Here is a 57,097-nt window from a genome sequence, read left to right as displayed (position 1 = left end):
ACCGGCTCGGTGACCATCACCCTGCCGCCGCTGCGGGACACCGGCATCGCCTCGCTGTACGCCCACATGTTCGGCCAGGCGGCGTTCTCCGCCGACATGCTGACGCCGCTGGTCGAGGTGGCCGGCGGCAACCCGCTCTACGCCCACGAGTACGTGCGGATGCTCATCGAGCAGGGCGCGCTGCGCCAGTCCGGGCGGAGCTGGTCGCTGGAGAAGCACCTCGACCTGCCCATGCCGGAGAGCGTGCACGCCGTCATCGCCAACCGGATCGACCTGCTCGACGCCAACGAACGCACGGTGCTGCTGGCCGCCGCCGTGGTGGGCGTGCAGTTCTGGCCGGGCGCGGTGGCCGCCGCCCTGGGGCAGCCCGTCGAGTCGGTGGAGCGCGCGCTGCGCCGGCTGGAGCAGCGCGACTTCGTGCACGAGCAGGCCGCCTCGACCATGGCGGGGCAGCCGGAGTACCGGTTCCGGCACGTGCTGGTGCGCGACGTGTGCTACCAGCGGCTGCCCCGCACCGAGCGGGTGGCGCGGCACGAGCGCACGGCGGAGTGGCTGGACACGCTGTCGCAGAGCCGGGACACCGACCTGGCGGAGGTGCTCGCCCACCACCGCTGGGCGGCGCACGAGATCGCCCGGACGCTGGGCATGGACACCGCCCGGTACGCCGGCACCGCCCGCGCGGCGCTGCACCGGGCGGCCCGGCGGGCGTACGCGCTGCACAGCCTCGACGTGGCGGCGAGCCACGCGGGCCGGGCGCTCGGCCTGGCCGACGAGTCCGATCCGGTCGGCCGCCTCCAGCTGGAGTTGCTCAGCACGGAGATCTCCTTCTACCGGGACGGCAACGCCTTCCTCTCCGGTGGTGGCCCCGAGCAGGTGCAGGCGCTCGCCGACCGGCTGCTGTCGCACGGCGACGAGGCCTGCGCGGCGCGCGCCTGGACGCTGCTCGGCCAGGCCGCGTGGCTACGCGCCGACCGGCCCGCCGCGCTGGCCTGCCTGGACCGGGCCGTCCAGCTCTTCGCCCCGCTGCCCGACAGCCCGCAGAAGGCGGACGCCTACGCCGAGCTGGGCCGGCTGCACATGCTCAACTACGAGCGGGACCCGGCGGTGGCCGCGGCCGACCGGGCGGCGGAGATCGGCGAGCGGCTGGGGCTGACCGAGACCCGCACCAACGCCCGGATCACCTCCGCCACCGCCCGCTACCAGGCGGGCGACCGGTCGGGCCTGGACGAGCTGCACTCCATCGTCGAGGTCAGCCGCGCCAGCCAGCTGATCGCCCTGCCCCGCGCCATCCAGAACCTGGCGTACGCCGTCCGGGAGGAGGGCGACTGGCTGCGGTCGGACGCCCTGCTCTCGTCGTCGCCGACGCGCAAGGCCAGCGGGCAGACGCTGACCACGATTTCCTCCGCGGAGGCCATGCAGGCCTGGTTCGAGGGCGACTTCAGCCGGCTGCTCACCGCGGCCGAGGCGTTCGTGGACACCCCCACGGGAAGCTGGGACATGCAGGTCCGGGGCCTGCGCTCCTGCCTGCTGGTCCTGCGGGGCGAGCCGGTGCCGCCGGCCCGGTCCCAGGCCGCCGCCGACGACGTCGCTGCCGCGCTCGACGCCGCCCGGCGCAGCGGCTTCCACCGGCTGCACTGGACCATGCTGGCGATGGGCGCGCTCTGCCGGGCGTTGCAGGGGCGCCGGGACGAGGCGGCGGCGCTGATCGACGAGCTGGCCACCTCCTGGTCGGCGGTGCCCGCCCTGGCCAGCGGCGAGTGGATCGCGGCGGCCGCCTACGCGGCCAGCCTCGCCGGGCGGGACGCCGCGGCCCGGGTGCGCGCGATGCTGGACCGGGTGGGCCACCGTACGCCCTGGTCGGAGGCGGCGCTGCGGACCGTGACCGGGGCGCTGGCCGCCGCGGACGGCGACCACGGGAGAGCCGCCGAGCTGCACCTGGCGGGCGCCGGGATCTACGCCGGCATCCCGGACGTGACCGACCGGATGCTGGCGCTCACCTTCGCGGCCGCGGAGCTGGAGCGGGCCGGCGAGCCGACGGCCGGGCGCCCGGAGCTGGCCGAGCTGCGCGCGTTCGCGCTGCGCAACGGCGCGCCGGGGCTGCTGGACCTGACCCGCCCGCCGGCGGCCCCCGCCAACCCCGCCCTGGCCTGCTGACCCGCCGCCGCGCGGCGCGTGCGCGTCAGGCGGCGACCGGTTCGCGGGGGGTGGGGTCGGCCGGCTGGGTCTTCAGCTTCTGGGCGTACGTGTCGACGTACTCGCGGCCGGAGAGCTCCATCAACTCGTACATGATCTCGTCGGTGACCGCGCGCTCGACGAACCGGTCGCCGGTCATGCCGGCGTAGCGCGAGAAGTCCAGCGGCGCGCCGAACCGGATCCGCACCCGGGCGATCTTGGGGATCAGCTTGCCGGGCGGCTGGATCTCGTCGGCGTTGAGCATCGCCATCGGGATGACCGGGGCGCCGCTCTCCAGGGCCAGCCGGGCCACCCCGGTCTTGCCGCGGTAGAGCCGCCCGTCCGGCGAGCGGGTGCCCTCGGGGTAGATGCCCGCGATGCCGCCGGCGCGGAGCACCTGCAACTGGGTGTCCAGCGCCGCCCTGGCCGCCTGGCCGCCTGAGCGGTCGACGGGGATGGTGCCGGAGCCGACGAAGAACATCTTCGTCAGCCAGCCCTTGATGCCCTTGCCGGTGAAGTATTCGGCTTTGGCGATGAATGTCACTTTTCGCTTGACGATCAACGGCGTGAAGATCGAGTCGGAGAACGACAGGTGGTTGCTGGCGAGGATCACCGGACCCGTGTCGGGCACGTGGTGCAGCCCCTCGACCTGTGGGCGGAAGATCAGCCTCAGCCACGGGCCGAGGATGACGTACTTCATCAGCCAGTACAGCACCGGTGTCCTTCTTCTGGAGGGGTCGCGACACCCGCGCCGCCGGGGCGGACCGGGTCGCCGGGCGGGCCCGACGACCCACGCGGGCGCTCCCGGCGGGCAGGCGACGTCAGGGATGAGCCTACGAACCGGGGGAGCGGCGCGCCACAACGCACTCCCGGAACCGGGTCCCGACGTGTCACGATTCAAGGCACGGTGCCCGAGGCGGTGCCGCGGGGGCTCAGGCGACCGCGCCGCGGGCGCGTGATGAGGAGGATGTCCGGTGTCAGCGGGTGGGGCCCGCCGGGGACGGCGGGACAACGGGCTCGACGCGAGCGAGTACGCCGTCGCCGGCGACGTGGATCCGCGCGTCGGCGAGCACCTGCTCGACGTCCTCGCCGCCGGCGGGATCGCGGCCTACCTGCAGCCCTCGGCCGACCTGAACCCGGTCACCCGCACCACCACCGTCCCCGCCCGCCCCGTCGACCGGCTCTACGTCGACCGGTCGCACCTGACCACCGCGCGGGACTACCTGACCCAGCTCGCCGACGAGACGGCCACCGACCGGTCCCGCGACGCGGAGCCGGACATCGACGCCGAGTGGGCCCGGATCGTCGCCGGCTTCCACACCACCCCCGCGCCGGGCGACAACCCGTGGCCCGCCGCCGAGGACGTGGACGACCCGCCGGGGCCCGCCACGGGCCCGGTGACCCTCGCCGCGCCGGACGAGCCCGCGGGGCCGACCGCCACCGACGTGCGCCGGCTGCCGTACGCCGCGGACGTCTCGGGGATCTCCGTCGGCCCGGGCCGCCAGGACGAGCCCTCGCTGCTGGACGGGCTGGACACCTTCGGCGCGGACCTGCCCGACGGCGACGCGGACGACGAGCGCTACACCCCGCCGCCGCCCCCGCCCCTGCCGCGCTTCTCCAAGTACACGGTGGTCGGCGTCCTGGCGATCGTGGTCGGCTTCGTGCTGTTCCTGTTCCCGTCGATCTTCCCGGTGGCCGACCCCTCGGTCGTCAACCTGTTCGGCTTCACCGGCATCCTCGCCGGCTTCGTCGCGTTGATCTGGCGGCTGCGCCCCGGCGGCGACGAGGACCACGACCCGGACGACGGCGCCGTCGTCTGACCGCCCCGGCCGGGCGGGAACCGCGCCCGCATCCCGGGACGACCGCCGCCCCACGCCGCGGTCGTGACAGTGGTGTAACTTACTGTCAGTAGGAATACCGCTGTCCGTCACTTCCCTCGCTGACTGCCCGGTTGTTCCTCCCTTGCGGCGGTCACTCCTCTGCGGATCGGAATGCCCGATATGCGACAGAGTTCCCTCGTGGTGGTCGCCAACCGCCTGCCCATCGACGACGGCGCGGCCCCGGACGGCGCGTGTGAGTGGCGCCGCAGCCCCGGCGGCCTGGTCAGCGCCCTGCACCCCCTGCTGCGGCACACCCCGGCGACCTGGGTGGGCTGGGCCGGCGGCACGGGGCCGGCACCCGCCGTGCCCGACGTGGACGGCGTGCGGATGCACACCGTGCCGCTCAGCGGCGACGAGCTGCGCGACCACTACGAGGGCTTCGCCAACGCCACCCTGTGGCCGCTCTACCACGACTCCGTGGAGCAACCGGAGCACCACCGGCGCTGGTGGGAGGCGTACCAGCGGGTCAACCAGCGGTTCGCCGAGTCGACCGCCCAGGTGGCCGAGCCCGGCGCGATGGTCTGGGTGCAGGACTACCACCTCCAACTGGTGCCCGGCCTGCTCCGGGCGCTCCGGCCGGACCTGCGGATCGGCTTCTTCCTGCACGTGCCGTTCCCGCCGCCCGAGCTGTTCATGCAGCTCCCCCGCCGCGCCGAGCTGCTGCGCGGCATGCTCGGCGCCGACCTGGTCGGCTTCCAGCGGGCCCAGGCCGCGCACAACTTCGCCCAACTGGTGGCCAAGGTGCTCCAGTTCCCCGCCACCGACCGGCGGATCGCCGTCGACGACCGGGTGGTCCGGATCGGCGCGTTCCCCGTCTCCATCGACACGGTCGAGATGGCCGCGCTCGCCGCCCGGCCCGACGTGGCCGACCGGGCCCGCCGGCTGCGCCACGATCTCGGCAGCCCCGAGCAGGTGATCCTCAGCGTCGACCGGATGGACTACACCAAGGGCATCGAGCAGCGGCTCAAGGCGTACAGCGAACTGCTCGCCGCCGGGCACGTCAAGGTGCGCGACACCGTGCTGGTGCAGGTGGCGGTGCCGAGCCGGGAACGGGTCGGGCAGTACCAGATCCTCCGCGAGCGGGTGGAGCGCGAGGTCGGGCGGATCAACGGCGAGTTCGGCCGGGTCGGCGAGCCGGCGATCCACTACCTGACCCAGCCGTTCGACCGGGCCGAGCTGGCCGCCCTCTACCGGGTCGCCGACGTGATGGCGGTGACCCCGCTGCGGGACGGGATGAACCTCGTCGCCAAGGAGTACGTGGCCGCCCGGGTCGACGACGCGGGCGCCCTGCTGCTCAGCGAGTTCGCCGGCGCCGCCGCCGAGCTGCCGCAGGCGTACCTGGTCAACCCGCACGACCTGGAGGGGCTCAAGCAGGGGCTGCTCTCGGCGCTGCGGGCGAGCCCCGACGACGTCGGCGCGCGGATGCGGGCCATGCGGGCGCACCTGCACCGGCACGACATCCGGGCCTGGGCCCGCTCCTACCTCTCGGCGCTGGACGAGAGCGGCTCGCTGCTCACCCGGCTGGGCGCCACCGACTGACGCCGGAAGACGGGGCCCGGGGTCAGGGCCGGCTGTCGGGGGCCGGGTCCTTCGCCAGCCAGTCCAGGATCGCGTCGACCGGCTCCCGCCACCGGGCGTCGAGCATCATGTCGTGCCCCATGCCGGGGAAGAGCAGCGGCGCCGAGCCGTACCGCCGGGCCGCCCGGGTCAGCGCCGCCGCCGGGACCACCCGGTCGTCCGGGCTGCCGAGCACCAGCACCGGCGGGTCGCCCACCGCGGGCTCCGCGGCCCGCCCGGTCAGCAGCTGCCACTGGGCCCGTCGGCTCGCCCGCCCCAGCCGGGCCGCGTACCGCCGGGCCTCGGCCTCGGGCAGCTCCCGGCTGAACAGCTGGCGGCGGTGCAGGCGCAGCGGCCCGCCGAACACCGCCGGCAGCGTGCCGAGCGGATTGCGGCGCAGCGCCGCGCCGAACGTCGCCCAGCCGCCGAGCACCGGCGCGACCAGCACGCCGGCCCGGGCCGGGTAGCGGGCCAGCGCGTGCGCGACCACCAGGGCCCCGGCGCCGTGCCCCACCAGCACCGCCTGGCGCGGCAGGCCCGCCGCAGCCTGCGCCACGTCGTGGGCGTACGCCCGCAGCGTCGCCTCCGGCGCCGGGCCGCTGCCGCCGTGCCCACGCAGGCTCAGCGCGTACGCCGGGAAACCCCGGGACGCGGCGTGGCCCAGCCAGTGCTCGGCGAACGCCCACGCGCCGTGCCCGAAGCCCGGCACGAACAGCAGCGGCGGTCGCCCCTCCTCCAACTCGGGGGCCACGCCGAGCACCTCACGCCGGACCGGGCGGACCGGGCGCGCCCACTCCCGCCCCCGCATGATCCGCACCTGCTGACTCACTGCTCCGGCCTTTCGTTCGCGACTGCGGGGCTCCGCTGCGCTGCACTCATCGGGCACCCTCCAGGTCGCGCAGGGCGCGCTGGACGGCGCGCAGGTAGTCGGCGTGGCCGACCTCGAACCAGTGCCGGCTGCTGTCCTTGACGGGCCCCGCGTAGCGCTCCCCCGCCTTCGCCGTCACCCGGGCGGCGAAGGCCGCCGCCCGGTCGGGACGGGTCAGGCGCAGCCGCAGCAGCCGGGCGAAGAGCACCGTCTGCCAGTGCGACAGCGGGAAGACACCCGAGTCCGGCTGCACCAGCCCGGCGACGGCGAGCGTGGGATGGCCGGGGGCGAAGGCGTTGAGCCAGAGCGTGGGCCGGCCCGTCCCCGCGTCGTCGCCGAGCACCTTGGGGTCGAGGAACTCGAAGCGCGGCAGGTAGCCGGTGGCGAAGACGACCAGCTCCGGGTCGATCTCCCGGCCGTCGGACAGCTCCACGGCGTACGGGTGGAAGCGGGCGACGTCCGGCACCGGGGAGATCCCGCCGTGGCCCACGTAGTAGACGAGCTGGCTGTTGGCGATCGGGTGCGTCTCGTACACCCGGTGGTCGGGCTTCGGCAGGCCGAACCGGGTCAGGTCGCCCACGGTCAGCCGCAGCGTCCAGTGGTAGAGCCACTGCCGCACCCGCAGCGGCACCCGCAGCGCCAGCAGCGCGTCGTTGACCTGGTCCGTCGGGCGGCCGAGGACGTACTTCGGGGCGTACCAGTAGCCTCGGCGGGTGGAGTGCCAGCAGTGCGACGCCTGCTGGGCGGCCTCGACGGCGATGTCGCAGCCGGTGTTGCCGGCGCCGACCACGAGCACCCGCTTGCCGCGCAGCTGCGCCGGGTCCTTGTAGGACGAGGCGTGCACGACCTCGCCCCGGAACTCCTCCAACCCCTCGTAGCGGGGCAGCTTCGGCGACCAGTTGTGCCCGTTGGCGACCACCACCGCCGCGTAGCGGGAGGTGCGCTCCGGGCCGTAGCCGCCCGTGCTGCGGGTGGTCACGTCCCAACGGTCCCCCTCGGCCGGCTCCACCCGGACGACCTCGGTGCCAAACCAGACGTGCGCCCGCAGGTCGAAGTGGTCGGCGTACCGCTCCAGATACGACAGGAGCTGGCTGTGGTGCGGGTAGTCGGGCCAGTCGTCGGGCATCGGGAAGTCGGGGAACTGGGTGAACGGCCGGGACGAGATCAGGTGCGTGCTCGCGTACACCGGGCTGCGGTCGTGCCGCCAGTTCCAGGCCCCGCCGACGCCGGTCTCCCGCTCGTAGCAGTCGACGCCGAACCCGTGTTCCTTCAGGTTCTTGACGGCGACGAGCCCGCTGGCCCCCGCGCCGATGACGCAGACGGTGTCGCCCCGGTCGGAGACCGGCCGACCGTCGCGGGTCAGGGCGAGCGTGCTCGCCTCCGGGTCGGGCCGGCCGTGATCGGTGGAGGTGGACACCGGGATCTCCTTTTGTGCGGCACGAGGGCCGGGTCGCGCAGCATCCTCTCCACTACGGAGCGGGATGTCCAGCCCCGGGGCGCGGACGACGGTCAGCCGGCCCCGGGCAGCAGCAGGTCGACGAGGACCGGGAAGTGGTCGCTGGCCCGGCGGGTCTGCGGGGTGTCGACCACGTCGTAGTCGACCACCGTGACGCGCGGGTCGACGAAGAGGGCGTCGATCCGCCGCCGGGGGCTCGCGCACGAGTAGGTGAGCCGGTCGGCCCGGTCCATCGCCACGGCGGCGTCGGTCAGCCCGCCCGCCACGGTGGCCCACGCCGGCCCGTCCGGCCCCTCGTTCAGGTCGGCCGCGGCGATCACCGGCGTGGTGGCGGCGTCGAGGTCGCGTTTGAACAGCGCGGCCTGCCCGGGCCGCTCGGCCGGGTCGGTGGACAGGTGCGAGCCGGCCACGGTGAACCGGGCGCCACCGGCGACCACGCACTCGGCGTACGCGGCGCCGCGCAGGTGCCGGCCCGGGGTGAGCGGGAAGCGTCGGCACCGGGTGTCCAGCACCCGCACCCGCAGGCTGGTCAGCAGCAGGTTGCCCAGCGCGGGCAGCCCGCCGGCGGCCACCACCAGGCCGAACGACTCGGCCAGCGCGGCCGACTTCTGCCGCCACCGGAACCGGCGCGGCCCCTCCTGCACGACCACCACGTCCGGCCGGGCGGCGCGGACCACCGCCGCCAACGCGGCCGTGTCGTCCCGTTGACCGTGGATGTTGTACGACACGACGCGCAGCGACACACCCGGGCTCTGCGTCACGGCCCGCCTCAGATCCGGCGGGCCAGGTCGGCGGCGCCGATGACGCCGGCGGTGTTGCCCAGCTCGGCCGGGCGGATCTCGGCCACCGGAAGCCGGCTGCGCTGGGCGAGCGCCTCGGTGAACGACCGGCGGGTCGGGCCGAGCAGCAGGTCACCGGCGTCGATCACGCCGCCGCCGACGACGAGGACCTGCGGGTCGAGGATCTGCGCCATGTCGGCGAGGCTGGTGCCGAGCCAGCGCCCGACCTGCGCGAACGCCTCGGTGGCGACCGGGTCGCCGCCCTGCGCCGCGGCGGTCACCATGCGCCCGGTGATCGCCTCGGCGTCGCCGCCGGACAGCTCCAGCAGGGCCACGGCGCGGTGCGGCTCCTGCCGGGCGGCCGCGCGGGCGAACCGCACCAGGGCGCTGCCGCTCGCGTACTGCTCGATGCAGCCGAGCCGGCCGCAGCCGCACTGGTGGCCGTCCGGCACGGTGAGCATGTGGCCGAGCTCGGCGGCGATGCCGTTGGCGCCGCGCAGCAGTTCGCCGCCGAGCACGATGCCGCCGCCGACGCCGGTGCCGATGGTGAACATGACCATCGAGTCGTCGGCGTCCCGGGCCGCGCCGTGGCGGAACTCCGCCCAGGCCGCGACGTTGGCGTCGTTCTCCACGATCACCGGCAGGCCGGTCGCGGCACTGACGTAGTCCCGCAGCGGCTCGTCGCGCCAGGCGAGGTTCGGCGCGAACAGCACGGTGGAACGGCCGGCGTCGATCCAGCCTGCCGCGCCGATGCCGACCGCCTCGATCGACCGCCCGACGGACAACTCGGTGACCAGTTCGATGATGACGTCCCGGGTCTTGGCGACGTCGTCGGCGGGGGTGTCCCGTCGGGCCTGCACGAGGACCGTGCCGGCGGCGTCCACGACACCACCGGCCACCTTCGTGCCACCGACGTCGACTCCGATGGTCAGCGTCACCGCTGCCACTCCCCTCTGCTGTGCTGCCCGCGCCCGCGCCGCCGGACGACCGGCGCGTGGTCGGGATGTGCGATGGTCAGGCCGCGTCGCCTGGTGGGTGCTCGCCTGCGTCGCCGGGCGCCCGCGCCGCGGGCACCACGGGACGGTCGGCGGACGTCCGCACGGTCGCCGCGACGGCCGGCCCGGCGGCGTCGACGGGCGGTGCGGCGGCCGGGACGGCCACGTCCTCCGCCCGGGTGGCGGCGGACCAGACGTCCCGCTCCGCTGCCGGCTGAGAATCATGCCCGCTACGGGTGGCCTCGCGCCAGACGTGGTCGTCCGCGCCATCCGGTTCGGCGGTCGACGCCGCTGCGGCGGCCGGCTCGGCGGGGGGCTCCGGCGGGGCGAACGCGCGCAGCAGGCTGGCCACGCCGGCGGCCAGGTCGCCGGCGCCGGTGGCGAGGCGCTCGGCGAATTCCGGACTCGGATCGCGCAACGCGGCGATGCCCCGACAGACCGGGCAGACGCAGCATTCCGGCCCGCCGGTGGCGAAGCCGCCCCCGGATCCCCCGGTCGGCTCGCCCGGGGCGGCGCTGTGACCGAGGACACCCGACACGATCCCACCGAGCGGACCCCACGGGCCCGTCCCGGAGCCGGACGTCGCGAGGCGCGCGCCGGCCAGCAGCGTGGCGACCAGTCGTTCCGCCTCTTCCCGGGCCGAACCCGGATCCGTTGCACCCATGGTCGGCTCCTCTACCCTGCCGCCGGACGCGTCACTGCGCCGCACCGGGTGCTTCTACCCGGCGCTTGAGCTGCTTCAACGCGGTATCCATGATCATTTTCTCGGCCTTGCGGCGGAACATCCCGAGCATTCCGACCGAGAGCTCGACCTCAAGGGTGTAGGTCACGGTCGTCGTGCCGTCCGGGTTGCCCACCAGGTCGTACGAGCCGCGCTGGGACTTCTGCATCTTCGAGGGCGCCACCAGGTGCCACTCGATCCGGGAGAGGTCCTCGGCGTACTCGTAGGCCAGCACGTACTCGTCGGCCATCACCCCGGCGTCGATGACGAACCGGACCTGGCTGGCGTAGCCGTCCTCGTACTCCTCGATCACCTCCGCCCGCCGCACCGCTTCGGTCCACTCGGGGTAGCTCGGGAAGTCGCAGACGACCGCCGCCACCCGTTCCGGTGGCGCGCCGACGACGATCGACTGGGTGGAGGAGTCCGCCATGGGGGGAGGCTACCCGGCGCCGGCCGCGCGTACGCCGCGCCGCCCCCGCACGCACCGGGGGCGTGTCCCCCGCCGGCACGGCGAGCACCGGGCTACCTGCCTATTCGCCCCGGCCGCCGAGACGGGTAGGTTTCGACAGAGCCGACCCGTGGTGGCGGCCGGCACGGCCAGTGAGCACGAGGGAGTGCAGGTGCGCGAGTTCTCCGTCCCGCCGATCGTCACCGTCGGCGACGCGGCCAACCTCACCGATCCGGTCTGGGAAAACGCCGAGGTCGCCCCGGACGCGGTCCAGTTCGTCCGCCCGAGCGGGGCGGCCGACGGCGGGACGACCTGGGCCGACGTCACCTGCCGACAGTTCCGCGACGAGGTCGTCGCGGCGGCCCGGGGCCTGGTCGCCGCCGGCGTCCAGCCGGGCGACCGGGTCGGCCTGATGAGCCGCACCCGCTACGAGTGGACCCTGCTGGACTACGCGATCTGGGCGGCCGGCGCGGTCACCGTGCCGATCTACGAGAGCTCCAGCGCCGAGCAGGCCGCGTGGATCCTCGCCGACTCCGGTGCGGTGGCCTGCGTGGTGGAGAGCAACGCCCACGCCACCCTGGTCGCGGGCCTGCGGGACCGGCTGCCCGAGCTCCGGCACCTCTGGCAGATCGACCTGGGCGCGGTGGACGACCTGGTCCGCTCCGGCGCGTCGGTCGACCCGACCGAGATCGACCGGCGGCGCGCCGCCGTACGCGCCGACGACCTCGCCACCGTCATCTACACCAGCGGCACCACCGGCCGCCCCAAGGGCTGCGTCCTCACCCACCGGAACATGTACGCCGACATCGCCAACGCCGTGCCGGTGCTGCCGAACCTCTTCCGGTCCGACGCGTCGACCCTGCTCTTCCTCCCGCTGGCGCACGCCTTCGCCCGGCTGATCCAGATCGGCGTGGTCCAGGCGCGGGCCACCATGCGGCACTGCGCGGACACCAGGAACCTGGTCGCCGAGCTGCAGGACTTCCGTCCCACCTTCGTGCTCTCGGTGCCCCGGGTGTTCGAGAAGGTCTACAACGGGGCCAAGCAGAAGGCCGAGGCGGACGGCAAAGGCAGGATCTTCGCCCGCGCCGAACAGGTCGCCATCTCGTACAGCGAGGCCCTGGAGACCGCCGGCGGCCCCGGCCTGGCGCTACGCGTGCAGCACGCGCTCTTCGACAGGCTGGTCTACCGCAAGCTGCGGGCGGCGCTCGGCGGCCGGTGCCGCGACGCGATCTCCGGCGGCGCCCCGCTCGGCGCCCGGCTGGGCCACTTCTTCCGCGGCATCGGCGTCAGCGTCTGCGAGGGGTACGGCCTGACCGAGACCTCCCCCGCCGCCGCCGCGAACCTGCCCGACGCCACCCGGATCGGCACGGTCGGCCGGCCGCTGCCGGGCGTGACGATCCGGATCGACGACGACGGGGAGATCCTGATCTCCGGCGACCTGGTCTTCCGCGGCTACTGGGGCAACGAGGAGGCGACCGCCGAGGTGCTCAGCCCGGACGGCTGGTTCCGCACCGGCGACCTGGGCCACCTCGACGCCGACGGCTTCCTGAGCATCACCGGCCGGAAGAAGGAGATCATCGTGACGGCCGGCGGCAAGAACGTCGCCCCGGCCGTGCTGGAGGACCAGGTGCGGGCGCACCCGCTGGTCAGCCAGTGCCTGGTCGTCGGCGACCGGCAGCCGTTCATCGCCGCGCTGGTCACCCTCGACGAGGAGGCGCTGCCCCGGTGGCTGTCCTCCGCGGGGCTGCCGGCGGACACCCCGGTCGAGAAGCTGCGCGAGCACGAGGGGCTGCGGGCGGAGATCCAGGGCGCGATCGACACCGCCAACCAGGCGGTCTCCAAGGCCGAGGCGATCAAGGTGTTCCGGATCCTGCCCCGCGACTTCACCGAGGCGACCGGCGAGCTGACGCCGTCGCTGAAGGTCAAGCGCCAGGTCGTGCACAAGTCGTACGCGGCGGAGATCGCCGACATCTACCGGCGCTGACTACCATCCGTCACGTGCCCGCCTCGACGCCCACCCGGCCCCAGCCGCATCCCCTCGCCGCCGCGGCGCGCGTGGTCATGCTGGCGCTCGTCGCCGTCCTGACCCTGTTCGCCACGCGCGACGTCACCCAGCTCTGGTGGGTGGCGCTGCTCGCCGCCGCCGGGCTGCCCGCGCTGCTGGCGCCCGCGCACCGGCTGGTCGGCCCGCTCAGCCGGGTGGCCGAGGTGGTGGTGCTGGGGCTGGCCGCGAGCCAGGTCGCCGCCGTCGCGACCATCGGCGGGGACGTCGGCGGGCTGGGCGCCTCCGCGGTGCTGCCCTACCTGGCGGTCCCGGTGGCCGTCACCGCGCTGCGCCGCCGGTTCGCCGAGGGCGCCGCCCTGCTGGCGGTCACCGCGGCCACCCTGCTGGTGGCCGGCGCGCTCACCGGGGTCGACGGCGGCCGGCAGATCGGCCAGCTCGGCTACCTCGCGGTCTGCGCCCAATGGCTGATCCTGGCCGGGCTCGGCCTCTACGCGGCCGGCACCCTGCACCGGCTGATGCAGGTCCGCAACGACGGCAAACCCCAGCCGTACGCCGAGGCGACCCGGCTGCTCACCCAGCTGCGCACGGTGGCGCGGCAGCTGCCCGGGGCCACCCTCGACCCGGGCGGCATCTCCGAGCACCTGCTCGAGGAGCTGCGCGCGGTGGCGCGGGCGGACCGGGCGGCGGTGCTGTCGGCCAGCGGCGGCGGCCGGCTCGTGGTGCTCGCCCAGGTGGGCGTGGACCGGGTGGACTGGGAGACGACGCTGGACGCGGATTCGGCGATCGCCGACGCGTGGGCCAGCCAGCAGCCGCACACCGCCGCCCGCTCGCAGGCCCGGTCGCACCGGGGCGGCGACGTCTCCGCGCTGATCGTGCCGCTGGTGGCCGGGGTGCGCACGGTCGGCCTGGTGGTGCTGGAGGCGGACGCGGCGCAGGCGTACCCGGCCGGGGTGGTGTCCCGGGTGACCGGGCTGACCCGCCCGGCCGCGCTCCGGCTGGAGGCGGCGCTGCTCTTCGACGAGGTCCGCTCGCTGGCCACCAACGAGGAGCGGCAGCGGCTGGCCCGGGAGATCCACGACGGGGTGGCACAGGAGCTGGTGATGGTCGGCTACGGCATCGACAACGCCCTGGCCACCGTGCACGACGACGCCGAGGAGACCGCCGAGAGCCTGCGCGCGCTGCGCCACGAGGTGACCCGGGTGATCACCGAGCTGCGGCTGAGCCTGTTCGAGCTGCGCAGCGAGGTCGACCGGCACGGCGGGCTGGCCGCCGCGATCGCCGAGTACGCCCGCACGGTCGGCGCCTCCGGCGGACTGCGGGTCCACCTCTCCCTGGACGAGTCCACCGCCCGGCTGCCGGCCGCCACCGAGGCCGAACTGCTGCGCATCGCCCAGGAGGCGGTCACCAACGCGCGCAAGCACGCCGGAGCCGCGAATCTGTGGGTCACCTGCGAGGTCGACCCCCCGTACGCCCAGATCGAAGTGTCGGATGACGGTCAGGGGATTGCTGACCAGCGCTCGGACGGGCACTACGGTCTTGCGATCATGGCCGAGAGGGCGGAACGTATCCGGGGCCGGTTGGAGATCAGGCCGCGGCAACCGAGCGGCACGACCGTCGCGGTGGTGCTCGGCTCGTCGCCCCGGCGCGATAACGTGCGCGGTAGCGTAGCGGCACCAGAAGGGGAGTAACCCGAGGATGACCACAAGTCCGACACCGGCGACCCGTACCAAGGTCCTCCTTGTCGACGATCACGACCTGATCCGCAAGGGCCTGCGGCACGCGTTCGAGCGTGACCGGCAGTTCGAGGTCGTCGGCGAGGCCGCCACGGCGGCGGAGGGCGTACGCCAGGCCGGTGCGCTGCAGCCGGATGTGGTGATCATGGACCTGCGGCTGCCCGACGGCAGCGGTCTGGAGGCCACCCGGGCGCTTCGCAAGTCGAGCGCCTCGATGGGCATCGTCGTGCTCACCATGTACGCCGGCGACGACCAGCTCTTCGGCGCCCTGGAGGCCGGGGCGAGCGCGTTCGTGCCCAAGACGGCGCCGGCCGACGAGGTCGTCGCCGCCGCCCGGCACGCCGCCTCCTCCCCCAGCGCCTTCACCGCCGCCGACCTGGCCGAGGCGATGAAGCGCCGGCTGGCCCCGTCCGGGCCGCAGCTGTCCCCCCGCGAGGGCCAGGTGCTGCGGCTGCTCGCCGACGGGATGAGCGTGGCGGGCATCGCCAAGCAGCTCTTCGTCAGCGAGTCCACCGCCAAGACCCACATCTCGAAGCTCTACGAGAAGCTGGGTGCGGCCAACCGGGCGCAGGCGCTGATGACCGCGCTGCGGCTGGGCCTGCTCGAGGCTCCGGACGCCCCGAAGTTCTGAACGGTTCCCTCCGGGAGCCCAGCGACGCACCACCGACAGGCCCGCGCCCGCCGACGCCGGCGCGGGCCTGTCGGCGCATCGACCGACGTCGTCACCTTGCGGGGCGGCGCGCTATGGTCTCCCCGCCGGGCAACCGGCAGAATACCGGCGCGGGCAACGGCGTCCGCACCGCCGACACGAGGGGTGAGCGCATGCAGCGGCCGGACTGGGCACCCGACGAGATCGACATCGAGCGCCCCAGCGTGGCCCGCATGTACGACTACTACCTCGGCGGCTCGCACAACTTCGCGGTGGACCGGGCGGCGGCCCAGGCGATGGTGGCCGCCGTGCCGGAGGCGCCGCTGATGGCGCAGGCCAACCGGGCCTTTCTGCGCCGGGCGGTGCAGTTCCTCCTCGACGCCGGCGTCCGGCAGTTCCTGGACATCGGCTCGGGCATCCCCACCGTCGGCAACGTGCACGAGATCGCCCAGCGCGAGGCCCCCGACGCCCGGGTCGTCTACGTCGACGTGGACCCGGTGGCGGTGGCGCACAGCCGGGAGATCCTCGACGGCAATGACCGCGCCGCGGTGGTGCAGGAGGACCTGCGTCATGCCGAGCGCATCGTCGCCCACCCCGAGGTCCGCCGGCTGCTCGACTTCGACCGGCCGATCGCCGTGATGATCGTGGCGGTGCTGCACTTCGTCTCCGACGACGACCGGCCGGCCGAGCTGCTGCGGACGCTGCGCCAGGCGCTGGCGCCGGGCAGCTACCTGGTGCTCTCGCAGGCCAGCGCCGACGGCCGCGGCGACGAGGAGCGGGCCGACGCCGAGCGCGTCTACCGGCGCACCGACAATCCCCTGTGGATCCGCAGCCGGGGCGAGCTGACCGCGTTGTTCGACGGCTTCGAGCTGGTCGAGCCCGGCGTGGTCTGGGTGCCGCAGTGGCGCCCGGAGTCCGCCGACAGCGCCGAGTACGCCGAACGGGCGGCCTTCATCGGCGGCGTCGGGCGGCTCGATGGGTGAGTTGCCGGGGGCCGCGGCCCTCGCCGTGCCGCCCGGGACGACCGTGCGGCGTCCGTCGCGCCCGGGAGCGTTCGCCCGGGCGTGGGCCAAGGCCGTCTCCGGCACCAGTTACCTGCCGATGACCCAGGCACAGCTGGAGGCGCTGCTGCAACGCCTCACCGACCAGCTCGCGGGGGCGCTGCTGTCCGACCCGTTCGACCTGCGGGTCGGGCACCGCGTCGGCACGGAACTGGTGGCCGCGCACATCGCGTCGCCCGAGGCGCTGGGGCGTACGGTCGAGGTCGTCCAGCTCCGGCTGGCCCGCGACCTCGGGCTGGTCGGCGAGGAGGTCGGGGACCGGCTGGCCCGGCTGCTGGCCGCGGTGTCCATCGGGTACTCCCGTGCGCTGCGGGACCGGACGCTGGACGAGCAGGAGTCGATCCGGCGGGCCGCGATGACCGCCCGGGCGCAGGCGGAGCGGGCGCTGCGCGCCAGCGAGGCCCGCTTCCGCCACCAGGCGACCCACGATCCGCTGACCGACCTGCCCAACCGCGCGCTGTTCACGGAGCGCCTGAGCGCCGCGATCGACTCCCCCGGCCCGGGCGGGGAGCGCGTCGGGGTCTGCTTCCTGGACCTGGACCGGTTCAAGGTGGTCAACGACTCGCACGGGCACCAGGTCGGCGACGGGCTGCTGGCCACCGTTGCCGACCGGCTCCGCCGGGCCATCGACGGGCATCTGGTGGCCCGGCTCGGCGGCGACGAGTTCGTCGTCCTGGTCGAGCGCACCACCGGCACCGACGACGTCGTCGCCGTGGCGGAGGCGGCGCTGGCCGCGGTGCGCGCGCCGGTGCTGGTGGACGGGCACGAGCTGTGCGTGTCGGCGAGCATCGGCATCGTGGAGCGGCAGGTCGCCGGCACCTCCCCCGGTGACCTCATGCGGGCGGCCGACAGCACCCTGCACTGGGCGAAGGCCGCCGGCGGCGCCCGCTGGGCGCTCTACGACGCCGACCGCGACCGTCGGGAGCTGGCCCGGTACGCGCTCTCCGCGGCCATCCCGGCCGCCCTGGAGCGGGGCGAGTTCTACCTCGACTACCAGCCGCTGACCTCACTGCGCGACGGCCGGGTGGTCGGCGTGGAGGCGCTGGTGCGCTGGCGCCACCCGGAGCTGGGCGTCCTGCGACCGGACAGCTTCATCGGCCTGGCCGAGGAGACCGGGCTCATCGTCCCGCTCGGCGGGTGGGTGCTGGCCGAGGCGTGCCGGCAGGCGGGTAGCTGGTCCGCCGTAGTCGCGACGGCCCCGTTCGTCAGCGTCAACCTGGCGGTACGGCAGGTCCGCCGCCCCGGCCTGGTCCAGGAGGTCCGCGGACTGCTGCGGCGCACCGGCCTGCCGCCGGGGCGGCTTCAGCTGGAGATCACCGAGAGCACCATGATGAGCACCGCCGAGGAGCCCGTCCGGGCGCTGCGGGTGCTGGCCGACCTCGGCGTCCGGATCGCCATCGACGACTTCGGCACCGGCTACTGCAACCTGGCGTACCTGCGGGACCTGCCGGTGACCGAGCTGAAGGTGGCCGGTCAGTTCGTGGCCGGGCTGCGCGCGCCGGAGAGCCGGGCCGACGAGCGGATCCTCGCCTCGCTCGTGTCCCTGGCGCACGCGCTGGACCTGACCGTCACCGCCGAGGGCGTGGAGACCGCCGGGCAGGCGGAGCGGCTGCGGGCGATCGGCTGCGACGCCGCCCAGGGCTGGCACTTCGGCCGCCCGGACTCGGCCGAGCGCCTCCTCGAACGCCTCCGCTGACCGCCGGCCACCCCACGCCCCTTCCGACCACTGTCGACCGCCCTGGTCTCATGGACGGGGCAGCTCGACAGCGCGCAGGCGGGCACACCCGGCACCCCGCCAGGCGGGCGTCAGCCGGCCAGCAGGGCCGCCATCCGCCGCGCCTGGGTCTCCCAGCGCCACTCCCGCTCCACCCATGCGCGACCGGCCGCGCCGAACTGGCGGGCCAGGTCCCGGTCGGCGAGCAGCGTGGCCACCCGGTCGGCGAGCTGGGCGACGTCCCGGCCGCGCACCACGAACCCGGTCTCGCCCTCGCGGACGGCGTCCGGCGCGCCGCCGGAGTCGCCGGCCACCACCGGCAGGCCGGTCGCGGAGGCCTCCAGGTAGACGATCCCGAGCCCCTCGACGTCCAGCCCCCGGTTGCGGGTGCGGCACGGCATCGCGTAGACGTCGCCGGCGGCGTAGTGGGCGGGCAGTTCGGCGGACGGCACCGAGCCGGTGAAGACCACGTCCCGCTCGACCCCCGCCTGGCGTGCCAGCTTCTCCAGCGTGGCCCGGTACGGCCCGCCGCCGACCACCAGCAGCGCGGCGTCGGGCACCCGCCGGCGGATCTCGGGCATCGCCCGGATCAGCATGTCCTGGCCCTTGCGCGGCACCAGCCGGGAGACGCAGACCACCACCGGGCGGTCGGCCAGGCCGAGCCGACGCCGCACCGGTTCGCCGTCGACGGACGGGTGGTAGGTGTCCACGTCCACCCCGGGCGCGAGCCGGTGCAGCTCGGTCACCCCGTGCAGCGCCCGCTCCAGCCGCACCCTGGTGTACTCGCCCAGGTAGGTGGTCACGTCCACGCCGCGACCGATCCGGCGCAGCGCGGCCCGGGCGCCCGGCAGCGCCGCCCAGCCGACCTCGTGGCCGTGGGTCTGCGCCACCGCCCGGCGGATGCCCGCCCGGCGTCGCAGGCCGGCGGCGAGCAGCCCGAGGGGGGCCGCCGCGCCGAACCACACGGTGTCGCAGTCGTACGTCCGGGCCAGCCGGGCGGCCCGGCGGGCCACCGGCGGGGTGGGCAGCAGCACGCCGGTGCGCTCCCGGACCACCTCGAAGGGCTGGTCGGCGTCGAACTTCTCCGCGCCGCGCCAGGTCGAGGCGTAGACGACCACCGAGCCGGCGGGCTGGCGCACCGCGAGGTTGTGCACGAAGGACTGGATGCCGCCCGGGCGGGGCGGGAAGTCGTTGGTGATCAGCAGCGTACGGCTCATCGGCCGGCCTCCCTGGCGTGGGCGCGGGCGGCGGCCATCCGCTCGACCGTGGACGGGTGCGTGGCGGAGTAGAGGTACTCCCAGCGCGGCGGATCGGGATCGGCCAGGTTGATCCCGGCGAGCCGGCGCTGCATCGCCTCGAAGGCGGCCGGGTCGCCGGTCAGGGCCAGCGCGTGCGCGTCGGCGCGTGCCTCCACCCGCCGCGACATCAGCGCCTGCACCGGGGTGGAGACCAGCCCGGCGACCGTCACCAGGGCGATCAGCAGGGGGAAGGCGCGCGGTTGGGCGACCGAGTCGACGCCGGCCAGCCGCAGCAGCGGGCCGGAGGACCCGATCAGGTAGAGCGCGACCACCGCGGCGGCGGCGCCCAGCGCCCCGGTCAGCGTGCCGACCGACACGTCGCGGTCCTTGGCGTGCCCCAGCTCGTGCGCCACGACAGCGGTCACCTCGGCCGGCGTCGCCTCGCGCAGCAACGTGTCGTAGACGACCACCCGCCGGGTCGGCCCGAGGCCCGAGACGTACGCGTTCACCGCCCGGGTGCGCCGCGAGGCGTCGGCGACCAGCACGTCGCGTACGGGGACGCCGTCGCGGGCCGCCATCGTCATCAGTTCGGTGCGCAGCGGGCCCTGCTCCATCGGGGTGAACCTGTTGAACACCGGTTCCACCAGCACCGGCAGCACGAAGGAGAGCAGCACCACCAGGGTCGCGGCGCCGGCCGCGCCGAACGCCCACCACCAGCGCGGCGACAGCCGGATGACGGTGTAGAAGCCGAGCAGCGCCACCGCGCCGATGACGGCGCTGACCGCGTACGACTTGAGCAGGTCGACGGTCCAGCCGCTCCAGCCGTTGGTGGCGAGCCCGTAGCGGGTGAGCACGCTCTGGCGCCAGGCGGCGAACGGGAGGGTGACCAGGTCGGCGACGAGCACCACGGCGAGCCCGCCGAGCACGGCCTGGGCGATCCAGTGGCCGCCGAAGGGACGGCCGGCCAGCTCGACCAGCCGGCTGCCCAGCGGGGTGAGGCCGAACGCCAGGGCGACCAGCAGGCCGAGGGCCAGCGCGGCCCAGCCGGCGGGGCGCAGCGCGGAGCGGAACTCCCGGCCGCGGGCCACCTGGTCGGCGGGGAGGTCACCCAGCGCGGCCAACTGGTCGGCCCGCGGCGCGGGCGGGCGCTGCCACGGGATCAGCACCGCGGCGGTCACCACCAGGGCCACGGTCAGGCCGACCAGGGTCAGCACCGCCCAGCCGCGCGGGCTCACCGGGGCCCACCCCGCACCGCGCGGCGGCCCGCCGGCGGCACCGCCCGCGACCGTCCGGGGCCCCCGGCGCCGCCGATCGCGGCGGGGCTGCCGCCACCGCGCCGTACCCGCGTCATGCGCCGCTCCCTCCCGCCGTGAGGGCCCATCCTATTGCCCGCGTCGGCGGCGCCCGCCCCGACCGGACCCGCACCCCGCCGCCGGCTGCCCTCCTTGGCGGCCCGCCCAGGTCGGGCATGGCTGTCGCAGCCCCGGCGTCGGTGGCCGTCGCGCCCCACCGACGCCATCGCGCGCCATCATGACGTCATGCGATGCCAGAACTGTCTTGTCATGACGTCGTGATGATGTCATAGTGGCGTCATGGACCTGACGTCGTATGTCGACAACCTCCGGCAGGAGCTGGCCGGCGTCGCCGAACTCGGCGGCGAGGAGGCCCGGGCGCTGGCCGAGCGACTCGCCGGGCCGCTCGAGTCGGCGCTCCGTCTGGCGCTGCTGGACGCGCTGACCGCCGCGGCGGCGGAGATCACCCGCGACCTGGCACCCGGTTCGGTCGAGCTGCGCCTGCGCGGGCGCGAGCCGAGCTTCGTCGTGACGCCACCGCCGACCGGCCCCGAGTTCCAGGGCGAGCCCGAGGCTCCCGAGCCGGCCACCCCACCTCCGGCGGACACCGAGGAGGGCGCCACCTCGCGGATCAGCTTCCGCCTCTCGGAGCACCTCAAGAACCGCATCGAGGAGGCGGCCGCCCGCGACGGCCTCTCCGTCAACGCCTGGCTCGTCCGGGCGGCGACCGCCGCCGTGGCGACGACCGGGGCGGCGGGCCGGCACGCGCCGCGACGCGCCCCCCGGGGCGGGGAGCGCTACACCGGCTGGGCTCGCTGAGCGCCCGCCACCGGTGCGCGTCACCAGCTCCGACCATCCGTCCCGTTCCGGGACGTCCACTCCGTTCAGAAGGGACCGTCGTGCCCACATTCGACACCCCCGCGCCGATCTCGGCCACCGTCGACCTGGTCGTCGGTGACGCCCGGATCACCGCCACCGACCGCACGGACACCGTCGTCGACGTCCGGCCGAGCAACGCCGCCGCCGACGCCGACGTCCGGGCCGCCGAACAGACCCGAGTGGAGTACGCCGACGGCCGGCTCCTGGTCAAGGCGCCCCGGCAGCGCGGATTCGGCCTGGTCGGCAAGCCCGGCTCGATCGACGTGACGATCACGCTGCCCGCCGGCTCACACCTGCACGGCAACGCCTCGGCGGGGGCGTTCCACGGCGCCGGTCGGCTCGGCAACTGCCGGATCCGGATCGCGGCCGGCGACATCGAGCTGGACCGCACGGCCGACGCCGATCTCGACACCTCCGCCGGCGGCGTCCGGGTGGAGCACGTCGCGGGCCAGGCCCGCATCAGCACCGGGTCCGGCCGGATCCGGGTGCAGGAGGTCGAGGGCGACGCGGTGGTCAAGAACTCCAACGGCGAGAGCTGGCTGGGCACCGTCACCGGCGAGGCGCGCGTGAAGGCGGCCAACGGCGACATCGCCGTCGACCGCGCGCACGCCTCGGTCACCGCCACCACCGCCAACGGCGACGTCCGGATCGGCGAGGTCTCGGCGGGCACGGTGTCGGTCAGGACCGCGAGCGGCGGGCTCGACATCGGCGTGCGCTCCGGCACCGCCGCCCTGCTCGACCTGCACACCCAGTTCGGCCGGGTGGACAACCACCTCGAGGCGTACGAACCGCCCGGCGAGCCGGAGAGCGCCGTACGCGTGAACGCCCGGACCTCCTTCGGCGACATCGTGATCCACCGCCGCTGATCCCCCACGCCACCACTTCCCGGCCGGCTCGGCGGCCGGCCCAGCCCCCGACCGGCCCGACGGCCGGCGTGGAAGGAGAAGACGTGCCACCCAACTCGACCCCGGCGGCCATCACGGTCGCCGGCCTCCGGAAGTCCTTCGGCGACCACGTGGTGCTCGACGAGATCGACCTCACCGTCGCCGCAGGGACGATCTTCGCGCTGCTCGGCCCCAACGGCGCCGGCAAGACCACCACCGTGCAGATCCTGTCCACCCTGATCGGCGCCGACTCCGGCGAGGCGCGGGTCGCCGGTCACGACGTCGCCCGGGAGCCCGACGCGGTACGCGCCGCGATCGGCGTGACCGGCCAGTTCTCCGCCGTCGACGGCCTGCTCACCGGCGAGGAGAACCTGCGGCTCATGGCCGACCTGCACCACCTGTCCCGAGCCGAGGGGCGGCAGCGCGCGCGGAGCCTGCTCAGGATGTTCGACCTGGTCGAGGCGGCCGGCAAGCCCGCCGCCAGCTACTCCGGCGGGATGCGCCGGCGGCTCGACCTGGCGATGGGTCTGGTCGGCCGCCCCCGCGTGGTGTTCCTCGACGAGCCGACCACCGGGCTCGACCCGCGTAGCCGGCAGGCCATGTGGCAGATCGTACGGGGCCTGGTGGCGGACGGCGTCACCATCTTCCTGACCACCCAGTACCTGGAGGAGGCGGACCAGCTCGCCGACCGGATCGCCGTGCTCGACCACGGCCGGCTGGTGGCGGAGGGCAGCGCGGCGGAACTCAAACGGCTCGTCCCCGGCGGGCACATCAGCCTGCGCTTCGCTGACCGGGCCGGGTTCGACTCGGCCGTGGTCGCTCTCGGCGACTCGTCCCGCGACGCCGCCGAACTCACCCTGCACGTGCCCAGCGACGGCGGTGTCCGGTCGCTGCGCAACGTGCTCGACCTGCTGGACAGCCGGTCGATCGCCGTGGAGTCGCTGTCGGTGCACACGCCCGATCTCGACGACGTCTTCCTGGCCCTCACCGGCCAGCCCGAGAAGGTGGGAACCCCCCGATGAGCACCCTGGCCTACGCCGTACGCGACTCCGGCACGATGCTGCGCCGCAACCTGCGACGCGGGGTGCGCTACCCGTCGATGACGGTGCTGCTCGCCGGCATGCCCATCCTGCTCCTGCTGCTGTTCGTCTACGTCTTCGGCGCGACCCTCGGCGCCGGGCTGGGCGGCGGTTCGGGCGACCAGGGCGACTACGTCGACTACGTCACCCCGGGGATCCTGCTGATAACCACCGGCCTGGCGGCCACCGGGACGGCGGTGTCGGTCGCCATGGACATGACCGAGGGCATCATCGCCCGGTTCCGGACCATGGCGATCGCCCGGGTGTCGGTGCTGACCGGCCACGTCCTGGGCAGCATGGTGCAGACCATGCTCAGCCTGGCGGTGGTCACCGGCGTCGCGCTGCTCATCGGGTTCCGGCCCAGCACGGGTGTCACGGCCTGGATCGCGGCGGCCGGGGTGCTGGCCATGACCACCTTCGCGTTCACCTGGCTCTCGGTCGCGATGGGTCTGGTCTCCAAGAGCGTCGAGACGGCGAGCAACCTCCCCATGCCGCTGACCTACCTGCCCTTCGTCGGCAGCGGATTCGTGCCCACCGACTCGATGCCGGACGGGCTACGGCAGTTCGCCGAGTACCAGCCCTTCACCCCCATCATCGAGACCCTGCGCGGGCTGTTGACCGGCGGGCCGGTGGGGACGAACGCCGTTCTCGCGGCGGCCTGGTGCGCCGCCATCGCGCTGGTCGGCTATCTCTGGGCGAAGAAGCTGTTCAACCGGGACCCGTCCCGCTGACCCGCACCGATCACGGATCCCCGACCGGCCGGCCGGTCGGGGCACCCGTGGTCGCGGTGCGGATCGGAGTCCCGACGCGGCCACCCGCGGCCGGCCCGGTCACGCGGCCTCGTGCCGCCCGGCGGGCCGGCGGGCCGGCGGGGGTGCGGACAGCACCTCCACCTCGAACCCGGCCCGGGCGAACACCTCGACCGCCCGGGCCTCGGCACCGCCCAGCCCGGCGGCCGGGGACGAATCGTCGAGCAGGGCGGTGACCAGGCAGTCGGAGCAGCCGCTCCCCCGGATCCCGCACCCGGCACAGTCGATGATCATCACGCCTCCTGGTGCGCTGCGGCGACCGGGCGCGGCGTCACTGTCGCCACCCGAACACCGTCGGTCACCACGACGCTAGGCGCGGGGTACGACAGAAAGGGACAACGGGGTCGCGGACGCCGGAATGCGATCAAGCACCCCGATCAGGACCGGGCGAGCCGCCGCAGCAGCGAGTCGGCCCCGAGCGGGTACGCGCCGTGCCGGCGTACGCCGTCGGCGACCTCCCGGTCGGAGGAGACCACCACCACCGGCCGGCCCGGCGGCTCGGCGCGGACCAGGCGCCGGATCAGCTCGTCGGCGGTCTCGCCCTTGCGGGAGAAGAGCACCCGGACCCCGCGCGGCGACGGGGGCAGTCCGTGCATCCGTTCCGCGCCGTCGAAGACCACGGTGACCTCGTCGCCGGTCTGCGCGGCGATCCCGCCCAGGCCGGTGATCAGCCGCTTGCGCTGCTGCTCCAGCGACATCTCGCCGAAGCCGCGCTTGGTGACGTTGTAGCCGTCGACGACGAGGTGCGCCCGGGGCAGCGCCAGCAACTGGTCGAGGCGGGCCGGGTCGTCGGTGTCGCGGGCGCGGGTGGCGGCGCCGGCCGCCGGGGCGGCGGTCTGGTCGGCGAAGGCGTCGGCGACGAAGTCGGCGGGCAGCTTGTCGACCGGGTCCAGCGCCAGCTCGCGACGCAGCCCGACGGCCGCCTGCCCGATGGTCTCCAGCAGCAGCCACAGCCGGGCGTCGTCCACCGACCGGGCCTCCTTGGCGCTGGCCCGGGCGACCCCGGCCGCCGCCTCCGCCTCGGCCAGCCGGGCCCGGACCCGGCGCAGCTCGGCGTCGGCGTCCGCCGCCGCCCGGGCGGCCCGGCCCCGCTCGGTGGCCAGCAACTCGTTGGCCTTGCGCTCGCGGGCCTGCGTCTCGCGCAGCGACCGGCCCAGCTGCCGGCTCTCCTCGCGCAGCTGCCCGAGCTCCTCGCGCACCCGGGCCAGCTCGTCGCGGAGCTTCTCCGCCTCCACCCGGGCCACCGCGCGGTCGTGCTCGGCGCGGGTGGCCCGCTGCTCGGCCTCGCGCACCAGCTCGGCGACGACCGCGCTGTCGGCCTCCGCGCGCACGGCCGCGCCGCTGGCCTCGATCAGCTCCCGCCACCCCCGGGGCCGGGCCAGGTAGGCCAGCGCGGCCACCTCGACCGGGTCGGCGGCGGCGGGCGCGGTGCCCTCGAGCACCGCCGCACCCAGGTCGCCGGTGTCGGCGAGCACCCGGGCGGTGATCCGCTGCCGGAACAGCGGGTCCCCGGTGAGCTGGGCGGCGATCGCCGGGGCGCCGAGCCGGGCCCGGCGGTTGGGGGCGAACTTGGCGACCCGGCGCAGCGGCACCGGCACCTCGTCGGCGGGCAGCCCGGGCAGCACGGCGGCGGTGAGCGCCACGATCCGCTGGCGGACCGGCTCGGGCAGCACGGGCTCCGGCTCGGGCAGCACGGGCTCCGGCTCGGGCAGCACGGGCTCCGGCTCGGGCGTGGACCCGTCGTCCGCCGATCCCTCGGGCGCGGACGACCCCTCAAGCGTGGGCCCGTCGTCCGCCGGGCCGTCGGCGACGACCTCCTCGGCCGCCTCGCGACCGGGCTCGACACCGGCCGCCTCAGACCCCTGCTCGACCGCCGCGGGCAGACCGCCCTCGTCGGGGCCGGCCCCACCGGCGTCGCGCACGGTGTCGACCGGCTCCTCCTGCGGGAGACGGTCGTCGTGCGGCTCGGTGAGGGGCATGTGGCAAGTCTCCCACCGCGACCGGGCCCACCGCCCGGTGAGTGAGCCGATCTCTCATCCTAGACCGGTGGTGACGGCTGGTGCCGGTGGGACGGGAGTGTCGGACCGGGACGCTAGCGTGCCGCCGATGGCACAGACGGAGTACGTCCAGGAGCCGCTGGCCGGCTTCGACCCGGGCGCGGGCGGGATCGATCCCGCGCTGCCGCTGTACGCGACGACGTTCGTGGTGGTCGACCTGGAGACCACCGGCGGCGCGCCGGACGGCGGCGGGATCACCGAGATCGGCGCGGTGAAGGTGCGCGGCGGCGAGGAGCTGGGCGTGCTGGCCACCCTGGTCAACCCGGGCGTGCCCATCCCACCGTTCATCACGGTGCTCACCGGCATCACGCAGGCCATGCTGGTCCCGGCCCCGCCGATCGAGCAGGTGCTGCCGAGCTTCCTCGAGTTCGTCTCCGACGCCGTGCTGGTCGCCCACAACGCCCCCTACGACGTCGGCTTTTTAAAGGCCGCGTGCGCGAAGCACGGCTACCGCTGGCCCAATCCCCGGGTGCTCGACACCGCCGCGCTGGCCCGCCGGGTGCTGACCCGCGACGAGGTGCCCAACCGCAAGCTCGGCACCCTCGCGGCCTACTTCCGCACCGCCACCCAGCCGACCCACCGGGCGCTCGACGACGCCAAGGCCACCGTCGACGTCCTGCACGGGCTGATCGCCCGGCTCGGCGGGCACCGGGTCGACACGATCGGCGACGCCATCGAGTTCGCCCGGGCGGTCACCCCGACCCAGCGGCGCAAGCGGCACCTGGCGGAGGGGCTGCCCAAGGCGCCCGGGGTCTACATCTTCCGGGCCGCCGACGACCGGCCGCTCTACGTCGGCACCTCCGGCGACATCGCCACCCGGGTGCGCAGCTACTTCACCGCCGCCGAGAAGCGGGCCCGGATCTCCGAGATGCTCGCCGCGGCCGAGCGGGTGGAGGCGGTCGAGTGCGCCCACTCGCTGGAGGCGGAGGTCCGCGAGCTGCGGCTGATCGGGGCGCACGCGCCGCCGTACAACCGGCGGTCGAAGTTTCCGGAGCGGGCGGTCTGGCTGAAGCTGACCGACGGTCCCTACCCCCGGCTCTCGGTGGTCCGGGGCATCGCCCCCGGCGATGCCGGCTACCTCGGCCCGTTCAGCTCCCGCCGGGCGGCGGAGCTGGCCGCCGCCGGCTTCCACGACGCCGTGCCGCTGCGGCAGTGCACCCACCGACTCTCGCTGCGCACGGTCACGCCGGCCTGCGCGCTGGCCGAGCTGGGCCGTTGCCCGGCGCCCTGCGAGCACCGGATCACCCCGGAGGAGTACGACGCACGTGCCGTCGCGCCGTTCCGCACCGCGACCGCCAGCGACCCGCAGCCGGTGGTCGACGCGCTGCTGGCCCGGATCGAGGTGCTCTCCCGCGACCAGCGCTACGAGGAGGCGGCGGTGGTGCGTTCGCGGCTGGCCGCGGTGCTGCGGGCGACGGTGCGGATGCAGCGGCTGGCCGCGCTGACCGGGATCGCCGAGCTGGCCGCGGCCCGCCCGGCGGCCGGGGGCGGCTGGGAGCTGGCCCTCGTGCGGTACGGCCGGCTGGCCGGGGCGGGGGTGTCCCCGCCCGGCGTCCACCCTCGACCGACGATCACCGCGATCCGGGCGACCGCCGAGACGGTGCCGCCCGGCCACGGCCCGGTTCCGCACGCCTCCGCGGAGGAGACCGAACGCATCCTGTCCTGGTTGGAACGGCCCGAGACCCGGCTGGTCGAGATGTCCTCCGGATGGGCTTCCCCGGTGGCTGGCGCGGCGCGCTTCCGCGACCTGTTGAGCAAGGCCGAGAGCGCCGCGTCCCACCAACTCTCGACCGAACGCTCATGACCATGTGTCCGATCGGACGACGTCGACTCGCTTAGGCTGTTAGAGAAGTGCAGTCCTGCCCGTTTCGTGGGCCTGCTCCCGGTTGCCGGGTCCCGGCGGCCGTGGGGCCGGGGTGAGGAGGTGTCCCACGTGGACGTCGACGCCGGACGCGGCGCCGCCCTGGGGGGCGCCCTTCCGACCCAACCGGGCGAGCTGCCGCTGACCCGCCGGCTCCGGTCGCTGCTGAGCTGGCCCACCGCCGACACCGACCCGGTGAACCACCTCGTCCGGACTCATCGGACGATCCACCCGGGCACCGAGCCCTCTGTGCTGCGTCGGGCCTACACCATCGCGGAGAACATGCACCGCGGGCAGTTCCGCAAGAGCGGCGAGCCCTACATCACCCACCCGCTGGCCGTGGCCCAGATCTGCGCCGAGATCGGTATGGACGCCACCACCCTGGTCGCCGCGCTGCTGCACGACACCGTGGAGGACACGCGCTACACGCTCCAGGCTCTCGCGGAGGACTTCGGGCGGGAGGTGGCGCACCTCGTCGACGGGGTGACCAAGTTCGACAAGGCGTTCTACGGCAAGGCCGCCGAGGCCGAGACGATCCGCAAGATGATCATCGCGGCCGGCAAGGACGTCCGGGTCCTGATCATCAAGCTGGCCGACCGGCTGCACAACATGCGCACCCTGGGCGTCCGGTCCGCCGCGTCCCGGGAGCGGATCGCCCGCAAGACGCAGGAGGTGCTGGTCCCGCTCTGCGACCGGCTGGGCATCCAGTTGCTCAAGCGGGAGCTCGACGACGTGGTGCTGCTGCACCTGGAGCCGGAGGAGCACGCCCGCATCGCCCGGCACGTGCACGACCGGCCGGGCTGGGACGCGTACCTCGACGAGGTGGTCGCCCGGGCGAAGTCGGCGCTGCGCCGAAACCGGGTCGACGCCGAGGTGACTCCCCGCCCCCGGCACCTCTACTCGATCTGGAAGGACACCGTGGCCGGCGGCCACACCGCCCCCTACGACCTGCCCCGCATCGCGATCGTGGTGGACGGCCCGGCCACCGACTGCTACGCGGCGCTGGGCGCGGTCCACGGCCTCTGGCGGCCGGTCCCCGGCCGGTTCAAGGACTTCATCGCCTCCCCGAAGAACAATCTCTACCGCTCCCTGCACACCAGCGTCTGCGGGCCCAAGGACCGCACCGTGGAGGTGCTGATCCGCACCGAGGAGATGCACCGCTCGGCCGAGTACGGCGTCGCCGCCGACTTCCGCTTCCCCCGGCCGGGCGGCACGGCCGCCTGCGCGGAGCAGCTCGACTGGCTGCGCCGGGTGCTCGACTGGGAGCAGGACGCGGCCGACCCGGCACAGTTCCTCGAGTCGCTGCGCTGCGACCTCGCCGAGACCCAGATCCAGGTCTTCGCCGACGGGCGGCAGATCGTGCTGCCGGCCGGGGCGACCCCGGTCGATCTCGCGTACGAGCTGGGCACCGAGCGTGGCGACCACTGCCTGGCGGCGCGGATCAACGGCCGGCTGGCCCCGCTCTCCTCCGCGCTGGAGGAGGGCGACGTGGTGGAGATCTTCACCGAGACCGACGCGGCGAACGGCTTCGACGCCGACGTCGCCCCCCGCGGCCCGCGCCGGGAGTGGCTCGGCTTCGTCAAGTCGCCGCACGCGCAGATGCAGATCAGCCGGTGGTTCGCCGAGCACACCGAGCCGGGCATCTCCATCACCGACAAGGTCCGCCTCGGCCGGGCCACCATCGGGCTGGCGCTGCGCAAGCACAACCGCGGGCTGGCCAGCGACCTGCCGCTGCTGCGGCTGTCGGAGGAGCTGGGCTACCCCGACCTGGAGACGATGCTGGTCGCGGTCTTCGACCGGGTCATCGAGCCGGACACGGTCGTACGCCAACTCATCGACCTGGTGGACCACCGGCAGTGACCGCCCGTCGGGCCCGGGTCGTCCGAACGTTCCTCGGGGCCACTAGCCTGGAGCCATGATCCCCCGCTCGCGCGCCACCGGCCGGGCCGTCGCCTACCAGGTCTTCTACCGGCTGCCGCTGCCGGTGCGCCGCCGCCTGGTCCGGCTGGCCGTGCCGAAGTACATCGTCGGCGCGGTCACCCTCGTCCGCGACGCCGAGGCCGAGGGGGCGGGGCGGCTGCTGCTGCTGCGCCAGCCGCCCGGCCGGGGCTGGGGGCTGCCCGCCGGCCTGTTGCAGAAGGGCGAGGCGCCGGTGGTGGGAGCCGCCCGGGAGCTGTACGAGGAGTCCGGCATCCGCCTCTCCCCCCGCCAGCTGAGCCCCGCCGTCCCCAACGCGATCGTGCACGCCAAGGGCTGGGTGGACGTGGTGTTCACCGCCGAGGTGCCGGCGTCGACCACCGAGCTGAAGGTCGACGGCGCCGAGGTCTTCGAGGCCGCCTGGCACCCGCTGGACGACCTGCCCAAGCTGACCTGGCCGACCGCCCGGCTGCTCGCGTACTACGACATCGGGCCGCTGGCCGGACAGTTCCCGCCCCCGGTGCCCGACACGCGGCCGTGAACGCCGACCGGGCCGACCGAGCGGCCGCCACCACCGCCCCGGCCGACCACGGCGTGGCCGCCACCGCCGACCGGGCCCACGCCGCCGCCGTCCCGGTCGACGTCTGCGCGGTGGTGCTCGCCGCCGGCGAGGGCACCCGGCTGCGGCCGCTGACCGAGCGACTGCCGAAGGCGCTCTGCCCGGTGGGCAACGTGCCGCTGCTGGACCGGGCGCTGGACCGGCTGGCCGGGCTCGGCCTGGTCGGGCCGGCCGGGGTCGCGGTCAACGCCTGCTACCTCGGCGCGCAGGTCGTCGCGCACGTCGGGGACCGCGCCCACCTGTCGGTCGAGCCGGGCGCGCCGCTGGGCACCGCCGGCGGGGTGGCGAACCTGCGGGACTGGATCGCCGGGCGCGGGGTGCTGGTCGGCAACGCCGACGCCTACCTCGCCGACCCCGCGCGACCCCCGGGGCCGGACATCGCCGCGCTGCTGCACGACTGGGACGGCGACTCCGTACGCCTGCTCGGCCAGCCCGCCGCCGACCCGCGGGCGCCGGGCACCTTCGACGGCCACGTGTTCACCGGCTTCTCGCTGCTGCCGTGGCGGCTGGTGCGGGAGCTGCCGATCACGTTCGGCGACCTCGTCCGGGCGGTCTGGCGCCCGGCGGAGGCGGCCGGCGCGCTGACCGTCGTGCCCTACCCCGGCACGTTCTACGACACCGGCACCCCGGCCGACTACCTGGCGGCCAACCTGCACGCGACCGGCGGCGGCAGCCTGGTGGCGCCCACGGCCACGGTGACCGGGCGCTGCCGGGCGGCGGTGGTCGGCGCCGACGCGGTCGTCCAGGGCGACGTGGAGCGTGCCGTCGTCTGGCCGGGCGCCACCGTCGGCCCCGGCGAGCGCCTGCGCGACGCGATCCGCGCGGGGGCCACCCTCACCGTCCCCGCCACACCCCCGGTCCCGGGGCCCGCGAGGCTCTAGCATGGGCGACGACGCCGACGAACGGAGAAATGCCCCGTGATCACCGCGATCGTGCTGATCGACTGCGCCACCGACTCCATCCCCGAGGTGGCCGAGGCCCTGGCCGCCCTCCCCGGCGTCAGCGAGGTCTACTCGGTGGCCGGCCACGTCGACCTGATCGCCGTGGTCCGGGTGCGGGAGTTCGACCAGATCGCCAAGGTGATCGCCGGCAGCATCTCCAAGGTGCCGGGGGTGCTGAACACCGAGTCGCACATCGCGTTCCGGGCGTACTCCCAGCACGACCTGGAGGAGGCGTTCGCGATCGGGCTCGCGAACGCCGACTGACCAGGGACGCCGGCCGGGCCGGCGCGGACGCGTGACGGCCGGTCCACCCACTGGTGGACCGGCCGTCGTGGTACGGCGACGTCAGCTCTGCGTGGGAGCCGGCGTCTCGGTGGTGGTGCCGCCCGGAGCCGGCGACTCGGTGGTGCCGCCCGGAGCCGGGGTCTCGGTGGTGCCACCCGGGGCCGGGGTCGAGCCGCCCGGGCTCGGCGTGGCGGTGCCGCTCGCCTGCGGAACCGGGATGCCCAGCTGCTCGGCGAGCTGGACCAGCGCGTCGTAGTGCGCCTGCAGGGTCGGCAGGGCGGTCTGGGCCAACTGGACCACCGTCTGCTCGGAGCCCTGCGAGATCTCCGTCTGGGTGGCCTGGATGGCCTGGACGTGGCCGGCCAGCTCGCTGGTCACCCAGAGCCGGTCGAACTCCTCGCCGCTGGCGTTGTTGAGCTGGTCGAGGACGGACTGCTGGTCCGCGGTGGGCTCGGCCGGCAACTGCACCCCGAGCTGGGACGCGGTCTGCTGCACCGTCTGGTCGAGCTGTGTGTGGTCCGTCTTGAACCGGGCACCCAGGTCCTTGACCCCCTGGTTCTGGCCCTTCTGCTGGGCCAGGTCACCCGCGGTGATCTCGAACATGTTCACCTGGTGCATGGCCTGCAGGTACTGGGTGTCCTGCTGCGACGGCTGCACCGCGGCCTGCGCCGCCGCTGCCGGCGCGATTCCCACCAGCACCAGCGCGGCCAACAGGCCGAGGCGTTTGATACCCAACATGCTTCCTCCCCCTCGAGACGTTGGACCGCACGGATACCCGGCTGACCGGGGTTATTCCTGCGATCCCCGCCCCGGGGGCGAACGGACGACACGCCACGCGCGGACCCGCGGGAGGGGCGGAAACGGACGTGGCGCCCACCGGAGGACTCCGGTGGACGCCACGTCGGGTGTCGCGAGGTCAGCGCCGGCTCTCGCCGCTGCCGACCTGCTCCCGGTCGGGCCGCGGCTCGACCGGCGGGTGGCCCGGCGAGACCGGCGCCTCGGCCGGCTTCTCGATCGGGTAGAAGAAGCCCCGGATGGCCGGGCCGAGGGCCCCGAGCCGGTTCATCTTCTTCGGCACGACCCAGCCGGCGTACTCGAGCCCACCGTGGCCGTCGTGGTCCCCCGCGCTGAGCGGCTGGTGCACCTCTTCGAACCGGCCGTCGGGCAGCCGCCGGATGATGCCGGTCTCGACGCCGTGGGCGAGCACCTCACGGTCGTGCTGCTGCAGACCGAGGCAGATCCGGTAGGTGAAGTAGTACGCCAGCGGCGGGAGCACCAGCAGGCCGATCCGGCCGGCCCAGGTCATCGCGTTCAGGCTGATCATGAACTTGTCGGCGATGACGTCGTTGGCGCCGGACAGGGTCAGCACGATGAAGAACGCGATGGCCATGGCGCCCGCCGCGGTGCGCGCCGGCACGTCCCGGGGCCGCTGGAGCAGGTTGTGGCTGCGGGTGTCCTTGAGGCGCCGGGCCTCCAGGAACGGGTAGAGCGTGGAGAGCCCCACCAGGATGCCCGGCAGCACCACCGTCGGCCAGAACAGCGGCGGGATCACGTACCCGTCGCCGATCGGGATGTTGATCTCCCAGGCCGGCATCAGGCGGGTCGAGCCGTCGAGGAACATGACGTACCAGTCGGGCTGGCTGGCGGCCGAGACCACCCACGCCTCGTACGGGCCGAACAGCCAGATCGGGTTGATCTGGAACAGACCGCCCATCAGCGCGATCACGCCGAAGACGACCATGAAGAAGCCGCCCTGCTTGATCGCGTAGCGGGGGAACATCCGCTCGCCGACCACGTTGCCGTTGGTCCGGCCGGGGCCGGGCCACTGGGTGTGCTTCTGCTTGAAGACCAGGCCCAGGTGGACGCTGATCAGCGCGACCAGCAGACCCGGGATGAGCAGCACGTGGGCGATGTAGAACCGGCTGATGATGATGGTGCCGGGGAACTCCCCGCCGAAGATCGACGAGGTGACCCAGGAGCCGATCACCGGGATGGAGAGCATGATCGCCGAGGCGATCCGCAGGCCGGTGCCGGAGAGGCCGTCGTCCGGCAGCGAGTAGCCGGTGAAGCCGGCCAGGAAGCCGACCCAGAACAGCAGCGAGCCGATGATCCAGTTCGTCTCACGCGGCTTGCGGAACGCGCCGGTGAAGAAGACCCGGAGCATGTGCACCACGATCGCGGCCATGAACAGCAGCGCCGACCAGTGGTGCATCTGCCGCATGATCAGGCCGCCGCGGACGTCGAACGAGATGTCCAGGCTGGAGGCGTACGCGGCCGACATCGGCGTGCCCCGCAGCGGGGCGTAGCTGCCGTTGTAGACCACCTCGGTCATCGCCGGCTCGAAGAAGAAGGTCAGGAAGACACCGGTCAGCAGCAGGACGATGAACGAGAAGAGCGCGATCTCGCCGAGCAGGAAGGACCAGTGGTCCGGGAAGACCTTGTTCAGCAGCCGGCGGAGCGGGGTGGCCACCTGGAAGCGGTCGTCCACTCCCCGGGCGGCGTTGCCCGGCACAGCTGCCATGTCAAACTTGCGCCGCTTCACGGCCGCTCCCAGAAGTCGGGCCCGACGGTCTCGGTGTAGTCGGACTTGGCCACGAAGTAGCCCTCGGAGTCCACCTCGATCGGCAACTGCGGCAGTCGCCGGCTGGCCGGACCGAAGATGGGCCGGGCGTTGTCGGTGATCAGGAACTGCGACTGGTGGCACGGGCAGAGCAGACGGTTGGTCTGCTGCTCGTACAGGCTCGCCGGGCAGCCGGCGTGCGTGCAGATCTTCGAGTAGGCGGCGTAGTTGCCCCACATGTAGTCGCCGTGCCCGACCCGCTCGTTGGCCCGGCGCGACTCCTGCGCGTCGCTGTCCCGCAGGTGGATCAGCAGGGTCGGCGAGTCGGCGTGCAGGTTGCTCACGCCGTGGTCGATGCCGGGGAAGACCGTGATCTGGCCGCCGGTGCTGATGTCCGCCGGGCGGACCGGACGGCCGTCCTCGCGGACCAGCCGGACCTTGCCGCCGCCCTCGGTGGGGGCGAAGCCGGTGGTGAACATCTGGTTGTTCTTGTGCGGCTGGGAGATCAGGCCACCGACCAGGGGCGCGGCGACCACCGCGCCGACCGGCGCGAGACCGGCCAGCAGCGAGATGCCGAGCAGCGGCCGGCGCTTCACGCCCAGCTCGTCGGCCATGTAGAGCATGGTCTGGCCGGTGATGATCCGGTCGTCCTCGCTGACGGCGCCCTCGTGCCGGTCCTGGATCGAGACCTCCTTGGGCAGCAGCTTCTTGCCCCAGGTCAGGATCCCGAAGCCGACGCCGAGCAGGGCCACGCCGAGGGTGACGCCGAGCAGCGGGGTGTACCACGTGTCGCCGCCGCGGCCGGGAGCGTACTCCCAGGGCCACCAGATGTAGACCACCAGGAAGGCGGTCGCCGCCAGCCCGGTCAGCAGGAAGAACGACGCGACCGTGCGGGTCAGCCGGCGCTCGGCCTTGCTGCCCGGGGCGACCTGCGGCTCGTAGTGGACGATCTCGATGTCGTCCCGGCGCGCGCCCTCGCGGACGATGTCGAACTGGCTGAGCCCGGGGGTCGTCACGTCGAGCGGTTCCCGGCCCTGCTGGGCCTGGTGCTCGGTGTGCGTGGTCATGCCGTCACCTCGCTACGGGCGGTGCCGGACCCCGGCACCACAGCACTGAAACGAATGATCCGCCCGGTCACGACTTCCCCGCGATCCACAGGCTCGCGAAGACGAGCGCGACGATGCCGACCAGGAAGATCGCCAAGCCCTCGGTGGACGGCCCGTACCGACCGAGGTTGAAGCCACCCGGGTCCTGGTCGTGCTTCAGGGTCTGCTGGATGTAGGCGATGATGTCCGCCTTCTGCTCCGGGGAGATCTGGTTGTCGCCGAAGACCGGCATGTTCTGCGGGCCGCTCAGCATCGCGGCGTAGATCTGCCGGTCGCTGGCCGGGTGCAGGCTCGGGGCGTACTTGCCGGAGGACAGGGCGCCGCCGCTACCGCCGAAGGCGTGGCACTGCGCGCAGTTGATCCGGAACAGCTCGCCGCCGGCCGCGACGTTGCCGTCGGCGTGGAGGTTCTCGCCGTCGGGCAGGACCGGACCGCCGCCGAGCTCCTGGATGTACTGCGCGAGCTGGCGCGTCTCCTCGTCGGTGAACAGCTCCGGCTTGCGCTCCGCCTGGGCCTCCTGGCGGGCCATCGGCATCCGGCCGGAGCTGACCTGGAACTCGACCGAGGCCGCGCCGACGCCGATCAGGCTCGGCCCACGGCCCTCGACGCCCTGGGCGTTGCGACCGTGACAGGTCACGCAGCTCACGTCGAACAGCGCCTTGCCTTCCGCGGCGGCGCCGGTGAGCGGGGCGTCCTGCGCCTGCACGCCGGGGGCGAAGACGGTGTAGGCGCCGCCAGCCAGCATCAGCGCGGCGAGCAGCCGGACCGCGGCACCCAGCCGGCGGCGGCCCCTGCTGCGCGCCGCGGGCCGCTCGCGCAGCCGCGCGAGCAGACCGCGTCGGCGGTCGTTGTCAGAAGTCATGACCTGTGTCCTTAACCGGTTGGACCTTGTCTCAGGGGACGGAGCAGCGGCGCGGTTCGTGACGCGCCAAGATCACTGAAGCCAGTAGATCATGGCGTAGAGCCCGATCCACACGACGTCGACGAAGTGCCAGTAGTAGGACACGACGATCGCCGACGTGGCCTGCGCCGGGGTGAACCGGCCCATGGTCGTGCGGATCATGAAGATGATGAAGGCGATCAGACCGCCGGTCACGTGCAGACCGTGGAACCCGGTGGTCAGGTAGAACATCGACCCGTACCCATCCGAGTTGATCTTGATGCCCTCGTGCACCAGCTCGCGGTACTCGTTGAGCTGACCGAGCACGAAGATCAGGCCCATCACGAAGGTGATCGTGAACCAGCGCCGCAGGGCGTGGACGTCACCCTTCTCGGCGGCGAAGACACCGAGCTGGCAGGTCACCGACGACAACACCAGGATCACCGTGAAGGTGGTCGCGTACGGGATGTTGAGCACCTCGGTGTGCTTCGCCCACTGCTCCGGCGCCGCCGCGCGGATGGAGAAGTACATCGCGAACAACGCCGCGAAGAACATGAGTTCACTGGAGAGCCACACGATCGTCCCGACGCTGACCATGTTGGGTCGTGTCAGGGAGTGGATCCGGCTCTTGTCAATGGCTGGGGCCGCAGTCACGCGGTCATTATTGCCCTTGACCGGGGCCGGCGATCAGCGGGGTGGCAAACCCGTGGCGTCGGCAGCCCGATCGGGGTCGTCCGGTTCGCCTGACCTAGGCTGAAAAGCGTGCTGCACGTCGATCCGATCTCCACCGCAACCTCGGCCGCCGCGCCGACGATGGCGGCGGCCACCCCGCCGCCGTTCACCGTCACCTCCGTGTTCACCGAGACCCGGCTGGACAGTTGGCTGGCCGTCGGCCTGGTGCTGGCCGCCGGCATCTACCTCTACGGGGTGCACCGGCTCCGGCTCCGGGGCGACCGGTGGCCGGTGGCCCGGACGGTGTTCTTCCTCGGCCCCGGCCTCGGCGGGATCGCGGCGGTCACCGTCAGCGGCCTGCACGCGTACGACACGGCGCTGCTGTCGGTGCACATGGTCCAGCACATGGTGCTCTCCATGATCTCGCCGATCTTCCTCGCGCTGGGCGCGCCGGTGACGCTGGCCCTGCGCACCCTGCCGCTGCGACCACGCAAGCGGCTGCTGGCGATCGTGCACAGCCGGGTCGCGCGGCTCTACAGCTACCCGCTGGTGGCGTTCACCATCTTCGTGGTCAACCCGTTCGCGCTCTACTTCACCGACCTGTACCGCTACACGCTGGAGCACGCGTGGGCGCACGAGGTCGTGCACGCGCACTTCATCATGACCGGCTGCGTGTTCTTCTGGCCGCTGCTCGGCCTCGACCCGCTGCCGGGGCGCTGGCCGTACCCGGGCCGGGCGCTGCTGATGCTGCTCTCCGTGCCGTTCCACACGGTGCTCGGGCTCACCATCATGCAGAGCAGCACGCTCTTCGGCGGCGACTGGTACCCGTCGCTCGGGCTGACCTGGTCCGACCCCTGGGAGGACCAGGTGGTCGCCGGCGGCATCCTCTGGGCCGGCGGCGAGTTCGTCAGCGTCACGATGCTGGCCGTGCTGGTCGTGCAGTGGATGCGCCACGCCGAGCGGGAGGCCCGCCGGATCGACCGCGACCTGGACCGCCAGGAGGCCCGCCAGCGCGCCGCGGAGTCCGCCGCCTGACCTGCGCGGACGGTACGCCCCGGCGCCCCCGACGGGCGGACGTCACGCACCTCACACCGACGGGTAGGATCAGCGGGCAGCTACGAGGTGGGAGCCTGTCCAGCCAATGAGTGAGCGCATCGAGCGAGTCACCAAGCGCAGCGCGACGGTGCCTCATGACGGCACCGCTCACAGTCCGATCCCCGGCCGAGGCCGTGGCGACGCTGTGGGATCCACCAGCGCGGCGTGGACTCGGACCGTTCGGCGAAGCGGAGTGTCGGCATGAGTGATCGTCTTTGCACCGTCCTGCTCTACAGCGACGACCCGCAGGTCCGTGACCGGATGCGGCTCGCCGTCGGCACGCGTCCCGCGCCCGGTCTGCGGATCGAGTTCGTCGACGCCTCCACCTACGCGGAGTGCGTCCGGCTCGTCGACGACTACGAGATCGACCTGCTGCTGCTCGACGGCGAGGCGACCCCGGGCGGCGGCATCGGCATCGCCCGGCAGATCAAGGACGACCGGGACGACGCTCCCCCGACCTGCGTGGTGATCGCCCGCGCCGCCGACCGATGGCTCGCGGCCTACGCCGAGGTCGACGCCACCCTGGTGCACCCGCTCGACCCGGTGACCACCGGCACCACGGTGGCCGAGCTGCTGCGGACGCACGCCCCCGCCTGACGTCCCCGCTCCGGCCCGTCTCGGCGCCGGACCACCCGGCGCCGGTTCCATCCCACCCGCTTCGCACGCTCGGGAGGCCCGCCATGGGCGATCGGACCTGGCCGCACCTGCTCGCCGCGCTGCTGCGCGGGGAGGAGCTCTCCACCGCCGACACCGCCTGGGCGATGGGCGAGATCATGTCCGGCGCGGCCGCCCCGGCGCAGATCGCGGGCTTCGCCGTCGCGCTGCGGGCCAAGGGCGAGACCTCGGCCGAGCTGGCCGGCCTGGTGGAGGCGATGCTCGGCCGGGCGGTCGCGGTCGAGCTGCCCGAGGCGCTGCGGGACACGGCCCTCGACGTGGTCGGCACCGGCGGTGATCTCGCGCACACGGTCAACATCTCCACCATGGCCTCCCTGGTGGTGGCCGGCGCCGGGGTCCGGGTGGTCAAGCACGGCAACCGGGCGGCCTCCTCCTCCTGCGGCACGGCGGACGTGCTGGAGTTCCTCGGCGTGCCGCTGGACCTGGGGCCGGAGGGGGTGGCCCGGTGCGTCGCGGAGGCCGGCATCGGCTTCTGCTTCGCGGCCCGGTACCACCCCGGCATGCGCCACGCCGGCCCGGTACGCCGGGAGATGGGCGTGCCCACCTTCTTCAACTTCCTCGGACCGCTGACCAACCCGGCCCGGCCGCGGGCCGCCGCGGTCGGCTGCTTCGACCTCCGGATGGCCCCGGTGATGGCGGGCGTCTTCGCCGCCCGGGGCGACTCGGCTCTGGTGATGCGCGGCGAGGACGGGCTGGACGAGTTCACCACCGCCGCGCCGACCCGCGTCTGGGCCATCCAGGCAGGCACCGTCAGGGAGGCGCTGCTGGACGCGACCGACCTCGGGGTGCCCAGGGCCACCCTGGCCGACCTGCGGGGCGGAGACGCCGCGTACAACGCCGACGTGGTGCGCCGGCTGCTGGCCGGCGAGACAGGCCCGGTGCGCGACGCCGTCCTGGTCAACGCGGCGGCGGCGCTGGCCACCCAGGGTCCGCTCGACGGCGACCTCACCGAGGCGTTGCGCGTCGGGATGGACCGGGCCGCCGAGTCCGTCGACTCCGGAGCCGCCGCCCGCGTCCTGGACCGCTGGATCGAGGCCGCCCGCGCCGCCTGACCGCCGGCGGCGCCGGGTGGCGTGCGGAAGGTGTCGGACCCCCGTGGGAAACTACAACTGAGTAGTTTTCCACTTCCATCATGCGCTGTTCACCACAGCACATCCGTCGTGCGTCGTGCGGCGCGGCAGTTCCGCCGTGCGCCCCCGACGGGACCGGAGCGAGAGGAGACGCCCGTGTCGGAGCGCGAGCTCTACTGCGCCACCTGCGAGGGCGTTCAGCCGTTCGAGGCGCCGCCGTGCGTCGACGGCCACGGCGTCGACTGCCCCGAGCTGGCCTGCACGGGCTGCGGCGAGGCGGTGCTCGTCGCCACGTTCACCTTCCGGGCCCCACGCCTGACGCAGGAGCACCGCCAGCCGTCGCCCCACCGCCGCGCCGCCTGAGCCGTCGCCGCTCGACCCGGCCCGCGCCACTTGGGCCATCGCCGCCCGCGCCGGCCGAGCCACCGCCGCGCCGCCTGACCCGCCCCGCACCGGCCCCACCGCCCCGACCTACGCCACGGCGCGGCGCACGCACCGCCGGCCCCGGGCCCCGGCCCTCGGCACCCCCGCACATCGGCGATCACGACACGAAGGCCCGCCTCCCCGAGGGGAGGCGGGCCTTCGTGTCGTGCAGGAGGCCGTCGCCGGCCGCCGGTCAGTGCTCGGCGGTGCGCCGGGTGCCGCTGTAGTACTCGAACAGCAGGCCGCAGGCCGCGAAGATGACCGCCACGGCACCGACGCCCATCAGCCAGAACTGCCAGAACACCAGGCCGAAGCCGGAGATCGCGGCGGCCAGCGCCAGGCCGAACGGCCAGTAGCTGCCCGGGCTGAAGAAGCCGATTTCGCCCGCGCCGTCGGCGATCTCACCGTCCGGCCGGTCCTCCGGCCGCAGGTCGATCCGGCGCGAGACGAACCAGAAGAAGCCGCCGCACATCGCGCAGAGCAGGAAGCTCAGCAGCAGTGCGACCGTGCCGACCCACTCGACGTGGCCACCGGAGTCGGCGGCGGTCCAGCCCCCGTAGAGGGCGGTGGCGAAGAGCAGGAACCCGGCGATGACCAGGAAGATGCGCCACTCGGTCTTCATGCCAGCCCCCTCAGCTTCCCGTACCGGCCGGCGCGCTGTCCGGGTTGAAGTTGACATCGGTGCGACGGGTCTCGAACGGCCTCGTGGTCTGCGCGTACGGATCCTCGCCGATGGCCGTCAGGGCCTCCTGCGTGGACTTGCCGTCCCGCTTGGCCGCCAGGAACTGGTCGTACTTCTCCGGCGAGACGACCCGCAGCTCGAAGTTCATGAACGCGTGGTAGCTGCCGCACAGCTCGGCGCAGCGGCCGACGAAGGCGCCCTCGGTGTCGAGCTTGGAGACCTCGAACACGTTGCGGATCTTGCCCGGCATGACGTCCCGCTTGAACAGCAGCTCCGGCACCCAGAAGGAGTGGATGACGTCGCGGCTGGTCTCCTCGAACCGGATGGACCGGTCGGTCGGGAGCACCAGGATCGGGATGACCTCGCTGGTGCCGAGCACCGAGGCGACGGTGTTGGCGTCCTTGCCCTGGCCGTCGCGGTAGTTGAACTGCCAGTTCCACTTGAACGCGACCACCTCGACCGTGACGTCGGGGTTCTTGGTCGTCCGCACCACGTCGGTCTGCACGACCGCCGTGTAGTAGAAGAGCACGGAGACGATCAGGATCGGCGCGATGGTGTAGAGGAACTCCATCGGCATGTTGTAACGGGTCTGCACCGGCAGCTCGTTGCCCCGCTTGCGGTAGCGCACGATGCACCAGAAGATCAGGCCCCACACGAACACGCCGACCGCGAGCGCCGCGATGCACGAGGCGATCCACAGGTCGTACATCCGGTGGGACTCGGGCGAGATGCCGCCCTGCGGCCAGCCGAAGCCGCCGAACGCGGCGCCGACGTCGCAGCCCGTGAGCAGGACCAGCAGCGCCGCCCCGCCGAGACCGAGCCCGGCGATCCGACCAGCACCACGCCCCCGGCGCCCACCGGCTCCTGGGGAAGCGCTGTGCCGTACGGCCGACGGCCGTACCTCCGAACTCCTTGCGACCACCTGGTCCTGCCTCCCTAGCGCGCCGCGGTGTCTGTTCTGTTCTGCCGGCCTCCGCCCGGGGCGGAGCGACAACACCGGCGGCAAAGGCGTCACCGACGGTCGCAGATTACTCGACCATGACGGGCTCGACCGTCTTGGGGTCACTCTCCGCCCCCATCGGGGGGATCTTGGGCGTGCCGGCGCGATAGCGTTGGCTTCCGTGAGCGCTTCCCCGGTCTACCTGGACGCGGCCACCGCCGCGCCGCTGCACCCGGTCGCCCGACAGGCGCTGCTGGCCGCCCTCGACGACGGTTGGGCCGACCCCGGCAGGCTCTACACCCAGGCCCGCCGCGCCCGCCATCTGCTCGACGCCGCCCGCGAGGCCACCGCGCAGACGCTCGGCGTGCGCGCCGACGAGATCTCCTTCACCCCCAGCGGTACGACGGCCGCGCACGCCGCCGTGCTCGGCGGCCTGGCCGGCCGGCGGCGGGTCGGCCCGACCCTGGTGCACTCCGCGATCGAGCACTCGGCGGTGCTGCACGCCGCCGAGCGGCACGTCGCGGCGGGCGGCACGGCGACGTCGGTGCCGGTGGACCGGTGGGGCCGGCTGGACCTGGACGGCTGGGCGGCGGCGGTGCGGGCACCGGGCGTGGCGCTGGCCGCGCTGATCGCCGCCAGCCACGAGGTCGGCACGCGCCAACCGGTCGCCGAGGCCGCGCGGGAGTGCGCCGAGGCCGGGGTGCCGCTGTTCGTGGACGCCGCCCAGGTGGTCGGCCGGGAGCCCGTGCCGGCGGGCTGGTCGGTGCTGACCGCCAGCGCGCACAAGTGGGGCGGCCCGCCCGGGGTGGGGCTGCTGGTGGTGCGCAAGGGCACCCGGTGGGAGTCGCCCTGGCCGGCCGACGAGCGGGAGTCCGGGCGTACGCCGGGAACGCTCAACCTGCCGGCGGTGGTCGCGGCGGCGGCGAGCCTGCGCGCGGCGGCGGCCGACGCGGCGGCCGAGGCGGCCCGGCTGGCGCCGCTGGTGGACCGGATCCGGGCCCGGGTGGCGGCGGAGGTGCCCGACGTGGAGGTGGTGGGTGATCCCGACGACCGCCTCCCGCACCTGGTGACGTTCTCCTGCCTGTACGTCGACGGCGAGGCCCTGCTGCACGCGCTGGACCGGCGCGGGTTCGCCGTCTCCTCCGGCTCCTCCTGCACCTCCTCCACGCTGCGCCCGTCGCACGTGCTGGAGGCGATGGGGGTGCTCTCGCACGGCAACGTGCGGGTCTCGCTGCACCGGGAGACGACGGAGACGGACGTGGAGCGGTTCCTCGCCGAGTTGCCCGACGTCGTGGCGCGGCTGCGCGCCGAGGCGGGGGTGGTGGGGCTGTGACGGCGCCGGCGGAGATCCTCGACTGTCGTGGTCAGCGCTGCCCGCTGCCCGTGATCGCGGTGGCCCGGCGGCTGCCCGAGCTGCCCGTCGGCACGGTGGTGCGGGTGCTGGCCGACGACCCGGCGGCGGCGGTGGACATCCCGGCCTGGTGCCGGATGCGTGGCCACGAGTTCCTCGGTACGGTCACCGGCCCCGACGGCCCCGCCTTCGACGTCCGCCGCCGCCACTGAGAGGTGTCAGGAAGGGCACCCGGTCAACGCGGAAGGGCCCTTCCCGACACCGAGGGCGGGGGTTACGGCAACAGGTGCGGCCGGACGTCCTCGGCGGCCACGTCGCCGTACGACTCGGCCATCCGCTTGACGAACAGGTCGCGGCGGACCTCGTACTCCTGCGTGCCCACGGTCTCCAGCACCAGCGTGGCGAGCAGGGAGCCCACCTGGGCGGCCCGCTCCAGCCCGAGGCCCCAGGACAGCGCGGTGAAGAAGCCGGCCCGGAAGCCGTCGCCGACCCCGGTGGGGTCGACCGCCCGGATCTCCCGCGCGATCGGCACGTGGATCGGGTCGATGTCGCGTCCGGCGATCTCCACGCCGTGCTTGCCCAGCGTGGTGACCCGGACCTTGACCCGGTCGAGCAGCTGCGCGTCGCTCAGCCCGGCCTTGCTCTGCAGCAGCGACTTCTCGTAGTCGTTGGTCATCAGGTAGTCGGCGCCCTCGATCAGCGCGACGACGTCCTCGCCGTCCATCCGGGCGAGCTGCTGGGACGGGTCGGCGGCGAAGGGGTATCCCCGCTCCCGGCACTCGGCGGAGTGCCGCAGCATCGCCGCCGGGTCGTTCGCGCCGACCAGGACCAGGTCGAGCCCGTCGAGGCGGCGGGCCACCGGCTCCAGCTCGATGTTGCGGGCCTCGCTCATCGCGCCGGCGTAGAACGAGGCGATCTGGCACATGTCGGTGTCCGTGGTGCAGACGAACCGGGCGGTGTGCGCCACCTCGCTGACGTGCACCGAGTCGCAGTCGACCCCGTGCCGCTCCAGCCAGGAGCGGTAGTCGGCGAAGTCCGCGCCGACCGCGCCGACCAGCACCGGGCGCAGGCCGAGCTGTCCCATGCCGAAGGCGATGTTCGCCGCCACGCCGCCGCGACGCAGCACCAGGTCGTCCACCAGGAAGGAGAGCGACACCTTGTGCAGCTGGTCGGCGATGAACTGGTCGGCGAAGCGGCCGGGGAAGCTCATCAGGTGGTCGGTGGCGATCGAGCCGGTCACGGCGATCTTCATGTCAACCCTCGGGGTCGGGAGCAGGGCGCCGGTCAGCCTACCGGTCCGGCCCCCTCAGGATGACCCGTCGGTCCGGCCTCGGTCATCTTCTCGGCTTGCGCTACCGGGCCCGGACGCGGCAGCGGGGCCGCCCCGAGGGGACGGCCCCGCTGGTCGCGAGCGAGGTGGGCTCAGCTGAACGAGTCGCCGCAGGCGCAGGAGTTGCCCGCGTTGGGGTTGTCGATGGTGAAGCCCTGGGCGTCGATGCGGTCGGCGAAGTCGATGGTGGCGCCGGCCAGGTAGGGGGCGCTCATCCGGTCGACGACGACCTCGACGCCGTCGAAGTCGGTGACGACGTCACCGTCGAGCGAGCGCTCGTCGAAGAAGAGCTGGTACCGCAGGCCGGAGCAGCCACCCGGCTGCACGGCGACCCGGAGCCGCAGGTCGTCGCGGCCCTCCTGCTCGATCAGGGCCTTGACCTTCTGCGCCGCGACGTCGGTGAGGACGACGGACGTGGGGGCCTTGGCCTCGGTCGACTCGGTCTGCGCTGGCGTGGTCACGTGAAATCTCCCTGCGCGGTTGGGTCCGGACGCACTGGCCAACATCTCACGTCGCCCAGCCATTCCCGGTGTGGTCCAGATCCGATGGTACGCCGCTGCGACCGGCCCCACCCGCCGCCGTGACACGGGCCGCCGCAGCCGGCGCGCCGACGGACCCGATCGCGCGGCGGGGCGAGCGGCTCCCGGCCGCGCCACCGGCGCGGCGGGGCCGCCGGTCAGGTCACGTCCGCGGGGCGGTCAGCGGCTCCACTGCCGGGCCAGCCGAGCGCCGAGCGCCCGCAGCCCCTCGGCCGGGCGCTCCAGCGCGGCGGCCAGCCCGCCGCGCTCCTCGCCCCCGAAGTGCTCCACCAGGCTGTACGCGTCGGTCACCCCGGCCGCGCCCGCCTCCCGCCGGCCGGTGCTCACCTGGCCGGCCAGCACCACGCAGGGCAGGCCCCGGTCCCGGGCGGCGCCGGCCACCCCGGCCACCACCTTGCCGCGCAGCGACTGGTGGTCGAAGGAGCCCTCCCCGGTGACCACCAGGTCGACGGCGTCCAGGGCGGCGTCCAGCCCGATCGCCCGGGTGACCAGGCCGATGCCCGACTCGCAGTGCCCGCCGAGCGCCAGGACGGCCGCGCCGAGGCCCCCGGCCGCGCCGCCGCCGGGCAGGGCGCCCAGCCGGTCGGGGCAGCCGGGCAGGTCCCGCTCCAGCACGGCGGCGAAGCGCTCCAGCGCGGCGTCGAGCAGCAGCACGTCCGCCCGGTCGGCGCCCTTCTGCGGGCCGAACACGTTACTCGCCCCGTGCAGGCCGAGCAGCGGATTGTCGACGTCGGTGGCGGCCACCAGCCGGGCGTCGCGCAGCCGGGGCGCCCCGTCGAGCGCGACCGCGGCGGCCAGCGCCGCGCCGCCGTACGGCAGCGCCCGGCCCCCGTCGTCCAGCGGGGTCACGCCGAGCGCGGTGAGCATCCCCGCGCCGCCGTCGTTGGTGCCGGAGCCGCCCAGGCCGATCACCACCGTGCGGGCGCCGGCCTCCACGGCGGCGGCGACCAGCACCCCCAGGCCGTACGAGGTGGTGGTCTTCGGGTCGCGCTCGCCCGCGTCGAGCAGGTGCAGCCCGCACGCCTGGGCGCTCTCCAGCCAGGCGGTCGTCCCGCCGTCGGTGAGCAGGATCTCACCGGCCACCGGGCGGCCCAGCGGGTCGACGGTCGGCACCGGGATCCGGCGCCCGTCGAGCGCGTCGCCGAGCACGTCGAGGAAGCCCGGCCCACCGTCGGACAGCGGCCGGACGTGCAGGTCGTCGCCGGGAGCCACCTCGCGCCAGCCGGCGGCCACGGCGTCGGCGACCTCCGGGGCCGACAGGGTGCCGGCGAACTTGTCCGGGCAGAGCAGCACGCGCATGCCGAGCAGTGTGGCAGCCCACACCGGTGGAGGCTGCGCTCAGGCCACCCTGTGGGACCATGGGGTACGTGACTTCGACCTGGGTGGAACCCTCCAACACGGCAACGGCACTGCTGCTGCTCGGCCGGGGCAGCGACCCCGCCACCGAGCGTGGCGTCGAGTGTCCGGGTGACCTTCCGGCGCCCAGCGACCCGGACCTGGTGGCCCGGGCGGCGGCGGCGAAGGCGAAGCTGGGCAGCAAGGTCTTCGTGCTGGGGCACCACTACCAGCGCGACGAGGTGATCCAGTTCGCCGACGTCACCGGCGACTCGTTCAAGCTGGCCCGCGAGGCGGCGGCCCGCCCCGACGCGGAGTACATCGTCTTCTGCGGCGTGCACTTCATGGCCGAGAGCGCCGACATCCTCACCTCGGACGCGCAGAAGGTCGTCCTGCCGGACCTGGCCGCCGGCTGCTCGATGGCGGACATGGCGGTGCTGTCGCAGGTCGAGACGGCCTGGGACGTGCTGACCGACCTGGGCATCGCGGAGCAGACCGTCCCGGTCACCTACATGAACTCCTCGGCGGACATCAAGGGCTTCGTCGGCCGCAACGGCGGCGTGGTCTGCACCTCGTCGAACGCGAAGCGGGCGCTGGACTGGGCGTACCGGCAGGGGTCGAAGGTGCTCTTCCTGCCCGACCAGCACCTGGGCCGCAACACGGCGGTGCGGGAGATGGGCTTCTCGCTGGACGACTGCGTGCTCTACGACCCGCACAAGCCGAACGGCGGGCTCACCCCGGAGCAGCTGCGCGACGCGAAGATGATCCTCTGGCGGGGGCACTGCTCGGTGCACGGCCGGTTCACCCTCGACAGCGTGAACGACGTGCGGGAGCGGGTGCCGGGGGTGAACGTGCTGGTCCACCCGGAGTGCCGGCACGAGGTGGTCAGCGCCGCCGACTTCGTCGGCTCGACGGAGTACATCATCAAGGCCATCGAGGCGGCCCCGGCCGGCTCGGCGTGGGCGGTCGGCACCGAGCTGAACCTGGTCCGCCGGCTCGCGCTGGCCCATCCCGACAAGCAGATCATGTTCCTGGACAAGGCGGTCTGCTACTGCTCGACCATGAACCGGATCGACCTGCCCCACCTGGTCTGGGCGCTGGAGGAGCTGGTGGCCGGCCGGGTGGTCAACCAGATCACGGTAGACCCGGACACCGCGCACCACGCCCGGGTGGCGCTGGACCAGATGCTCGCCCTGCCCGGGGCCGACACCCCGCCGCCCGCGGCGGGCTGATCACTCTCGGTAGCACCACTGGTACGGAAATGGGCCCGATCACCGATTAGTGCCCTCAGGGGCGATCTGACCGGGTCCATTTACGTCACGGAGGGCTATGCTGCCGGGGCGACGACGCACGCGGCCGTTTCGACATGACCGCATTCCGGGTAGCGAAGACATCGCGAGCCCACCATCAACACACGGCAGCACCGACGCGCTGGAGGTTGCGTTGACCGACGACGTCCTGGTCGTACACGGAGGTACTCCGCTGGAAGGGCGGATCCGCGTGCGCGGCGCGAAGAACCTGGTCTCGAAGGCGATGGTCGCCGCACTGCTGGGCGACAGCCCGAGCCGACTGTTCGACGTGCCGAAGATCCGTGACGTCGAGGTCGTCCGGGGCCTGCTCGGCCTGCACGGCGTGAAGGTCAGCGACGGCGAGGAGGACGGCGAGCTCGTCTTCGACCCCGCGAACGTGGAGAGCGCGAGCACGGACCAGATCAACGTGCACGCGGGCTCCAGCCGGATCCCGATCCTGTTCTGCGGGCCGCTGCTGCACCGCCTCGGCCACGCCTTCATCCCGGACCTGGGCGGCTGCCACATCGGGCCGCGCCCGATCGACTTCCACCTCCAGGCGCTGCGCGAGTTCGGGGCGACGGTCGAGAAGACCCCGGAGGGCCTGCACCTGTCGGCGCCGAACGGGCTGCACGGCACGAAGTTCTCGCTGCCGTACCCGAGCGTCGGGGCGACCGAGCAGGTGCTGCTGACGGCGGTGATGGCCGAGGGCGTCACCGAGCTGCGCAACGCGGCGGTGGAGCCGGAGATCATCGACCTGATCTGCGTCCTGCAGAAGATGGGCGCGATCATCAAGGTGCACACCGACCGGGTGATCGAGATCCAGGGCGTGCCGAAGCTGCACGGCTACACGCACCGGCCGATCCCGGACCGGATCGAGGCGGCGAGCTGGGCCGCGGCGGCGCTGGCGACCCGCGGCCACGTCGAGGTCCTCGGCGCGCAGCAGGCCGACATGATGACGTTCCTGAACATCTTCCGCTCGGTCGGCGGCGAGTACGAGGTCACCGACGCCCGGCCGCCGAAGCTGGGCGACCCTGGCCAGGAGGGCGGCATCCGGTTCTGGCACCCGGGCGGCGAGCTGAAGTCGGTGGCCCTGGAGACCGACGTGCACCCGGGCTTCATGACCGACTGGCAGCAGCCCCTGGTGGTGGCGCTCACCCAGGCCCGGGGCCTGTCCATCGTCCACGAGACGGTCTACGAGCAGCGGCTGGGCTACACCGAGGCGCTGAACTCGATGGGCGCGAACATCCAGGTCTACCGGGACTGCCTGGGCGGCACCCCGTGCCGCTTCGGCCGGCGCAACTTCAAGCACTCCGCGGTGATCGCGGGGCCGAGCAAGCTGCACGCCGCCGACCTGGTCATCCCCGACCTGCGGGCCGGTTTCAGCCACCTGATCGCCGCGCTGGCGGCCGAGGGCACCTCCCGGGTCTACGGCGTCGACCTGATCAACCGGGGCTACGAGGACTTCGAGGCGAAGCTCGCCGACCTCGGCGCGCACGTCGAGCGTCCGTAACGTCGACCACTCCCGACCGCGCCCGGTGCACCGCGATGTGCACCGGGCGCCGTCGTTTGGCTACCCTTTCCGCGTGCCGTCGCTGTTTCGCCGCAAGTCCACCGACCTCGTCGACGAGGCCGTCACCCCGGTGACGCCTGACGAGGAGTCCTCGACCGCCCAGCCCCGGGGCCACACCCCGAGCAAGAAGGAGCTGGGCAAGGTCACGCCGAAGCGGCCCAGCGCCGGCCGCCGACCGGCCGCGGCCACCAAGCCGCTGACCAAGGAGGAGGCGCGGGAGCGCCGGCGCCAGCTGCGCGCGGAGTCGGCGGCGGAGTTCCGCCGCGAGGGTGGGCCCCGTGACCGCGGCCCCGAGCGGCTGCTGGCCCGCAACGTGGTCGACTCCCGGCGTACGGTCGGCACCTGGTTCTTCGGCGGCGCGCTGATCGTGCTGATCGGCTCGAACGCGGCGATGCCCCCGATCGTCCGCCTGGTCTCCAACATCCTCTGGGGCGCGCTCGCGCTGGGTGTGGTGGTCGACTCGTTCCTGATCTCCCGCAAGATCCGCAAGCTGGTCCGGGAGCGCTTCCCGAACACCGGGCAGCGGATGGGCTCGCTCTACCTCTACGCCATCATGCGGTCGATCACCTTCCGCCGGATGCGCGCGCCCGAGCCCCGGGTCAACATCGGCGACCCGGTCTGACCCGCAGCACCGACGGCCCCTCCCGCACCGCGGCGAGGGGCCGTTCGTCGTCAGCGGACCGGGGGCTACGGCACGCCGAGCAGCCGGAGCAGCGCGGTGGTGCCGGCGGCGGCGAGCACCACCAGCACGAACGGCGCCCGCCGCCAGGCCAGCAGCACGCCGACCAGCACGCCCAGAGGCCGGGCCCAGCCGGCGAACCGGCCGGCCTCGGTCAGCGCGGCGGTGGCGCCCAGCGCGGCCAGCAGGGCGGCGGCGCCGACCGGCAGCAGCCGCCGGGACCACTCCGGCAGGTCGAGCCGGTCGCGCAGCAGCACCCCGGCGACCCGGAAGCCGTACGTCCCGGCGGCCAGCGCCACGATCACGGCGATCAGCACGACCCCTCCCCCGTCCGGCCGACCGGCACGGACCCGCCCCGCGGCGTCCTCTCCCCCGCACGCACCGGCTCCCCCACCCCGCCCGGCGGCTCGACGGCGGCCCCCGGGACCGTTCCGCCGCCCGCGACCGGCGCGTTCGGTGTGTGGCCGCCGCCCGCGTTCGCGGCCCGCCGACCACGGCGTACGGCGGCGACGGCCAGCACGGCCGGGCCGGCGAGCGCCAGCAGCACCGGCAGCCCGGCCGGCAGCAGCGGGGTGGCCAGCACCGCCAGCACCGCGCCGGCCAGCGCCACCCGCCGGGTGTCGCGGTCGCGCAGCGCCGGCAGCAGCAGCGCGATCAGGCCGGCCGGGAACGCGGCGTCCAGGCCGAACGCGGCGGGGTCGCCGACCACGCCGCCGGCGAGCACCCCGAGCACGGTCCCCACGTTCCAGGCCAGGAAGAGCAGGGTGCCGGCAAGCCAGAACGCCCGCCGGCGCGCGCCCCCGGCGGGGCGGGCCAGCGCGAAGGCGGTCGCCTCGTCGGTCATCAGGTGGCTGCCGAGCAGCCGGCGCCACAGCGGGCGGCCGATGCTGTCGGCCAGCGCCAGCCCGAACGGCAGGTGCCGGGCGTTGAGCAGCAGGCCGGCGAGGACCGCCGCGAGCGGACTCCCGGTGGCCACCAGCCCGACCGCCATGAACTGCGCGCCGCCGGCGTAGACCAGCACGGACATGACGACGGCCGCCCAGCCCGGCAGGCCGGCGGCCACCGCCACCGCGCCGAACGAGGCGCCGACCGCGACCATCGCCGCCCCGATGGCGGCGACGTCGCGGACTGCCGCGCGCTCGACCGTTCGCTGTACCGTACGCATGGTCCATCATGATGAACGCGCCCCACCTGTTCGTCAAACCGAACAGACGGAACATTGGAGCGAACAATGTCCGCCGAACCGACTCCCCCGCTGGCCACCATCGCCGTCGCGCTCCGCCGCGAGCGCGACCGCGTCGGCATCTCGCTCACCGAGCTCGCCCGCCGAGCCGGCATCGCCAAGTCCACCCTCTCCCAGCTGGAATCCGGGGTCGGCAACCCCAGCGTGGAAACCCTCTGGGCGCTCGGGGTGGCGCTCGGCGTGCCGTTCAGCCGGCTGGTCGAGCCGCCGGCGGCCGCCGTCCGGGTCGTACGGGCCGGCGACGGCCCCCGGATCCGCTCCGAGCACGCCGACCTCACCGCGACGCTGCTCGCCGCCGGCACGGCCCACATCCGCCGGGACGTCTACCTGCTCGAGCTGGAGCCAGGGACGGTACGCACGGCCGAGTCGCACACCCCGCGCAGCGTCGAACACATCGTGGTGGGCGCCGGGCGGCTGCGCGTCGGGCCGGAGGGCGACCTGGTGGAACTCGGCCCGGGCGACTACGCGACCTTCCCCGGCGACGTGCCGCACCGCTACGAGGCGCTGGCCCCCGGCACCTTCGCCGTCCTGGTGATGGAACACCCCTGACCGCCCGCCCCGGCCTCGCCTTCCGCGGCAGGGCCGGGCGCAAGCTCCCCGGAGTCGGGCTCAGCTCGACCGGAGGCAGCCTCCACTCGCACCGAGGGGCTCAGCCACCCCGGTAGAGCCGGGCCACCACGTCCTCGATGTCCGGCTCGACGATCGAGACGTCCCGCAGCGAGCCCAGGGCGGCCAGGGCGGCCACCACCTCGGCCACGCCCGCCGACTCCAGCGCGAAGGCCAGCCGGTGCCCGTCGGCCTCCACCCGGTGCAGCGGCGCGCCGGGCAGCGCCGGCGGCTCGGGCAGCGGGGCCTCCAGGTCGGCGACGAGCAGCCGACGGGAGCCGTACCGCTCGTGCAACGCGGCGATCGACCCGTCGTGCACCACCCGACCGTGGTCGACCACCACCAGGCGACGGCAGAGCCGCTCGATGTCGGCCAGGTCGTGGGTGGTGAGCACCAGCGTGGTGTCCCCGGCCCGGCCCAGCTCGCCGAGGAAGCCACGGACCGCCTGCTTGCTCACCACGTCCAGGCCGATCGTCGGCTCGTCGAGGAAGAGCACCTCGGGGCCGTGCAGCAGGGCGGCCGTCAGCTCGCCGCGCATCCGCTGCCCCAGGGACAGCTGCCGGACCGGGGTGTCCAGGAAGGCGTCCAGGTCGAGCAGGCTCCGGCAGCGGCGCAGCCGGGCGGCGTGCGCGGCGGCCGGCACCCGGTAGACGTGCCGCAGCAACGCGAACGACTCCCGCAGCGGCAGGTCCCACCAGAGCTGCGAGCGCTGGCCGAAGACGACGCCGATGCGTAGCGCGAGCCGGGTGCGCTGGGCGACCGGGCGCAGGCCGCAGACGCGCACCTCGCCGGCGGAGGGCGTCAGCACCCCGGTGAGCATCTTGAGCGTGGTGGACTTGCCCGCGCCGTTGGGCCCGATGTAGCCGAGCGTCTCGCCCCGGGGCACCCGCAGGTCGACCCCGTCCACGGCGGTGACCCGGCGCTTCTCGCGGCGCAGCCGGCCGGCCCGCACCCGGACCGTGAACTCCTTGCGCAGCCCGTCGACCACGATGACGTCGTCGCTCACGACCCCGTACTCCGGTAGTGGCGGACGCCGGTGCGCCAGGCCGCCGCGGCCCCGGCGGCCGCGACCAGCGCGACGGCCGGCGCGGCCCAGCCGACCCAGCCCGGCAGGCCGAGCGGGTCGGCGCGGCCGAGCAGCGCCAGCGCCGGGTGGTAGCTGACGAAGGCGAAGCCCAGGCCGTACGCGAACACGGCGCGGAACCAGCCGCCGAACACGGTGACCGGGTACGAGGTGAAGTCCCGGCCGCCGTAGGTGACCGAGTTGGCCAGCTCGCCCGAGTCGACCCACCAGAAGGAGACGGTGGCGGTGGCGACGAAGACCGCCCCGAAGAAGACCACGCCGGCCAGCGGGGCGACGACCACCAGCAGCACCCGCGCCGGGGTCCACTGGACGCCGGCCGAGCCGACCGCGACGACCAGCACGGCGATCCCGAAGACCGCCCGGGACACCTTGCGCAGCGGCAGGTCCATGAGCAGCAGCTGCGGCAGCGCGCCGAGCGGGCGGACCAGCACGGCGTCGAACAGCCCCGTGCGCACGTAGCGGGGCAGCCGCTCGATGTTGCCCACCAGCAGATCGGCGGTGGCGAACGCGCAGGTCGAGAGGCCGACGATCACCAGCGCCTCGCGGAGCGTGAAGCCGCCCAGCTCCCGCGTGACGCCGAAGATCACCAGCACCGTCAGCACGTCGAAGACGGTGGACCCGACGTTGCCGAGCACGTCGACCACGAACGACGTCCGGTACGCCGTCTGCGACCGTGCCTGCGCCCCCAGCAGCGCCCGGTACGCGGCCAGCGTCCCGCCGCCGCGGCGCCCGGCGGTCGGCGCCAGGACCCCGTCAGCCACCCTGCACCACCAGGCGGCGTTCGGCGCGGCGCTGCACGAGCCGGCAGGCGGCCAGGACCAGTACCGCCCAGGCGAGCTGGAGGCCGACCAGCCCGACCTGGGCGCCCGTCGGGTCCCGCTCGACGAGCACGTCGAGCGGGGTCTGGAGCAGGCTCGGGAAGGGGGTGCCCAGCCAGAGGACGTGCTGGAGCCATTCCGGCAGGAAGCGCAGCGGGAAGTAGAGCCCGGCGAGCACCCCCGAGGCGAGGGTCCAGAGGATCATCGGCCCCCGGACGTCCTGCAACCAGTACGCGGTCGCGTTGACCAGGAACCGGCAGCCGAAGCAGAGCACCACGGCGGCGACGGCGGAGAGCGCGAAGAGTGGCAGGGTGGACCAGCGCCGGGGCACGTACACCTCGAAGAAGAGCGGCCCGACCAGCACCGGCGGGAGCAGCCGGACCAGGGCGGCGTGGCCGGCGCGGCCCAGGTCGGTGGCGAGGTGGCTGGTCACCGGGTGCACCGGCCGGAGCAGGTCGCTGGCGACGTCGCCGGTGCGGATCCGGTCCGCCAGGTCCGTCCACCCCCAGAGCAGGACGACGGCGAGCAGGCCCTGACCCACCCAGACGAAACTGGCGAGCTGGGCCCGGTCGTACCCGGCCACCGTGCCGGCGGCACCGGCCGCGGCGAGGAGGACGTAGCAGCGCAGGAAGCCGAAGACCGTGTTGGTGACGACGCCCGCCACGGTCGCCTGCCGATACGTGGCGTAACGTCGGAAGCCTGATCCGGTTATAGCCCTAAATGTCCGGAACCATAGGATAACGTTTGGGGTGGTGGGCGGTGCCACAGTGGCGGTGAGCGAGCCCACGCCGCTACCCTCCTTCCGCAGCCACGCCATGCCGGGACGGGCGACTCTACCGGCACGTGGGGCGCCCAGCGCGACAATTTGCAACGAGGTGACATCGCCGTGAGCGAGCGGACGCGAGCCGGCCACCGGGGCGCCGCCGTGAGCGAGCGGACGCGAGCCGGCCACCCCGGCGCGCCCGTTCACCGACGGCGCGCTACGGCCGTTCCGCTCACCCGCTGTGGCGACAGGTCGCCACGGTGAGCCGCTACGCCGACCGGTGGCACGACACCGGCGAACCGTCCTGGATGGTCGAACCGACCAACGAGTGGCACCCACAGTTCCCGGGCCAGCGCTACCCCGGCGACATCGGCATCCAGCACGCCCCGCCCGCGCCCCGGGGCCGGGCGGCCGCCGTCGGCCGCGCCGAGGTGCCCCCGCTCGCGCCGACCCGACCCGACGGGACCTACCTCGGCCGGTCCTGGGACGACGACCCCGACGGCTGGACCGGTCGACAGGACGGCTGGAACGGCCGGCAGGAAAGCTGGAGCGGCCCGCTTGGCGGCCCCGACGGGCGGCGGCGCGACGACGAGCCGTACCGCCGGCCACACGCGGAGCCGACCTGGCCGGACGACCGGCAGCCGCCGCACCGACAGGAGCCGCCGCACCGCAACGCCCGGGGCGGCTTCGAGGGGCCCGGCCGCTCCGGCGCGGGCCGGCCGGTCGACTCCCCCCGGCCGCGCGACCACGCCGGCCACGACCGCTACGACGCCCGCCCGCCACGGCACGAGCCAGCCGGACAGGACCACCCCGTCTCGCCCGCCGGCCACTCCGAGCCGGGCTGGCTGCCCGAGCCGGGCGAGGACCCACGCCGGTCGCCGGCGTACCAGCGGCCGGGCCCGGGCTACGACCGGGGGCCGGAGCCAGGTCACGACCGCCGGCCGGGCCCGGGCTACGACCGCCGGCCGGAACCCGGTCACGACGACCAGAGCGAGCGCGGCCACGACGACCGTTCCGAGCGCGGTTACGACGACCGTTCCGAGCGCGGCCACGACGGCCGTTCCGAGCGCGGCCACGACAACCGTTCCGAGCGCGGTTACGACGACCGTTCCGAACGCGGTTACGACGGCCGTTCCGAGCGCGGCCACGATCCGCGGGTCGGACCAGGGCACGACCGCCGGACGGAGACCGACGACGACCGCCGGACGGGCGAGGGGGCCCGCCGGCCCCGGTACCAGTGGGATGCCCCCACCGAGCACCGCCCCTCGAACGCGCCGCGGGACCGTTCCTCCGACGGGCGGTGGGGCGGTTCCTCGGACGAGCGGCGGGAGCGCGCCGGGGACGGGCCGTGGGAGCACGCCGCGTCGGGGCAGTGGGAACGGCACTCCGACGGGCGGGAGGAACGCGCCCCGGGCGGACGGGGCCGCGAGCCGGGCGTACCCGCCGACGGGTGGCAGCGCCCCGACCGGGCCGCGAGCGGGCAGCCGTACCGTGACGGGGAACGGCGCCAGCCGGAGCCGGACGGGCGGTGGCAGGCACGCGAGGCGGCGGCACGCGCCGAGGCGTACCCGGATCGGCGTCCACTCGAGGCCGCACGGCCCGAGGCGTACCGGCCTGACGCGTACCGGGAGCCGCGGGGGCACCCGCAGCAGGGCGGGTTACCCTGGCCGTCGTCCGGCCCGGCGCAGCCCGGTTCCGGCCGGGACACGCGCCACACCGCACCGCATCCCGAACACCGGCGGCCGACCGAGCCGGCCGACGGTCCCCACCACCACGGGGGCCCGTACGAGGCCGCCGCCCCACCGGCCCAGCCCCGGTACGACGAACCGCGCCCGTACCCGCCGTCGCGGGTCCCCGCTGGCGGCGACCGCCCGGTGTCCGGCGCGCCGGTCTCCGTACCGCCAGTCTCCGGCCCGCCGATCTCGGTACCGCCAGTCTCCGGCCCGCCGATCTCGGTACCGCCAGTCTCCGGCCCGCCGCCGATCTCGGTGCCGCCTGCCGCCGGCCCTCGGGGTTTCCTGACGCCGCGTGACGAGGTTGCGGTCCCTGGCCGACCGGTCTCCCCCGCGCCGTCCCGCGACATGCCGCCCATGGACCGAACCGGCCCGGTCGCGCCGTCCCGCGACCTGCCCGTGTCGCCCGCTGGTCCCGTCCCGCGCCCGGTCCCCGCTGCGGGTCCCTTCGTCGGCCCGCCGTCACCGCCCGGTCCGGCCACCGCCCGCCCGGTGTCGCCGGCAGCCCCGACGGCGCCGGCAGCCCCGGTGTCACCGGCAAGCCCGGTCTCGCCGGCAAGCCCGGTGCCGCCGGCAAGCCCCGTTTCGCCGGCAGGCCCGGTCAGGGGTGACGCGCTATCGCCAGCAGGTTCGGTTGCCGGCCGCCCGGTGCCGCCGACAGCCCCGACGGCGCCGGCAGCCCCGGTGTCACCGGCAAGCCCGGTCTCGCCGGCAAGCCCGGTGCCGCCGGCAAGCCCCGTTTCGCCGGCAGGCCC

The 57,097-nt window shown here is 74.3% G+C and carries 53 protein-coding genes (1 of these 53 running past the window's edge); 27 read left to right on the top strand and 26 right to left on the bottom strand.

Going from position 1 to position 57,097, the window contains the following annotated elements:
* Positions 1-2,154, top strand: partial view of an adenylate/guanylate cyclase domain-containing protein gene (locus ABZ793_RS03665; RefSeq protein ID WP_357451295.1) — the 3' portion only. Its footprint begins 1,392 nt before the window's first position; 2,154 of the gene's 3,546 nt are visible here — the last part of the coding sequence; its start codon lies beyond the left edge, outside the window; it ends in the stop codon at positions 2,152-2,154.
* Positions 2,155-2,179: 25 nt separating this feature from the next.
* Here ABZ793_RS03665 and ABZ793_RS03660 read toward each other — a convergent pair whose 3' ends face one another.
* Positions 2,180-2,887: a lysophospholipid acyltransferase family protein gene (locus ABZ793_RS03660; RefSeq protein WP_357451293.1), complete on the bottom strand. Its 708-nt coding sequence runs from the start codon at positions 2,885-2,887 to the stop codon at positions 2,180-2,182.
* A 259-nt stretch (positions 2,888-3,146) separates the two neighbouring features.
* Between ABZ793_RS03660 and ABZ793_RS03655 the strand changes: the two genes are divergently transcribed.
* Both ABZ793_RS03655 and ABZ793_RS03650 read left to right on the top strand, forming a co-directional pair.
* Positions 3,147-3,992, top strand: a complete 846-nt coding sequence (locus ABZ793_RS03655; RefSeq protein ID WP_357451290.1) for a DUF308 domain-containing protein — start codon at positions 3,147-3,149, stop codon at positions 3,990-3,992.
* 180 nt (positions 3,993-4,172) lie between these two features.
* Positions 4,173-5,591 carry a trehalose-6-phosphate synthase gene (locus ABZ793_RS03650; RefSeq protein WP_357451287.1) on the top strand — a complete coding sequence of 473 codons (1,419 nt, stop codon included), beginning with the start codon at positions 4,173-4,175 and terminating at the stop codon, positions 5,589-5,591.
* 22 nt (positions 5,592-5,613) lie between these two features.
* On the opposite strand, the gene ABZ793_RS03645 is transcribed toward ABZ793_RS03650, so the two are convergent.
* The 6 genes from ABZ793_RS03645 to ABZ793_RS03620 all read right to left on the bottom strand — a co-directional run bounded on the left by ABZ793_RS03645 (position 5,614) and on the right by ABZ793_RS03620 (position 10,858).
* Positions 5,614-6,438, bottom strand: coding sequence for an alpha/beta fold hydrolase (locus ABZ793_RS03645; RefSeq protein WP_357451284.1), 825 nt, complete (start codon positions 6,436-6,438; stop codon positions 5,614-5,616).
* A 46-nt stretch (positions 6,439-6,484) separates the two neighbouring features.
* A complete protein-coding gene (locus ABZ793_RS03640) occupies positions 6,485-7,894 on the bottom strand; it encodes an NAD(P)-binding domain-containing protein (protein ID WP_357451281.1) in 1,410 nt (469 codons plus the stop codon).
* 92 nt (positions 7,895-7,986) lie between these two features.
* Positions 7,987-8,694, bottom strand: a complete 708-nt coding sequence (locus tag ABZ793_RS03635; protein WP_357451278.1) for an endonuclease/exonuclease/phosphatase family protein — start codon at positions 8,692-8,694, stop codon at positions 7,987-7,989.
* Between the two features lie 8 nt (positions 8,695-8,702).
* A complete protein-coding gene (locus ABZ793_RS03630; RefSeq protein WP_357451275.1) occupies positions 8,703-9,650 on the bottom strand; it encodes an ROK family glucokinase in 948 nt (315 codons plus the stop codon).
* A gap of 76 nt (positions 9,651-9,726) precedes the next feature.
* Positions 9,727-10,371, bottom strand: a complete 645-nt coding sequence (locus ABZ793_RS03625) for a hypothetical protein (protein ID WP_357451272.1) — start codon at positions 10,369-10,371, stop codon at positions 9,727-9,729.
* A 31-nt stretch (positions 10,372-10,402) separates the two neighbouring features.
* Complete coding sequence (locus ABZ793_RS03620; RefSeq protein WP_350707977.1) at positions 10,403-10,858, bottom strand: SRPBCC family protein; 456 nt, start codon at positions 10,856-10,858, stop codon at positions 10,403-10,405.
* Between the two features lie 190 nt (positions 10,859-11,048).
* Here ABZ793_RS03620 and ABZ793_RS03615 point away from each other — a divergent pair, with 190 nt between their 5' ends.
* The 5 genes from ABZ793_RS03615 (at position 11,049) to ABZ793_RS03595 (ending at position 18,020) form a co-directional block, all read left to right on the top strand.
* On the top strand, positions 11,049-12,860 hold the full coding sequence (locus tag ABZ793_RS03615; protein WP_357451269.1) for an AMP-dependent synthetase/ligase: 1,812 nt from the start codon (positions 11,049-11,051) through the stop codon (positions 12,858-12,860).
* A gap of 14 nt (positions 12,861-12,874) precedes the next feature.
* Positions 12,875-14,569 (top strand): GAF domain-containing sensor histidine kinase, encoded by a 1,695-nt coding sequence (locus ABZ793_RS03610; RefSeq protein WP_357451266.1) that lies wholly within the window; start codon positions 12,875-12,877, stop codon positions 14,567-14,569.
* A 7-nt stretch (positions 14,570-14,576) separates the two neighbouring features.
* Complete coding sequence (locus ABZ793_RS03605) at positions 14,577-15,245, top strand: response regulator transcription factor (RefSeq protein WP_007072219.1); 669 nt, start codon at positions 14,577-14,579, stop codon at positions 15,243-15,245.
* A 191-nt stretch (positions 15,246-15,436) separates the two neighbouring features.
* Positions 15,437-16,246 (top strand): SAM-dependent methyltransferase, encoded by an 810-nt coding sequence (locus tag ABZ793_RS03600; protein WP_350707972.1) that lies wholly within the window; start codon positions 15,437-15,439, stop codon positions 16,244-16,246.
* A complete protein-coding gene (locus ABZ793_RS03595) occupies positions 16,239-18,020 on the top strand; it encodes a bifunctional diguanylate cyclase/phosphodiesterase (protein ID WP_357451261.1) in 1,782 nt (593 codons plus the stop codon). The genes ABZ793_RS03600 and ABZ793_RS03595 overlap by 8 nt, the downstream gene beginning before the upstream one ends.
* A 110-nt stretch (positions 18,021-18,130) precedes the next feature.
* On the opposite strand, the gene ABZ793_RS03590 is transcribed toward ABZ793_RS03595, so the two are convergent.
* Positions 18,131-19,255, bottom strand: a complete 1,125-nt coding sequence (locus ABZ793_RS03590) for a glycosyltransferase family 4 protein (protein ID WP_357451258.1) — start codon at positions 19,253-19,255, stop codon at positions 18,131-18,133.
* The gene (locus ABZ793_RS03585; RefSeq protein WP_357451255.1) at positions 19,252-20,511 is read right to left on the bottom strand and encodes a M48 family metallopeptidase; all 1,260 of its coding nucleotides are present in this window, start codon (positions 20,509-20,511) and stop codon (positions 19,252-19,254) included. Before ABZ793_RS03585 ends, ABZ793_RS03590 begins: the two co-directional genes overlap by 4 nt.
* Before the next feature lie 357 nt (positions 20,512-20,868).
* Here ABZ793_RS03585 and ABZ793_RS03580 point away from each other — a divergent pair, with 357 nt between their 5' ends.
* The 4 genes from ABZ793_RS03580 (at position 20,869) to ABZ793_RS03565 (ending at position 24,141) form a co-directional block, all read left to right on the top strand.
* Positions 20,869-21,387, top strand: coding sequence for a hypothetical protein (locus ABZ793_RS03580; RefSeq protein ID WP_357451252.1), 519 nt, complete (start codon positions 20,869-20,871; stop codon positions 21,385-21,387).
* Positions 21,388-21,467: 80 nt separating this feature from the next.
* On the top strand, positions 21,468-22,313 hold the full coding sequence (locus ABZ793_RS03575; protein ID WP_357451249.1) for a DUF4097 family beta strand repeat-containing protein: 846 nt from the start codon (positions 21,468-21,470) through the stop codon (positions 22,311-22,313).
* An 83-nt stretch (positions 22,314-22,396) separates the two neighbouring features.
* The gene (locus tag ABZ793_RS03570; protein WP_357451246.1) at positions 22,397-23,353 is read left to right on the top strand and encodes an ATP-binding cassette domain-containing protein; all 957 of its coding nucleotides are present in this window, start codon (positions 22,397-22,399) and stop codon (positions 23,351-23,353) included.
* Positions 23,350-24,141: an ABC transporter permease gene (locus ABZ793_RS03565; RefSeq protein WP_357451243.1), complete on the top strand. Its 792-nt coding sequence runs from the start codon at positions 23,350-23,352 to the stop codon at positions 24,139-24,141. The genes ABZ793_RS03570 and ABZ793_RS03565 overlap by 4 nt, the downstream gene beginning before the upstream one ends.
* Before the next feature lie 99 nt (positions 24,142-24,240).
* On the opposite strand, the gene ABZ793_RS03560 is transcribed toward ABZ793_RS03565, so the two are convergent.
* Entirely contained in the window at positions 24,241-24,453 is a 213-nt protein-coding gene (locus tag ABZ793_RS03560) for a hypothetical protein (RefSeq protein WP_357451240.1), read from the bottom strand.
* A gap of 143 nt (positions 24,454-24,596) precedes the next feature.
* Positions 24,597-26,198, bottom strand: coding sequence for an NYN domain-containing protein (locus tag ABZ793_RS03555; RefSeq protein ID WP_357451237.1), 1,602 nt, complete (start codon positions 26,196-26,198; stop codon positions 24,597-24,599).
* Between the two features lie 127 nt (positions 26,199-26,325).
* Here ABZ793_RS03555 and ABZ793_RS03550 point away from each other — a divergent pair, with 127 nt between their 5' ends.
* From ABZ793_RS03550 to ABZ793_RS03530, 5 genes are all read left to right on the top strand, one after another.
* Positions 26,326-28,080 carry a DEDD exonuclease domain-containing protein gene (locus ABZ793_RS03550; protein ID WP_357451234.1) on the top strand — a complete coding sequence of 585 codons (1,755 nt, stop codon included), beginning with the start codon at positions 26,326-26,328 and terminating at the stop codon, positions 28,078-28,080.
* A 129-nt stretch (positions 28,081-28,209) separates the two neighbouring features.
* Positions 28,210-29,997: an HD domain-containing protein gene (locus tag ABZ793_RS03545; protein ID WP_357451499.1), complete on the top strand. Its 1,788-nt coding sequence runs from the start codon at positions 28,210-28,212 to the stop codon at positions 29,995-29,997.
* Between the two features lie 55 nt (positions 29,998-30,052).
* Positions 30,053-30,595, top strand: coding sequence for an NUDIX domain-containing protein (locus ABZ793_RS03540; protein ID WP_350686134.1), 543 nt, complete (start codon positions 30,053-30,055; stop codon positions 30,593-30,595).
* A gap of 53 nt (positions 30,596-30,648) precedes the next feature.
* Positions 30,649-31,554 (top strand): sugar phosphate nucleotidyltransferase, encoded by a 906-nt coding sequence (locus tag ABZ793_RS03535; protein WP_357451496.1) that lies wholly within the window; start codon positions 30,649-30,651, stop codon positions 31,552-31,554.
* Positions 31,555-31,590: 36 nt separating this feature from the next.
* Entirely contained in the window at positions 31,591-31,878 is a 288-nt protein-coding gene (locus ABZ793_RS03530) for an Lrp/AsnC ligand binding domain-containing protein (protein WP_350707952.1), read from the top strand.
* An 81-nt stretch (positions 31,879-31,959) separates the two neighbouring features.
* On the opposite strand, the gene ABZ793_RS03525 is transcribed toward ABZ793_RS03530, so the two are convergent.
* From ABZ793_RS03525 to ABZ793_RS03505, 5 genes are all read right to left on the bottom strand, one after another.
* Positions 31,960-32,637, bottom strand: coding sequence for a DUF4142 domain-containing protein (locus ABZ793_RS03525; RefSeq protein WP_357451229.1), 678 nt, complete (start codon positions 32,635-32,637; stop codon positions 31,960-31,962).
* Positions 32,638-32,815: 178 nt separating this feature from the next.
* The gene (locus ABZ793_RS03520; RefSeq protein WP_350707948.1) at positions 32,816-34,441 is read right to left on the bottom strand and encodes a cytochrome bc complex cytochrome b subunit; all 1,626 of its coding nucleotides are present in this window, start codon (positions 34,439-34,441) and stop codon (positions 32,816-32,818) included.
* Positions 34,438-35,526 carry a Rieske 2Fe-2S domain-containing protein gene (locus ABZ793_RS03515; protein WP_350707946.1) on the bottom strand — a complete coding sequence of 363 codons (1,089 nt, stop codon included), beginning with the start codon at positions 35,524-35,526 and terminating at the stop codon, positions 34,438-34,440. The genes ABZ793_RS03520 and ABZ793_RS03515 overlap by 4 nt, the downstream gene beginning before the upstream one ends.
* A gap of 67 nt (positions 35,527-35,593) precedes the next feature.
* On the bottom strand, positions 35,594-36,427 hold the full coding sequence (locus ABZ793_RS03510; RefSeq protein ID WP_350707945.1) for a cytochrome c: 834 nt from the start codon (positions 36,425-36,427) through the stop codon (positions 35,594-35,596).
* A 72-nt stretch (positions 36,428-36,499) separates the two neighbouring features.
* A complete protein-coding gene (locus ABZ793_RS03505) occupies positions 36,500-37,099 on the bottom strand; it encodes a heme-copper oxidase subunit III (protein ID WP_357451224.1) in 600 nt (199 codons plus the stop codon).
* A 159-nt stretch (positions 37,100-37,258) separates the two neighbouring features.
* Between ABZ793_RS03505 and ABZ793_RS03500 the strand changes: the two genes are divergently transcribed.
* The 4 genes from ABZ793_RS03500 to ABZ793_RS03485 all read left to right on the top strand — a co-directional run bounded on the left by ABZ793_RS03500 (position 37,259) and on the right by ABZ793_RS03485 (position 40,320).
* Positions 37,259-38,152 carry a cytochrome c oxidase assembly protein gene (locus ABZ793_RS03500; protein WP_357451493.1) on the top strand — a complete coding sequence of 298 codons (894 nt, stop codon included), beginning with the start codon at positions 37,259-37,261 and terminating at the stop codon, positions 38,150-38,152.
* 261 nt (positions 38,153-38,413) lie between these two features.
* The gene (locus ABZ793_RS03495) at positions 38,414-38,809 is read left to right on the top strand and encodes a hypothetical protein (RefSeq protein ID WP_350682093.1); all 396 of its coding nucleotides are present in this window, start codon (positions 38,414-38,416) and stop codon (positions 38,807-38,809) included.
* Positions 38,810-38,892: 83 nt separating this feature from the next.
* A complete protein-coding gene (gene trpD, locus ABZ793_RS03490) occupies positions 38,893-39,939 on the top strand; it encodes an anthranilate phosphoribosyltransferase (protein WP_357451221.1) in 1,047 nt (348 codons plus the stop codon).
* Positions 39,940-40,113: 174 nt separating this feature from the next.
* Complete coding sequence (locus tag ABZ793_RS03485; RefSeq protein WP_357451218.1) at positions 40,114-40,320, top strand: hypothetical protein; 207 nt, start codon at positions 40,114-40,116, stop codon at positions 40,318-40,320.
* 253 nt (positions 40,321-40,573) lie between these two features.
* Here the strand turns inward: ABZ793_RS03485 and ABZ793_RS03480 are convergent, their stop codons facing one another.
* The gene (locus tag ABZ793_RS03480) at positions 40,574-41,002 is read right to left on the bottom strand and encodes a cytochrome c oxidase subunit 4 (protein ID WP_350707936.1); all 429 of its coding nucleotides are present in this window, start codon (positions 41,000-41,002) and stop codon (positions 40,574-40,576) included.
* A gap of 10 nt (positions 41,003-41,012) precedes the next feature.
* On the bottom strand, positions 41,013-41,984 hold the full coding sequence (gene coxB / locus ABZ793_RS03475) for a cytochrome c oxidase subunit II (RefSeq protein WP_357451215.1): 972 nt from the start codon (positions 41,982-41,984) through the stop codon (positions 41,013-41,015).
* Positions 41,985-42,183: 199 nt separating this feature from the next.
* On the opposite strand from coxB, the gene ABZ793_RS03470 reads away from it, so the two are divergent.
* Both ABZ793_RS03470 and ABZ793_RS03465 read left to right on the top strand, forming a co-directional pair.
* On the top strand, positions 42,184-43,335 hold the full coding sequence (locus tag ABZ793_RS03470) for an aminotransferase class V-fold PLP-dependent enzyme (RefSeq protein ID WP_357451212.1): 1,152 nt from the start codon (positions 42,184-42,186) through the stop codon (positions 43,333-43,335).
* Positions 43,332-43,565: a sulfurtransferase TusA family protein gene (locus tag ABZ793_RS03465; protein ID WP_357451209.1), complete on the top strand. Its 234-nt coding sequence runs from the start codon at positions 43,332-43,334 to the stop codon at positions 43,563-43,565. Before ABZ793_RS03470 ends, ABZ793_RS03465 begins: the two co-directional genes overlap by 4 nt.
* Before the next feature lie 62 nt (positions 43,566-43,627).
* Here the strand turns inward: ABZ793_RS03465 and ABZ793_RS03460 are convergent, their stop codons facing one another.
* From ABZ793_RS03460 to ABZ793_RS03450, 3 genes are all read right to left on the bottom strand, one after another.
* Positions 43,628-44,605: a carbohydrate kinase family protein gene (locus ABZ793_RS03460; RefSeq protein WP_350707929.1), complete on the bottom strand. Its 978-nt coding sequence runs from the start codon at positions 44,603-44,605 to the stop codon at positions 43,628-43,630.
* 170 nt (positions 44,606-44,775) lie between these two features.
* Positions 44,776-45,144 carry an iron-sulfur cluster insertion protein ErpA gene (gene erpA / locus ABZ793_RS03455; protein WP_091104634.1) on the bottom strand — a complete coding sequence of 123 codons (369 nt, stop codon included), beginning with the start codon at positions 45,142-45,144 and terminating at the stop codon, positions 44,776-44,778.
* Positions 45,145-45,381: 237 nt separating this feature from the next.
* Entirely contained in the window at positions 45,382-46,521 is a 1,140-nt protein-coding gene (locus tag ABZ793_RS03450; protein WP_357451490.1) for a glycerate kinase, read from the bottom strand.
* A gap of 68 nt (positions 46,522-46,589) precedes the next feature.
* Here ABZ793_RS03450 and nadA point away from each other — a divergent pair, with 68 nt between their 5' ends.
* The 3 genes from nadA to ABZ793_RS03435 all read left to right on the top strand — a co-directional run bounded on the left by nadA (position 46,590) and on the right by ABZ793_RS03435 (position 50,038).
* Entirely contained in the window at positions 46,590-47,789 is a 1,200-nt protein-coding gene (nadA, locus tag ABZ793_RS03445; protein ID WP_357451205.1) for a quinolinate synthase NadA, read from the top strand.
* 211 nt (positions 47,790-48,000) lie between these two features.
* Positions 48,001-49,356: a UDP-N-acetylglucosamine 1-carboxyvinyltransferase gene (gene murA / locus ABZ793_RS03440; protein ID WP_350707925.1), complete on the top strand. Its 1,356-nt coding sequence runs from the start codon at positions 48,001-48,003 to the stop codon at positions 49,354-49,356.
* A gap of 73 nt (positions 49,357-49,429) precedes the next feature.
* The gene (locus tag ABZ793_RS03435; RefSeq protein ID WP_357451202.1) at positions 49,430-50,038 is read left to right on the top strand and encodes a DUF3043 domain-containing protein; all 609 of its coding nucleotides are present in this window, start codon (positions 49,430-49,432) and stop codon (positions 50,036-50,038) included.
* Positions 50,039-50,103: 65 nt separating this feature from the next.
* Here ABZ793_RS03435 and ABZ793_RS03430 read toward each other — a convergent pair whose 3' ends face one another.
* Both ABZ793_RS03430 and ABZ793_RS03425 read right to left on the bottom strand, forming a co-directional pair.
* Positions 50,104-50,412 carry an AzlD domain-containing protein gene (locus ABZ793_RS03430; protein WP_350707921.1) on the bottom strand — a complete coding sequence of 103 codons (309 nt, stop codon included), beginning with the start codon at positions 50,410-50,412 and terminating at the stop codon, positions 50,104-50,106.
* A complete protein-coding gene (locus tag ABZ793_RS03425; protein ID WP_357451199.1) occupies positions 50,406-51,260 on the bottom strand; it encodes an AzlC family ABC transporter permease in 855 nt (284 codons plus the stop codon). The genes ABZ793_RS03430 and ABZ793_RS03425 overlap by 7 nt, the downstream gene beginning before the upstream one ends.
* A gap of 66 nt (positions 51,261-51,326) precedes the next feature.
* On the opposite strand from ABZ793_RS03425, the gene ABZ793_RS03420 reads away from it, so the two are divergent.
* Complete coding sequence (locus tag ABZ793_RS03420; RefSeq protein WP_357451196.1) at positions 51,327-51,887, top strand: XRE family transcriptional regulator; 561 nt, start codon at positions 51,327-51,329, stop codon at positions 51,885-51,887.
* 100 nt (positions 51,888-51,987) lie between these two features.
* Here ABZ793_RS03420 and ABZ793_RS03415 read toward each other — a convergent pair whose 3' ends face one another.
* Genes ABZ793_RS03415 through ABZ793_RS03405 form a run of 3 tightly spaced genes read right to left on the bottom strand, consistent with a single transcriptional unit; the run spans position 51,988 to position 54,633 of the window.
* Positions 51,988-52,950, bottom strand: a complete 963-nt coding sequence (locus tag ABZ793_RS03415) for an ATP-binding cassette domain-containing protein (protein WP_357451193.1) — start codon at positions 52,948-52,950, stop codon at positions 51,988-51,990.
* Positions 52,947-53,789, bottom strand: coding sequence for an ABC-2 family transporter protein (locus ABZ793_RS03410; protein WP_357451190.1), 843 nt, complete (start codon positions 53,787-53,789; stop codon positions 52,947-52,949). The genes ABZ793_RS03415 and ABZ793_RS03410 overlap by 4 nt, the downstream gene beginning before the upstream one ends.
* Positions 53,782-54,633, bottom strand: a complete 852-nt coding sequence (locus tag ABZ793_RS03405; RefSeq protein WP_357451187.1) for an ABC-2 family transporter protein — start codon at positions 54,631-54,633, stop codon at positions 53,782-53,784. The genes ABZ793_RS03410 and ABZ793_RS03405 overlap by 8 nt, the downstream gene beginning before the upstream one ends.
* Between the last annotated feature and the right edge of the window lie 2,464 nt (positions 54,634-57,097).

Origin of the sequence: Micromonospora sp. NPDC047465 (assembly GCF_040643125.1) — a bacterium.
In the GTDB taxonomy this organism is placed as follows: Bacteria; Actinomycetota; Actinomycetes; order Mycobacteriales; family Micromonosporaceae; genus Micromonospora.
Note: the sequence above shows the minus strand (reverse complement) of the source record. Positions and strands in the feature narration are given on the sequence as shown.

Coding starts and splice junctions, on each gene's coding strand:
- ABZ793_RS03600 (WP_350707972.1), top strand. CDS start 15,437: ATGCAGCGGCCGGACTGGGCACCCGACGAGATCGACATCGAGCGCCCC.
- ABZ793_RS03515 (WP_350707946.1), bottom strand. CDS start 35,526: ATGACCACGCACACCGAGCACCAGGCCCAGCAGGGCCGGGAACCGCTC.
- ABZ793_RS03625 (WP_357451272.1), bottom strand. CDS start 10,371: ATGGGTGCAACGGATCCGGGTTCGGCCCGGGAAGAGGCGGAACGACTG.
- ABZ793_RS03450 (WP_357451490.1), bottom strand. CDS start 46,521: ATGCGCGTGCTGCTCTGCCCGGACAAGTTCGCCGGCACCCTGTCGGCC.
- ABZ793_RS03500 (WP_357451493.1), top strand. CDS start 37,259: ATGGCGGCGGCCACCCCGCCGCCGTTCACCGTCACCTCCGTGTTCACC.
- ABZ793_RS03525 (WP_357451229.1), bottom strand. CDS start 32,637: ATGTTGGGTATCAAACGCCTCGGCCTGTTGGCCGCGCTGGTGCTGGTG.
- ABZ793_RS03650 (WP_357451287.1), top strand. CDS start 4,173: ATGCGACAGAGTTCCCTCGTGGTGGTCGCCAACCGCCTGCCCATCGAC.
- ABZ793_RS03550 (WP_357451234.1), top strand. CDS start 26,326: ATGGCACAGACGGAGTACGTCCAGGAGCCGCTGGCCGGCTTCGACCCG.
- trpD (WP_357451221.1), top strand. CDS start 38,893: ATGGGCGATCGGACCTGGCCGCACCTGCTCGCCGCGCTGCTGCGCGGG.
- ABZ793_RS03425 (WP_357451199.1), bottom strand. CDS start 51,260: ATGCGTACGGTACAGCGAACGGTCGAGCGCGCGGCAGTCCGCGACGTC.
- ABZ793_RS03480 (WP_350707936.1), bottom strand. CDS start 41,002: ATGAAGACCGAGTGGCGCATCTTCCTGGTCATCGCCGGGTTCCTGCTC.
- ABZ793_RS03540 (WP_350686134.1), top strand. CDS start 30,053: ATGATCCCCCGCTCGCGCGCCACCGGCCGGGCCGTCGCCTACCAGGTC.
- ABZ793_RS03420 (WP_357451196.1), top strand. CDS start 51,327: ATGTCCGCCGAACCGACTCCCCCGCTGGCCACCATCGCCGTCGCGCTC.
- ABZ793_RS03595 (WP_357451261.1), top strand. CDS start 16,239: ATGGGTGAGTTGCCGGGGGCCGCGGCCCTCGCCGTGCCGCCCGGGACG.
- ABZ793_RS03580 (WP_357451252.1), top strand. CDS start 20,869: ATGGACCTGACGTCGTATGTCGACAACCTCCGGCAGGAGCTGGCCGGC.
- ABZ793_RS03460 (WP_350707929.1), bottom strand. CDS start 44,605: ATGAAGATCGCCGTGACCGGCTCGATCGCCACCGACCACCTGATGAGC.
- ABZ793_RS03510 (WP_350707945.1), bottom strand. CDS start 36,427: ATGACTTCTGACAACGACCGCCGACGCGGTCTGCTCGCGCGGCTGCGC.
- ABZ793_RS03565 (WP_357451243.1), top strand. CDS start 23,350: ATGAGCACCCTGGCCTACGCCGTACGCGACTCCGGCACGATGCTGCGC.
- ABZ793_RS03605 (WP_007072219.1), top strand. CDS start 14,577: ATGACCACAAGTCCGACACCGGCGACCCGTACCAAGGTCCTCCTTGTC.
- ABZ793_RS03620 (WP_350707977.1), bottom strand. CDS start 10,858: ATGGCGGACTCCTCCACCCAGTCGATCGTCGTCGGCGCGCCACCGGAA.
- ABZ793_RS03590 (WP_357451258.1), bottom strand. CDS start 19,255: ATGAGCCGTACGCTGCTGATCACCAACGACTTCCCGCCCCGCCCGGGC.
- ABZ793_RS03560 (WP_357451240.1), bottom strand. CDS start 24,453: ATGATCATCGACTGTGCCGGGTGCGGGATCCGGGGGAGCGGCTGCTCC.
- ABZ793_RS03555 (WP_357451237.1), bottom strand. CDS start 26,198: ATGCCCCTCACCGAGCCGCACGACGACCGTCTCCCGCAGGAGGAGCCG.
- ABZ793_RS03495 (WP_350682093.1), top strand. CDS start 38,414: ATGAGTGATCGTCTTTGCACCGTCCTGCTCTACAGCGACGACCCGCAG.